This is a genomic window from Flavobacterium sp. (assembly GCF_044348915.1).
Lineage (GTDB): Bacteria > Bacteroidota > Bacteroidia > Flavobacteriales > Flavobacteriaceae > Flavobacterium.
The window spans coordinates 1-42,572 of record NZ_JBIKRX010000020.1 but is presented as its reverse complement, the minus strand read 5'-3'; the positions used below and the strand labels follow the sequence as shown (position 1 = coordinate 42,572).

At 34.2% G+C, this 42,572-nt stretch carries 47 protein-coding genes and 1 pseudogene; 19 read left to right on the top strand and 29 right to left on the bottom strand.

The genetic code is table 11. From position 1 onward, the window contains the following. Window positions 1–270: 270 nt before the first annotated feature. The 14 genes and pseudogenes from ACIQ1E_RS05650 to ACIQ1E_RS05585 all read right to left on the bottom strand — a co-directional run. A pseudogene (locus ACIQ1E_RS05650) lies at window positions 271–360 on the bottom strand (F0F1 ATP synthase subunit gamma); the annotation flags it as partial. A gap of 4 nt (window positions 361–364) precedes the next feature. Continuing rightward, a complete protein-coding gene (locus tag ACIQ1E_RS05645; protein ID WP_396169491.1) occupies window positions 365–952 on the bottom strand; it encodes a Uma2 family endonuclease in 588 nt (195 codons plus the stop codon). Window positions 953–1,077: 125 nt separating this feature from the next. Beyond that, window positions 1,078–1,938, bottom strand: coding sequence for an ATP synthase F1 subunit gamma (gene atpG / locus ACIQ1E_RS05640; RefSeq protein ID WP_396169490.1), 861 nt, complete (start codon window positions 1,936–1,938; stop codon window positions 1,078–1,080). A 70-nt stretch (window positions 1,939–2,008) separates the two neighbouring features. After that, entirely contained in the window at window positions 2,009–3,586 is a 1,578-nt protein-coding gene (atpA, locus tag ACIQ1E_RS05635; RefSeq protein WP_396169488.1) for a F0F1 ATP synthase subunit alpha, read from the bottom strand. A gap of 17 nt (window positions 3,587–3,603) precedes the next feature. After that, window positions 3,604–4,137, bottom strand: coding sequence for an ATP synthase F1 subunit delta (gene atpH / locus ACIQ1E_RS05630; RefSeq protein ID WP_396169486.1), 534 nt, complete (start codon window positions 4,135–4,137; stop codon window positions 3,604–3,606). 1 nt (window position 4,138) lies between these two features. Next, entirely contained in the window at window positions 4,139–4,639 is a 501-nt protein-coding gene (locus ACIQ1E_RS05625) for a F0F1 ATP synthase subunit B (RefSeq protein ID WP_396169484.1), read from the bottom strand. A gap of 89 nt (window positions 4,640–4,728) precedes the next feature. Then, window positions 4,729–4,920 (bottom strand): ATP synthase F0 subunit C, encoded by a 192-nt coding sequence (atpE, locus tag ACIQ1E_RS05620; RefSeq protein WP_073367797.1) that lies wholly within the window; start codon window positions 4,918–4,920, stop codon window positions 4,729–4,731. A gap of 105 nt (window positions 4,921–5,025) precedes the next feature. Continuing rightward, the gene (gene atpB / locus ACIQ1E_RS05615) at window positions 5,026–6,168 is read right to left on the bottom strand and encodes a F0F1 ATP synthase subunit A (RefSeq protein ID WP_396169482.1); all 1,143 of its coding nucleotides are present in this window, start codon (window positions 6,166–6,168) and stop codon (window positions 5,026–5,028) included. A gap of 116 nt (window positions 6,169–6,284) precedes the next feature. After that, the gene (locus ACIQ1E_RS05610) at window positions 6,285–6,683 is read right to left on the bottom strand and encodes a hypothetical protein (protein WP_396169480.1); all 399 of its coding nucleotides are present in this window, start codon (window positions 6,681–6,683) and stop codon (window positions 6,285–6,287) included. Between the two features lie 85 nt (window positions 6,684–6,768). Continuing rightward, on the bottom strand, window positions 6,769–7,002 hold the full coding sequence (locus ACIQ1E_RS05605) for an AtpZ/AtpI family protein (RefSeq protein ID WP_396169478.1): 234 nt from the start codon (window positions 7,000–7,002) through the stop codon (window positions 6,769–6,771). Further along, on the bottom strand, window positions 6,965–7,375 hold the full coding sequence (locus ACIQ1E_RS05600) for a polymer-forming cytoskeletal protein (RefSeq protein WP_396169477.1): 411 nt from the start codon (window positions 7,373–7,375) through the stop codon (window positions 6,965–6,967). Before ACIQ1E_RS05600 ends, ACIQ1E_RS05605 begins: the two co-directional genes overlap by 38 nt. Before the next feature lie 6 nt (window positions 7,376–7,381). After that, window positions 7,382–10,219: a tetratricopeptide repeat protein gene (locus ACIQ1E_RS05595; protein ID WP_396169475.1), complete on the bottom strand. Its 2,838-nt coding sequence runs from the start codon at window positions 10,217–10,219 to the stop codon at window positions 7,382–7,384. Window positions 10,220–10,305: 86 nt separating this feature from the next. Then, window positions 10,306–11,001, bottom strand: coding sequence for an ABC transporter ATP-binding protein (locus tag ACIQ1E_RS05590; RefSeq protein ID WP_396169473.1), 696 nt, complete (start codon window positions 10,999–11,001; stop codon window positions 10,306–10,308). Window positions 11,002–11,057: 56 nt separating this feature from the next. Further along, window positions 11,058–12,518 carry a DUF5687 family protein gene (locus ACIQ1E_RS05585; RefSeq protein WP_396169471.1) on the bottom strand — a complete coding sequence of 487 codons (1,461 nt, stop codon included), beginning with the start codon at window positions 12,516–12,518 and terminating at the stop codon, window positions 11,058–11,060. A 123-nt stretch (window positions 12,519–12,641) separates the two neighbouring features. Here ACIQ1E_RS05585 and ACIQ1E_RS05580 point away from each other — a divergent pair, with 123 nt between their 5' ends. The 6 genes from ACIQ1E_RS05580 (at window position 12,642) to ACIQ1E_RS05555 (ending at window position 16,395) form a co-directional block, all read left to right on the top strand. Beyond that, a complete protein-coding gene (locus ACIQ1E_RS05580) occupies window positions 12,642–13,694 on the top strand; it encodes a 2Fe-2S iron-sulfur cluster-binding protein (protein ID WP_396169470.1) in 1,053 nt (350 codons plus the stop codon). A gap of 332 nt (window positions 13,695–14,026) precedes the next feature. After that, window positions 14,027–14,452 carry a hypothetical protein gene (locus ACIQ1E_RS05575; RefSeq protein WP_396169468.1) on the top strand — a complete coding sequence of 142 codons (426 nt, stop codon included), beginning with the start codon at window positions 14,027–14,029 and terminating at the stop codon, window positions 14,450–14,452. Beyond that, complete coding sequence (locus ACIQ1E_RS05570) at window positions 14,449–14,904, top strand: hypothetical protein (RefSeq protein ID WP_396169466.1); 456 nt, start codon at window positions 14,449–14,451, stop codon at window positions 14,902–14,904. The genes ACIQ1E_RS05575 and ACIQ1E_RS05570 overlap by 4 nt, the downstream gene beginning before the upstream one ends. 154 nt (window positions 14,905–15,058) lie before the next feature. Next, complete coding sequence (locus ACIQ1E_RS05565; RefSeq protein ID WP_396169464.1) at window positions 15,059–15,520, top strand: hypothetical protein; 462 nt, start codon at window positions 15,059–15,061, stop codon at window positions 15,518–15,520. A gap of 64 nt (window positions 15,521–15,584) precedes the next feature. Continuing rightward, window positions 15,585–16,076: a HEPN family nuclease gene (locus tag ACIQ1E_RS05560; RefSeq protein WP_396169463.1), complete on the top strand. Its 492-nt coding sequence runs from the start codon at window positions 15,585–15,587 to the stop codon at window positions 16,074–16,076. Window positions 16,077–16,086: 10 nt separating this feature from the next. Then, window positions 16,087–16,395: a hypothetical protein gene (locus tag ACIQ1E_RS05555; protein ID WP_396169461.1), complete on the top strand. Its 309-nt coding sequence runs from the start codon at window positions 16,087–16,089 to the stop codon at window positions 16,393–16,395. Between the two features lie 38 nt (window positions 16,396–16,433). On the opposite strand, the gene ACIQ1E_RS05550 is transcribed toward ACIQ1E_RS05555, so the two are convergent. Both ACIQ1E_RS05550 and ACIQ1E_RS05545 read right to left on the bottom strand, forming a co-directional pair. Further along, the gene (locus ACIQ1E_RS05550; RefSeq protein WP_396169459.1) at window positions 16,434–17,462 is read right to left on the bottom strand and encodes a glycosyltransferase family 9 protein; all 1,029 of its coding nucleotides are present in this window, start codon (window positions 17,460–17,462) and stop codon (window positions 16,434–16,436) included. A 134-nt stretch (window positions 17,463–17,596) separates the two neighbouring features. Next, a complete protein-coding gene (locus ACIQ1E_RS05545) occupies window positions 17,597–18,202 on the bottom strand; it encodes a DUF4254 domain-containing protein (protein WP_396169457.1) in 606 nt (201 codons plus the stop codon). A 125-nt stretch (window positions 18,203–18,327) separates the two neighbouring features. Here ACIQ1E_RS05545 and upp point away from each other — a divergent pair, with 125 nt between their 5' ends. Continuing rightward, on the top strand, window positions 18,328–18,981 hold the full coding sequence (gene upp, locus ACIQ1E_RS05540) for a uracil phosphoribosyltransferase (protein WP_396169455.1): 654 nt from the start codon (window positions 18,328–18,330) through the stop codon (window positions 18,979–18,981). Here upp and ACIQ1E_RS05535 read toward each other — a convergent pair. Further along, the gene (locus ACIQ1E_RS05535; protein ID WP_396169454.1) at window positions 18,976–19,905 is read right to left on the bottom strand and encodes a DUF6427 family protein; all 930 of its coding nucleotides are present in this window, start codon (window positions 19,903–19,905) and stop codon (window positions 18,976–18,978) included. The genes upp and ACIQ1E_RS05535 overlap by 6 nt on opposite strands. A 135-nt stretch (window positions 19,906–20,040) precedes the next feature. On the opposite strand from ACIQ1E_RS05535, the gene ACIQ1E_RS05530 reads away from it, so the two are divergent. Then, window positions 20,041–20,271 (top strand): uracil phosphoribosyltransferase, encoded by a 231-nt coding sequence (locus ACIQ1E_RS05530; protein ID WP_396169452.1) that lies wholly within the window; start codon window positions 20,041–20,043, stop codon window positions 20,269–20,271. Window positions 20,272–20,302: 31 nt separating this feature from the next. Here ACIQ1E_RS05530 and purD read toward each other — a convergent pair whose 3' ends face one another. Continuing rightward, the gene (gene purD, locus ACIQ1E_RS05525) at window positions 20,303–21,577 is read right to left on the bottom strand and encodes a phosphoribosylamine--glycine ligase (RefSeq protein WP_396169450.1); all 1,275 of its coding nucleotides are present in this window, start codon (window positions 21,575–21,577) and stop codon (window positions 20,303–20,305) included. Window positions 21,578–21,768: 191 nt separating this feature from the next. Here purD and ACIQ1E_RS05520 point away from each other — a divergent pair, with 191 nt between their 5' ends. From ACIQ1E_RS05520 to ACIQ1E_RS05500, 5 genes are read left to right on the top strand one after another with little or no spacing between them, the layout of a single operon-like run. Continuing rightward, window positions 21,769–22,050: a type II toxin-antitoxin system RelE/ParE family toxin gene (locus ACIQ1E_RS05520; protein WP_396169448.1), complete on the top strand. Its 282-nt coding sequence runs from the start codon at window positions 21,769–21,771 to the stop codon at window positions 22,048–22,050. Window positions 22,051–22,064: 14 nt separating this feature from the next. After that, entirely contained in the window at window positions 22,065–22,367 is a 303-nt protein-coding gene (locus tag ACIQ1E_RS05515) for a HigA family addiction module antitoxin (RefSeq protein ID WP_396169446.1), read from the top strand. Then, window positions 22,367–23,677, top strand: a complete 1,311-nt coding sequence (locus ACIQ1E_RS05510; RefSeq protein WP_396169444.1) for a phenylacetate--CoA ligase family protein — start codon at window positions 22,367–22,369, stop codon at window positions 23,675–23,677. The genes ACIQ1E_RS05515 and ACIQ1E_RS05510 overlap by 1 nt, the downstream gene beginning before the upstream one ends. Window positions 23,678–23,689: 12 nt before the next feature. Next, window positions 23,690–24,775 (top strand): non-hydrolyzing UDP-N-acetylglucosamine 2-epimerase, encoded by a 1,086-nt coding sequence (gene wecB, locus ACIQ1E_RS05505; protein ID WP_396169442.1) that lies wholly within the window; start codon window positions 23,690–23,692, stop codon window positions 24,773–24,775. Beyond that, complete coding sequence (locus ACIQ1E_RS05500; protein ID WP_396169440.1) at window positions 24,775–25,959, top strand: glycosyltransferase family 4 protein; 1,185 nt, start codon at window positions 24,775–24,777, stop codon at window positions 25,957–25,959. The genes wecB and ACIQ1E_RS05500 overlap by 1 nt, the downstream gene beginning before the upstream one ends. Here the strand turns inward: ACIQ1E_RS05500 and ACIQ1E_RS05495 are convergent. The 5 genes from ACIQ1E_RS05495 to ACIQ1E_RS05475 form a co-directional block, all read right to left on the bottom strand. Further along, entirely contained in the window at window positions 25,956–27,305 is a 1,350-nt protein-coding gene (locus ACIQ1E_RS05495) for an exopolysaccharide biosynthesis polyprenyl glycosylphosphotransferase (protein ID WP_396169438.1), read from the bottom strand. The two genes, ACIQ1E_RS05500 and ACIQ1E_RS05495, sit on opposite strands and share 4 nt — an antisense overlap. Further along, window positions 27,305–28,288: a UDP-glucuronic acid decarboxylase family protein gene (locus tag ACIQ1E_RS05490; RefSeq protein WP_396169436.1), complete on the bottom strand. Its 984-nt coding sequence runs from the start codon at window positions 28,286–28,288 to the stop codon at window positions 27,305–27,307. Before ACIQ1E_RS05490 ends, ACIQ1E_RS05495 begins: the two co-directional genes overlap by 1 nt. 44 nt (window positions 28,289–28,332) lie before the next feature. Further along, a complete protein-coding gene (locus ACIQ1E_RS05485; RefSeq protein WP_396169434.1) occupies window positions 28,333–30,012 on the bottom strand; it encodes a DUF6909 family protein in 1,680 nt (559 codons plus the stop codon). 230 nt (window positions 30,013–30,242) lie between these two features. Beyond that, complete coding sequence (locus tag ACIQ1E_RS05480) at window positions 30,243–31,742, bottom strand: GH3 auxin-responsive promoter family protein (protein WP_396169433.1); 1,500 nt, start codon at window positions 31,740–31,742, stop codon at window positions 30,243–30,245. A gap of 10 nt (window positions 31,743–31,752) precedes the next feature. Beyond that, window positions 31,753–32,256: a peptidase gene (locus tag ACIQ1E_RS05475; RefSeq protein ID WP_396169431.1), complete on the bottom strand. Its 504-nt coding sequence runs from the start codon at window positions 32,254–32,256 to the stop codon at window positions 31,753–31,755. Between the two features lie 211 nt (window positions 32,257–32,467). Between ACIQ1E_RS05475 and tatA the strand changes: the two genes are divergently transcribed. Next, window positions 32,468–32,644, top strand: coding sequence for a twin-arginine translocase TatA/TatE family subunit (gene tatA / locus ACIQ1E_RS05470; protein ID WP_396169429.1), 177 nt, complete (start codon window positions 32,468–32,470; stop codon window positions 32,642–32,644). Window positions 32,645–32,726: 82 nt separating this feature from the next. On the opposite strand, the gene ACIQ1E_RS05465 is transcribed toward tatA, so the two are convergent. Genes ACIQ1E_RS05465 through ACIQ1E_RS05455 form a run of 3 tightly spaced genes read right to left on the bottom strand, consistent with a single transcriptional unit; the run spans window position 32,727 to window position 35,742 of the window. After that, the gene (locus tag ACIQ1E_RS05465) at window positions 32,727–33,338 is read right to left on the bottom strand and encodes a nucleotidyl transferase AbiEii/AbiGii toxin family protein (protein WP_396169427.1); all 612 of its coding nucleotides are present in this window, start codon (window positions 33,336–33,338) and stop codon (window positions 32,727–32,729) included. Continuing rightward, window positions 33,293–33,598 carry a DUF6922 domain-containing protein gene (locus ACIQ1E_RS05460; protein WP_396169426.1) on the bottom strand — a complete coding sequence of 102 codons (306 nt, stop codon included), beginning with the start codon at window positions 33,596–33,598 and terminating at the stop codon, window positions 33,293–33,295. Before ACIQ1E_RS05460 ends, ACIQ1E_RS05465 begins: the two co-directional genes overlap by 46 nt. Before the next feature lie 20 nt (window positions 33,599–33,618). Continuing rightward, window positions 33,619–35,742, bottom strand: coding sequence for a Tex family protein (locus ACIQ1E_RS05455; protein WP_396169425.1), 2,124 nt, complete (start codon window positions 35,740–35,742; stop codon window positions 33,619–33,621). Between the two features lie 56 nt (window positions 35,743–35,798). Between ACIQ1E_RS05455 and ACIQ1E_RS05450 the strand changes: the two genes are divergently transcribed. After that, window positions 35,799–36,137 (top strand): DUF1294 domain-containing protein, encoded by a 339-nt coding sequence (locus ACIQ1E_RS05450; protein WP_396169423.1) that lies wholly within the window; start codon window positions 35,799–35,801, stop codon window positions 36,135–36,137. Here the strand turns inward: ACIQ1E_RS05450 and ACIQ1E_RS05445 are convergent. From ACIQ1E_RS05445 to ACIQ1E_RS05435, 3 genes are all read right to left on the bottom strand, one after another. Then, window positions 36,048–36,965, bottom strand: a complete 918-nt coding sequence (locus ACIQ1E_RS05445; protein ID WP_396169421.1) for a cation diffusion facilitator family transporter — start codon at window positions 36,963–36,965, stop codon at window positions 36,048–36,050. The two genes, ACIQ1E_RS05450 and ACIQ1E_RS05445, sit on opposite strands and share 90 nt — an antisense overlap. A 6-nt stretch (window positions 36,966–36,971) precedes the next feature. Further along, window positions 36,972–37,400: a ribose 5-phosphate isomerase B gene (gene rpiB / locus ACIQ1E_RS05440; RefSeq protein ID WP_396169419.1), complete on the bottom strand. Its 429-nt coding sequence runs from the start codon at window positions 37,398–37,400 to the stop codon at window positions 36,972–36,974. A gap of 637 nt (window positions 37,401–38,037) precedes the next feature. Next, window positions 38,038–38,271, bottom strand: coding sequence for a DUF2007 domain-containing protein (locus tag ACIQ1E_RS05435; protein WP_396169417.1), 234 nt, complete (start codon window positions 38,269–38,271; stop codon window positions 38,038–38,040). Window positions 38,272–38,379: 108 nt separating this feature from the next. Here ACIQ1E_RS05435 and rnr point away from each other — a divergent pair, with 108 nt between their 5' ends. The 4 genes from rnr (at window position 38,380) to ACIQ1E_RS05415 (ending at window position 42,548) form a co-directional block, all read left to right on the top strand. Further along, window positions 38,380–40,572, top strand: a complete 2,193-nt coding sequence (rnr, locus tag ACIQ1E_RS05430) for a ribonuclease R (protein WP_396169415.1) — start codon at window positions 38,380–38,382, stop codon at window positions 40,570–40,572. Between the two features lie 12 nt (window positions 40,573–40,584). Then, window positions 40,585–41,250, top strand: a complete 666-nt coding sequence (locus ACIQ1E_RS05425; RefSeq protein ID WP_396169413.1) for a head GIN domain-containing protein — start codon at window positions 40,585–40,587, stop codon at window positions 41,248–41,250. Between the two features lie 75 nt (window positions 41,251–41,325). Continuing rightward, window positions 41,326–42,003 (top strand): LysE family translocator, encoded by a 678-nt coding sequence (locus tag ACIQ1E_RS05420; RefSeq protein WP_396169411.1) that lies wholly within the window; start codon window positions 41,326–41,328, stop codon window positions 42,001–42,003. 98 nt (window positions 42,004–42,101) lie between these two features. Continuing rightward, window positions 42,102–42,548 carry a hypothetical protein gene (locus ACIQ1E_RS05415; protein ID WP_396169409.1) on the top strand — a complete coding sequence of 149 codons (447 nt, stop codon included), beginning with the start codon at window positions 42,102–42,104 and terminating at the stop codon, window positions 42,546–42,548. Window positions 42,549–42,572 lie beyond the last annotated feature (24 nt).

Here is a 42,572-nt window from a genome sequence, read left to right as displayed (position 1 = left end):
TAACATATTGCCACTTTTTTATACCGAAATATACACTTTTTGGCAATTTAACAGAGCCTTTTTTAATATTATTTTATCACAAGTTATTAACAATCAGATTGTTAATTTGTTTTTAAGGAATGACTAAATATTTGATTTTTAAAATAATTTAAAACAAAATGAGCTCGATACAATATCGAGCTCATTATTATCAAAATTAATTACAAATTTGTCTAAACTTTTGGGTGCAGTGTGTTACGAGGCTTTCAGATATATGTATAGAATAAAATATTATCCTTTCAAAGCTTCCGCTCCACCAACAATCTCCAAGATTTCGTTAGTAATAGCCGCTTGACGTGCTTTGTTGTAAGTCAATTTCAATATTTTAAACCTTATAAAAAACATCTTCAATAGCAATTTCCAATTCTGGGAACAAGGGGCTTCTTATATTTTCGCCTTCGACCTGGGGTTTTAAACCTATGAATTCGTTATTTACTAAAGTGTAAACAAGGATTAATTTGTCATTCGGTTCTATTATCCAATATTCCTTTACACCCGCCTCTTGGTATAAATTAAACTTGGTATGTACATCGTGTTTACTATTGTTTGGAGATATAATTTCGACCATTAAATCTGGTGTTCCGTTACAACCTCTAGCGTCCAATTTGCTTTCGTCGCATATAATACACAAATCGGGCTGTACCACAGTAGAATCTTTTTTGGCTGATGGTATTGGCAAACGAACATCGAAAGGTGCCTGGAAAACATTACAAGGTTTTCGTTTTAAATTTTCATAAAAACAGCCCGTTAAATTACTTGATATTCTTTGATGTACCATACTCAGAGCAGGACTCATTTTTAGAATAAACCCTTTTATCAATTCAACACGCTCTTGAAACTGCCATAACAAATAGTCGGAGTAACTATATGTTTTGGTTAAATCCAAATCCGATAATTTAGTAACTATTGCCATAGCTGTAGACTTTAAAAAGCAAATTTAATGAATTGTTACTAATATTTTGAGAAAATTAAAAAAGCCAGCAATTTTTGCTGGCTTTTTTAAATCTAATTCCCCCGCCGCGGCGGGGGAAGGAGGCTTTATCCTTTCAAAGCTTCCGCTCCACCAACAATCTCCAAGATTTCGTTAGTAATAGCAGCTTGACGTGCTTTGTTGTATGTTAATTTCAATTGATCTCTCAATTCGGTTGCGTTGTCTGTTGCTTTGTGCATTGCCGTCATACGCGCTCCGTGCTCTGATGCAAATGAATCACGAATACCTTTGTACAATTGTGTTTTCAATGCTTTTGGAATCAATGTCAAAACAATTTCGTCCTTTGCAGGTTCAAAAATATAATCTCCTGTTGAAGCTGGCTTATCAGATTTTATTGGAGCCAAAGGCAAAAATTGCTCGGTTTGAACGATTTGAGTTGCAGCATTTTTAAATTGGTTGTACACCAATTCGATTTTATCATATTCACCTGAAACAAATTTTTGAGTCAATGTTTCAGCAATTACAGTAACATTCTCAAAAGTCAAATGATCGAAAACCTGACTTTGATTGTCTACAACTTTTAAAGTTTTTGATAAAATATCATTTCCTTTTTTACCAATCGCAAAAACATCTACTTGCTTTCCAGCATAATAATCAGCACGGTTTTTGGCTTCTTTAATTACATTGGTATTGAACGCACCACACAATCCTCTGTTTGAAGTGATAGCAACAATTAATACTTTTTTTACTTCACGTTGTGTTGTAAATTCTCCCCCCACATCACCATCAAGTGAAGCAGAAAGATTTTGTAATAATTCCGTTAATTTTTCGGCATAAGGGCGCATTGCAGTGATGGCATCTTGTGCCTTCTTCAACTTTGCTGCAGAAACCATTTTCATCGCAGCAGTAATCTGCATCGTCGATGAAATGGAAGTAATTCTATTACGGATTTCCTTTAAATTTGCCATTCTAAATGTGATAATATAACAATTTACCAATGTGCAAATTCATTTACACATTGATAAACTGATTAATTGATTAATTGTACTTTGCTGAAATTTCTTTAGCTGCTGCCTCAAGTACATCTGTAATTTCGTCAGTCAGTTTTCCTGCTTTCAAAGCGTCAAGAGTATCTCTGTGTTTGTTGTTCAAGTATTCTAAATAATCTTTTTCGAATTCTTTTACTTTATTCACAGGGACATTACGCAACAAGTTTTTAGAACCTGCATAGATAATGGCAGTTTGATTTTCAACAGTATAAGGGTCGTTAAGGTTTTGTTTCAAAATCTCTACGTTTCTTTTTCCTTTTTCGATTACGTTCAAAGTAACAGCATCTAAGTCAGAACCAAATTTAGCAAACGCTTCCAATTCACGGAATTGTGCTTGATCTAGTTTTAATGTACCTGCCACTTTTTTCATTGATTTAATCTGAGCGTTACCTCCAACACGAGATACCGAAATACCTACGTTGATCGCTGGACGAACTCCTGAGTTAAACAAATCACCATCCAAGAAAATCTGACCATCAGTGATCGAAATTACGTTGGTTGGGATATATGCAGAAACGTCACCCGCTTGAGTTTCGATAATTGGTAAAGCTGTCAACGAACCACCACCTTTTACGATTCCTTTCAAAGAATCTGGTAAGTCATTCATGTCTTTTGCGATACTATCATCGGCGATTACTTTACAAGCTCTTTCTAATAAACGAGAGTGCAAGTAGAAAACGTCTCCAGGATAAGCCTCACGTCCCGGTGGTCTTCTTAACAAAAGAGAAACCTCACGGTAAGCAACTGCCTGTTTTGATAAATCATCATAAACAATCAAAGCTGGACGACCAGAATCTCTGAAATATTCTCCAATTGCAGCACCTGCCATAGGAGCGTAAACTTGCATTGGAGCTGGGTCAGAAGCATTAGCAGCTACAATTACTGTATAAGCCATAGCACCTCTTTCTTCTAACATTTTTGCAATTCCTGCAACAGTCGAAGCTTTTTGTCCAATAGCAACATAAATACAAAATACTGGTTTTCCAGCATCGTAAAATTCTTTTTGATTCAAGATGGTATCCAAACAAACGGTAGATTTACCAGTTTGACGGTCACCAATAACTAGCTCACGTTGTCCACGACCAACTGGAATCATTGCATCTACTGCTTTGATACCGGTTTGTAATGGCTCAGTAACTGGCTGACGGAAGATAACTCCAGGAGCTTTTCTTTCTAAAGGCATTTCGAATAATTCACCCGTAATTGGTCCTTTACCATCAATTGGTTGACCTAAAGTGTTTACTACACGACCTACCATTCCTTCTCCTGTTTTAAGAGAGGCAATACGTTGTGTTCTTTTTACAGTTGAACCTTCTTTGATTCCTGTTGATGGTCCTAAAAGTACCACACCCACATTGTCTTCTTCAAGATTCAATACAATAGCTTCAAGACCATTGTCAAATTCTACAAGCTCACCGTATTGAACATTAGAAAGCCCGTAAACACGAGCAATACCGTCTCCTACATTAAGTACAGATCCAACTTCTTCTAAAGTAGCTCCAGATTCAAATCCTTCTACTTGTTTTCTTAATATTGCTGAAATTTCAGCAGGTTTAATTTCCGCCATAATTATATATAAATAATCTAGTTATTCAATTCTCTTTTTAAAACTTGTAATCTGTTTGCAACAGAACCATTGTATTGTTTGTCGCCTATTCTTAAAATAAAACCTCCAATAATTGCAGGGTCTATTGTATTTTCAATTGTAATTTTCTTGTTTGAAAACGTTGCAATTTTAGCCGAAACCTTAGCTTCTAATGCTGCGTCCATTGCGATGGCTGTAGTTACTTTGGCAACTTCAACACCATTCATAATATCAAACAATTTGTTGTACTCTAATGCGATGGCATCCAAAATTTCAAATCTTTTGTTTTCCATTAATAAACGGAAAAGGCTTTTGGTTACCGCATTTGAATCAGCGAAGATGGCTAAAAGTGCGCTTTCTTTTTGCTCTACATTAATAGTTGGACTTTGAATAAAAGTATTCAATTCCAAATTGGTATTAATTGTAGAAGAAACTAATGCCATATCAGCACTAACTTGAGAGGCTACTTTTTTGGAATCTGCGATTTCCAAAATGGCTTTTGCGTAACGAATTGCTGCTCTTGTACCTGACATATTAGCTTAATTTTGCGTCGCCTAACATTTTTTCTACTAATTTTACTTGAGTAGCTTTGTTAGATAATTCTTCTTGTAGTAATTTTTCAGCTATTTCTATAGATAAAGTCGAAACTTGAAGTTTCAATTCGGCCATAGCAGTGTTTTTTTCACTTTCGATAGCAGCTTTTGCTTGTTCGATCATTTTTTGACCTGCAGCTTGCGCTTCATTTTTAGCATCGGCAACCATTTTTTCTTTGATTTCGCGCGCATCTTTTAACATAGCATCACGCTCTAATCTTGCTTCTTGCAAAATACGTTGGTTGTCCGCCTGAAGATTTTGCATTTCTTTTCTAGCATTGTCAGCAGAAAGTAAAGCATTTTTAATTCCTTCTTCTCTTTCGTTAACGGCATCTAAAATAGGTTTCCAAGCAAATTTTTTCAATAGCAAAACCAAGCCTACAAATATTATTGTTTGCCAGATAAATAATCCAAACGAAAAATCATTTATTAACTTTTCCATAGTATGTCTTTAATAGTAATCCTTTTAATTTAATTTTTTTTAAACAAAAGCTGCAACCAACCGTTACAGCTTTTTGTTTTTTTGTAGCATTATACAGCGAACAAAGCTGCAAATCCAATACCTTCAATAAGCGCAGCTGCAATAAGCATAGCTGTTTGAATTTTTCCAGTAGCTTCTGGTTGACGAGCGATTGCATCCATTGCAGAACCACCGATTCTACCAATACCAATACCTGCTCCAATAACTACTAATCCTGCTCCAACGATTTTAGGAATTTCCATAAAAATATGTATTAAAAATTAAACATTCTCTTTTAGGTTTATAGTTTGGGGTTTATGGTTTATTGTTACTAAACAACAAACTCTAAACAACAAACAACAAACATTTTAGTGATGCGCCTCTTCGTGATGATGCTCTTCTACTGCTGAACCGAAGTACAAAGCAGAAAGCATTGTGAAGATGTACGCTTGTAACAAGGCAACCAATATTTCGATGATTGAAATAGCGAATGACAACATAAATGACAAGCTACTACCCAACCAACTTTTGAAAATAAATATCAATCCAATCAAACTCATCAAAACTACGTGACCTGCAAAAATGTTCGCGTACAAACGAATCATCAAGGCAAATGGTTTGATGAATACACCTAATAATTCAATTGGTGCCAAAATAATTTTCATCGGAGTTGGCACACCTGGCATCCAGAAAATGTGTCCCCAATAATTTTTGTTTGCTGTAAGTGTAGTAATGATAAATGTGATTATCGCTAATCCAAAAGTAGCTGCGATATTACCTGTAACGTTGATTCCTAGCGGAGTCAAACCAAAGATATTCAAAAACCATACAAAGAAAAAGATGGTCAATAAATAACTCATATATTTTTTATAGTGCTTTTCGCCAATGTTTGGAATGGCAATTTCGTCACGGATGTACAAAATAATTGGCTCGAAAAAACGACCAGCTCCTGCAGAAATCCCACCATTTTTAGCAAATGATTTAGCCAAGCTAGTAAACAATAGGAACATAATCATCGCAACAACCATTATCGTCAAAACTCCTTTTGTGATAGAAAGGTCGATAGGCTGAGCATTTGTTGGATGTCCGTGCTCTTCGGTTAAAGTTCCGGCTGCATCAGTTTTGTATATTTTTTCGTGGTGTAAAACGTAGTAGTTTCCGTTGCTTTCTGCAACAGCTTCTCCGTGGTGAAATTTTGAAGAAGAGAAAAAGTGAACTCCGTTATCCCAAAGGATGATTGGCAAAGGGAAACCATAGTGCTCTCCCGTTTCTGCATTTGCAGAAATCGAAAAATCGTGACCATCTAAAACGTGATGCCCAATAACTTCTTTTATTTGTTCCTTAATTTCCGAAGTTTCGCCTTCAGCTGCTGGCGCTGCTTCGTGGGCAACATCTGTATTTTCAGTAGGTACTGGAGTGCCTTCTGAAGGGTCATTGGCAAAACCAAATACTGGTAGAGAGGCTATTAAAATCGCTATTATTAATTGAAGTGGTTTGTTTGAAATCACCATAACTGCTTATTAACTTTATTTTTAGTTTCCGAAATTGGGTGCAAAGGTACATTTTAAATTAATATGTTAAAAACATTAAATAAAAAAAATGATGCTTTTGCCTTTTTAAAGATATTTTAAGGCTTATTGTTTAACATTCTGATGGTTACAACCGTCTCTAGCGCCAGAAAAAATGCGAAAATGAGGAAAAAATTGATTTTTTCATACCTAAGGTTGGCATTTTCTGAATTCAAGATAGGCGATAAAAGAAGATATGAAAGTCCCATTTTTACGCAGGTTACTAAAAGAAAAGTATAGCCTACATTATCAATGTTCTTCTCTTTTACCTTAATAAGAATCAACATCAAAATCAGTGAACAAGAAAAGAAAAAGCCATACACAACTTCAATCGGGAAATGAAAACCGTGTAGTTTAGGATGATTTTCATTCAAGAAAAAGACCAATTTGTGCACGAGATAAATTAGAATTGAAAGAAAAATAACTTCAAGAATGGGTTGGTATTTTTTTAAATTCATCTTTTACGATTTACTTTAAATTTTATTAGAATAGATTTATGACAAACAGTCGGTGGTTTTTGCTGCTAAATTCAAACGATTTTGTTTATGAAGATTTATTGATCTCTTTCAATTGCCTATTGATGTTGTAAAAAGCAATGGCAACTCCTAACAGAGTAAGGATTTTGACAAATACATTATGTGAATTGGGGTATTTTTCATCCAACTTATTGCCAAAATACGCAAACAAAAAAATAATTGCTCCCATTTGAATGGGAATGTTGATGAAAGCCAACCATTTATTATTGGTTCGTTTCTTCTGGTTTTGGTTGTCCATCATTTGGAACGGGATTTTTCGAATTGGTTTTCATCATACAAGAAGCGCTAAAATCGGCGCCTGGTTCTACTGATAGCTTACCGCAAATAACTTCACCATAGATTTTGGCTTTGTTTTTTACGTTTAATATTTCTAAAACTTGTATTTTGCCCTTAAACTTCCCTTCGATATCGGCATTTTTACAAATAATGTCTCCTGTAACACTTCCTGCAGGACCAATTACGAGTTTCCCTTTGGTTTGAAAATTTCCTTTTAATTCTCCATCTAGCCGGAAATCGGCATTAGAAATAATGTCTCCATTGATAAGGGTTCCTTCAACAATTCTGTTGGTTTTCCCCAGAAGTTCCGTATATGATTTTGTCTTTTTTTCAAACATAATACTCTATTTTGGAGGTGAAGTGGTCTTAGAAGTATCGCTGCCATCGGTTTTAGGAATACCCCCAGGAGGTCTTGTTCTAGCGGCTTTGCTTGGCGGCGGAGCTGCTTGTTTTGGACTTTCGTCATCCGGGCTATTAATATCAACTGCAGTTTGTGGCGCTACAGGCTGCGGGGCAGCTGTTTGTGTCTTCGCTGGCTGAGCAGGAACTGCCAATGTTTGTTGCGGATTTAAATACGCCTCTAGATTTTTTTTGATTTGAACCACTTTATAATTTTCATTCGAAATCACTATGCCCGGCTCAGTAACTTTATACTTTTTGTCCTCTTTCAGAATGGAAGCAACATTCTTGGCATACAACTCTGATTTTATACCCTGAAACACAAAGAAGTTTTCTTTTTCAGTATAAATATCGAAGGTATACTTTAGCCTTGAACCATTTTCGTCGGCAACGAATTTCTTGATTTTTTCTTCTAGTGCTTTGGTGTTTTTGTCATCATGCTTACCAACTTTGTACAATAACTTCCAGTTTTTTGTGTCCGTAGTGGTGAAATTCATTTTTTCCAGCAATGGAATCTGAGTAGTCAAAATTTCCTTTGCGTTTTTACCTTCTTCAGTAGACGGATAATTATCGGTAACGAATTGCATTGCCTTTTTGTACTCATCTACTCCTCTCAATTTTCCAACGGTGTTTGCTTTTAGCAATTCGTATTTAGGAACAATCTCGTCTCCATAATATTGAATTATTAACCCGTCTACTTTCTCTAAAATCAATACAAATTGTTCATCCTGATACATTTTATACCACTTTTCATATTCGGCTTCAGTAGTTTCAGATTCAGTTGCCGTACTCGGGTTTTTGTTATTGATGATTTGGGCATATCTCGAATCTGGATATTGACTTGAAATGCGATTTTTCATCTCTTGCGCTTTGGCGGCATCAGTAATTTGATAAATTTTATATAAATTGTATAACGAAGGTAAAACCAACTTTTCTTCTGGATTTTGTTGCAATAACTCTTCTAATTTATCGCTTGCCAATTCGTATTCCTTAAGTTTTTCTTTGTAAATGACTCCCAATTGATAGTAAGCAAAGTTTCTGTCTTTAGCAATTCGGTCTACTTCTGCTTGAGAATTCGGTAGCATACCAATATAAAATGAGGTAGAATATTGTGGCGTTTCTACAACAATAGCTTCTTTTTCTTCTTCGGCTGGTTCAGCATCAGCAACAGCAGCATCCGTTCCATTTTTCCTTGTTGGAATCCGCCAATTGCCATCTAAAACTCTATTTCCGAACTTTTTCTTGAATTCTATCTTGCCATACGCCACGGTCGCTGGATTATAAAAATAAAAAACATTGGATGAATTATTAGACGAAAGTCCTGCCATTGCAGGTGGAGCAGGTGATTTTTGCAGTGGAGGTCTTACTCCTTGTCTAGCCGCGGCCGAAGGATCGGGATCGTCATTCGAGGCAAGATTGTTTCTAGCGATGTTCTCCTGAATTTCCTTTTGTTTTTCGGCTAAAAGCCTTTTTTCTTCATCTGATTTTTTTAATTTACTGATATAATCTTCAAAATAAGCAACCCTATCAGCGTCATTCATGGCCATAACATTCAGGATGCTATCATTTGTCTTAGCAATCAATTCCAAACCGATTACTTCGTCTAAATCTCTTCGGACTTTGGTAATGTGAATGTGCTCTCTAGTTTTAAAATCCAATTTTACCAATGTACTATCGTAATACTTGGCAGCTGTAGTATAATCAGTGTTTTTGAAATACATATTCCCTAGGTTTCTGTAATTCGAAGCAATCAGATACTTGTCTTGGGACTTTGTTTTTAAAGAAGCATTGTAAAATTCTTTAGCCAATTCCTGATCATTGTATTTGTCATAGAAAACACCCATTTCATAATAAAGAATGTCTTTGAATGGTCTGTTTTCTCTGTCAGCAACTAATTTATTATACCTTTTCACAAAAGCATCGCCATCGCCATTATCAAAATCGAATAACTGAGCTCTTTTCGCATAAGCTTGAATTACATACTCTCTATCCGCTTTTCTGTTCATATCGATTACCTTCTGATAATAAATCAAAGCGGTGTCTCGAACACCTAATTCTTGATACAATTGGCCGAGAATAAAGCGATATCGTGTTTTTTCAAAATTAATTTTGGTGTTTTTTTCGGCAATTTTCAATTTTGCTATTGCGCTATCTCGCTCTTCAAGATTTAGATATGATTCGGCTAAAAGGGCATTGGCATCAGCTACAACTTGGCGTTTGAGCTTTTTTTCTTTTAAAAGTTTGGCGATGTTTTTTAGAACCTGAGCATCGTTTCCTAAACGCATATTGGTTTTCTCTCTCCAAATTTTGGCGGGGTTGATATTACTGCTCGTAGGATATTTGTATAAGATGTAATTAAACGCTTCAAGTGCCGGAAAAAAGCGTTGATCATAATACCTAGATTTCCCCAAAAGAAGATACGCTTCGTCCATTTGGTAATTTCTTTCTTGCCCATCAATATTCATCGAGTGTTTTTGAATGGCTTTGGTCGCCTTGGCTTCAGCGGCTTCAAAATCAGGGTTTTTAGAACTTCCTTCTGGCGAACCATCGTCTTTAATTTGCATTCTTTCTATAGGCAAACGCTTCCAGAAATTGTCTTTGCTACTGCTATTTATACCAAGAACGCCCTTGTCTAATGACTTTTGCCCATTAAACAAAATATTATCCCTAGCACTTAAGGCATGAGAATTTCTAGAAAGAAAAGTGTCTTTCTTTGTAGAGCAAGCTACCAGAAAAAGCAAAAAGAGGATGAAAAATGAAGGTGCAAATATCTTGGTTTTCAATGGGAAACAGTTTATCATTTAACTTTCAAAAGTACATTTTAGTATAATGACTGGTAAAAATACGTTTCTTTTTGAAATATAGAAATTTATACCGCAAAAAACGTTTCTAATTCTTGCAAGGTCTCGGCCGATGTTTGAATGTCTTTGACCACTTCGCCTTTGTTTAAAGCAACAATTCTATCGCAAACTTCTACGGTATGTTGCAAATCGTGGCTCGAAACCAAAACGGTAACATCGGGATTTGCAGCAAGCTCTTTGATTATTTTTTTCAATCGGCTCACCGTTGTTGGATCCAAATTGGCAAAAGGTTCGTCGAGAATTACTACTGAAGGATTGCCAATGAGTGTGGCAATAATACCTACTTTCTTTTGGTTTCCTTTGGATAAATCGCGGAGATATTTTTTGTTTTTCAAGATTTCACCATTAAAAAATTCTTCGTGTTTGGCCAATAATGCATCGACGTCGGCTTTGTTTTGACCGCGCAAATCGCCAATGAAATAGAAATATTCTTCGGGTGTGAGATAACCAATCAAGAAACTTTCGTCAAGAAAAGACGACGTAAAAGGTTTCCAGTTTTCACTGGTATTTACCTGAACTTCGTTGTTGATAATGTTACCTGTCGAGGGTTGAATTAAATCCAATAGCAAACTGAAAAAAGTGGTTTTTCCAGCGCCATTATTGCCCACAAGACCAAAACTTTGTCCTTTAGGGATTTCTAAATTGTCTATATTTAAAACGGTAGTTCCGTTGTATGATTTTGAAAGGTTTTGTGCTAGTATCATTTTTATATTTTTTTGATTTCTGTTGAGACGTTGCATTGCAACGTCTCAACGAAATATTATTTTTGTTTGTATGAATGTATGGTATTGTATTTTTCGGTTTTGTACACTTTTTCAATTCGCGAGAAAACGATGTCTCTAAAGGCAAAACCTAAAACCCCGGCAACAGCAACAAATACAAGTCCCAAATTAGGATTCATTAGCGCCGATCCTGCCCAATAAAGTAAAATAGGCAACAATAATTTTGGTAAAGAAAGCAGCATTGCACTGGTATTAAACGCTTTTTTATCGCCAAAAGCGCCCTTGGTAGATTGCAAATCTATTGGTGTTTTAGTGTAAGCACCGCCGAGCAAAACCAAATGCGAATTGACGCCTATATTGTAAATCGCACCTACAATTATCGTTAAGTAAATTTGCCAACCATAAAACAAATAAAATGAGGCCAAAATGGTCGAAATAAAGGTAGCGATAACAATAAGCCACCATTTTGAATTCAAATAACCTTTATACGAAATATTTTGTGTCATCATCAGTTGGTAATAGGAACTGTCCCAACTCGGTACAAATTGTCCGAAAGTGAACAAAAACCCTCCCGAAACGAATATCCCAGCAAAAATTCGCATCACTTCTGGTTGATGAGAGTTGTCTCTAAAAAATATTAATCCGTAAAACAAAAACAAGATACTCATTATTACCGTGGTTCTCGAACGTTTATTTCGCTTGATGAGTTTAATATCATTCTTAAGAAAAGTTCCTAAAGTACCAAATTGGTTCAACCAAGTCAAATCCTCAGTTGTGGCAATTTCGTGTTTTGTTGAAAGCCCTGCATCGAGATATAAATTATTTTTTAGGTAGTTGAAAGTGTAATAATACAAGCCCAACAAAGCCAAAATTGGCAATAAAAACAGCCATTTGGTATGAAACAAACCTTCAAAAAATACTGAAGTATAATCGGTAATATTGAAAAAGTGATAGTATTGACAACCGCCTAAAATCAATACAATTCCAGTAAAAATAACAAAAACATTGTCTTTGTTCGTCAATATAATATTCAGAAAGTTGTTGCTATACACCAAGGCTACCATAGCAAAATGCCACAAAAACACACTTACTACATCATAACCTTCGATCAGTAAAACAATAGTAAAAGGAAGAAAGAAAAATACGTGCAGAAAATTGAAAAATGACAATACTGTTTTTCCAATCGAAAAATTAACAATCGTGGGTCTTGTAAAAGGCAACACCAACAAAGGTCGAATGTTCATCACAGGGATTTTTTGCAACAATAATCGAATGCCCAAATCCAAGAAAAAATAATAAATCAAATATTTGTTTACTTGCTGCAACGGATCGAGATGCATTTGTTTTAATCCGTAAAATGCGCCAATTCCAGCCATTAGAAAAATAAAAGCATAGAGAACGGCCACAAAACCCAAAATAATTTTCAGTGCCAAATTCGTTCCGAACGAAGCCGAACGTATAAAAGACTTCCATTCGAGATAAAGGAATTTTAGAATCATAGTTTTAGAGTTAATTTTTCTAATTAGTTGTTAAAAGTAGGAAAAAGTTACAAGGGCTAAACTTCTAAACCCTTAAACTTCGATATTTTTTTTGGTTTACTATCTTTGCAAAAAAATAATCTTATGCCTTTATTCAAAAAACTTGTCATAAAAGAAATCAAACGCGAGACTGCAGACGCAGTTTCCATCCTTTTTAATGTTCCCGAGGAGTTCAAATCTCATTATACTTTTATTGCCGGTCAGTATGTCAATTTGAGACTAACGCTCGACGGTCAGGAAATTCGTCGCGCCTATTCTATTTGTGCTGAACCGACGAGTGGTGAATTACGAATTGCTGTCAAAGCGGTAAAAAATGGTACATTTTCTCTATTTGCCAACACCAAACTAAAAGTAGGCGATGTGCTAGAAGTAGGGAAACCGGAAGGAAAATTCACTTTAGAAACCGAAAGTCACCACCAAAAAAACTATTCCGCATTTGTAGCCGGAAGCGGAATTACTCCTGCCATTTCTATTTTGAAATCGGTTTTGAAAAGCGAACCAAAAAGTTCTTTTGTCTTGGTTTACGGCAACAAATCGCCGGAAGAAACCATTTTTCATCAAGAATTACACGATTTGCAACTGAAATATACGGGACGATTGTTTGTGCATTATGTTTACAGTCAAGTCAAAACCGACGGAGCGCTTTTCGGAAGAATCGATAAATCGGTCGTGAAATTTGTTTTAGACGACAAACACGCAGCCTTAGCATTCGACAAGTTCTATTTGTGTGGCCCAGAGGAAATGATCAATACGGTTTCGAAAGTTTTGAAGGAACACAACATCAAAGATTCGGCTATTAAATTTGAATTGTTCTCCAGTTCTATTGTCGAAAATACAGAAGCTAGTACTCACGAAGGGCACACCAAAATCTCCATCTCGGTTGACGATGACGAAACGACTTTCGAAATGTCGCAAAAACAAACCATCCTCGACGCCGCTCTCAAACAAGGAATCGATGCTCCTTATTCTTGCCAAGGCGGAATTTGCAGCAGCTGTCTCGCAAGAGTAAAATCAGGGACTGCCGAGATGAAGAAAAACTCCATCCTAAGTGAGGACGAAATCGCCGAAGGTTTGATTCTTACTTGTCAAGCCCATCCAACCTCCGCAGAAATTGTAGTGGATTTTGATGATGTGTAAGCCCCCTCGCCCCCAAAGGGGGAAATGAGGAAATTATAAAACCATAATTACTAACTAAAACTTCTCTGAAAAGGGAAGTTTTTTTGTTTTAAGGGAATTGTGATTTTTCTTATATTAGCGGAATGATATGATAATTGCAATACACTTAGGCTTAGATTGATTTGTGAGTATTTATTCATACTTTAGCAATCACAAAAAACATCACTAGTCAGACAAAGCTAATCAATTTGAGCTGATATGTTGGACATCGTCAGACCTATAAAATAGTTAACTATAATGCTCAGAAGCAATAGGAAATTAATACTATTTGTACTTTTAGAAAAAAATGAAAAATGAAAGACCAAATTATAGACAAAGAGCATATTGAATTGAGAGTTTCCGATTGGAAAAAAAGAATTGAAGATTTATACACAATGATGTCATTTTGGCTTGATGGCTCAAAATATGTTGTTAGGAAAGGATCTAAAATTACGATGTACGAATCATTAATGCAAAATTTCGGTGTTCCTCCAACTCAAATTGATACGATAGATATATTAGATCGAAGATTATATGTCTTAAGCGTCAAACCGAAAGGACTTTGGATTATAGGCGCTAATGGTCGAGTTGATTTGCTATCAATTACAAATCAATATATTCTCGTGGACACTGCAGAGCAATTTAAAGAGCCAAAATGGATAATTTATTATGAGGGCAGAAAAAAGCATACGAGATTAGATAAACAGAGTTTTTTAAAAATTTTAAATAATTCTTTATGAATATTTTTGATAAGCTAGAAGAAATTTATCTGGAAGTTGATAATAATTATGCTTCATTGGAAGTGAAGGCACGTTTTAAAGGTCATCATAAGAAAGAAGCAAAATATAGTTCCAATCGACAATCTAACGATGAAGCATATTATTTGTTTATGTTCACTAGACTTGAAGATCGAGTAAAAGTACTTTCGGAATTACTAATTGATAAGAAAGTTGCTTCACTTACAGATTGGAAAAATAAACGCACTTGGGATATATTACACAAAAGGAAAAAAAATATTCCTTTTATGGACAGAGTTGCGTTATTGACAAAAATTAACGCTGCGGACTATATGCTTATTAATAGATACTATTTACAGAGAAATAGCATTGCTCACGGAGGTACATTTACAACTCCAATCAATATAACAACTGTTGTTGGAGATATGAAAAGATTATATAAAGACTTAGCTTAAAGCCGTTTGGCGATATGGCAGGTTTAGGCTCAATTTAAAGATGTTTTTTTTGTTTGGAAAATTAGTCATTAACCGAAAGTTAAGGTTTTCTTAATCACCAAGTAGTGAAATGTTATATCCAATGAACCAAGATTACAAATAAAAATAATAAAAGATGAAAAAAAGCTATGTCATACTTATAACAATCCTTCTTTGTTCGTGTAATTTCGAAAACTCAAAGCTATCAATTAAACAGAATACCATAACGGGATCATATGATGCAGAAACGATTGTGTCAGATGAAGCAAGAAAATATAGTGCATTTAGTGATGAAAGTATGATTAAGCTTGCTGAAAGAAAATCTATTTATATTTTTAGTGAAAATGAAATAAATTATTTTGAAGAAGAATCTAAATTTTTATATACACCGAAGGCTACTTGGAGGTATTACATTAAAAATAACAAAATATTTACTTGTATGCCATATGTAAATAAATGTAACCCAGAATCATTCGAAGAACATTTTGAAATTTTATCCATTGACACTATTAATGATAATCAGATAATAAAATTAAAGTCGTCGTTTTCTTCTATCACACTAAAAAAAAGTTTATACTTAAAAGAACAGTATCAATAAAAAAGAACTTCGCACCAAACCTTTAGCTGTAGGTGGAAAGTATTAAATAACTAAACTTTATAAAATGGGAATTCCAAATGGAAGTTACGACATCGAATTAATTCGAAGAACAAAAAAACTACTTGAAACTTATAACGGAGAATTTAAATTGACATTATTAATGAATAGTTTACTTAGTTTGATTGTTTTGCCTCAACAGCATAATTCTCGAATTAGAAAACTTAATTTTATGAATCAAAATTTGGCTAATCTTGAAGCAATAGATTACGTGCTGAATTGTAATAACTATTATTTTGATCCAAGAAAGTACAATTCAGACTTGAAAAATCTACTAAATAGAATCCGAAATGGGATAGCACATCAAAGAATTGAAACAATTTCTGAGAATGGAAAATGGCTTGGAGTAATTATTGAAGATTATGATTTGCAAAATAACTTAGGTTTACATTTAGAGCTTACAACAGCAGAGCTAAAACGATTTGCATTATTTATAGCAAACAGTTATTTAAATGCAGTAAATTCACCTTTAGTTCAAGCAACTGAGTTACCTGCTTAAACTGTTAATTATGAAATCCACCCGAGAAATCTTCAAAACCAACCCTTCCCTACTCGACGAACCCGAAGTAGCGCAACTTTTGGACTATTGTGAGCAATTGCAGGATGAAATAGTGGAATTCAAATTTCAGAAAACCAACAACAAAGAATTGGCGATGCTCGATATGCTCAAAGAAGTCATCAAAGGATGTAATGCCATCGAAAAAGAACAAGCGGAACACGAGCGTTTTGGTTTTGAAGCGCCTCACTACCAAGAAACCATTTCGAATCTAAAAAAATATATTTTGGGGCGTTGTCAGGACGAGAAGATTTATTTGTAAATAGGACACAGATAAAACGAATTTTCAAACGCAGATTTTTATTCAATCACCGAATTGATTTTGCCGATAACAGCCTGCACTGAAATAGTTCGCATTGCATCTTCATAACCTGCTACAATTTTGTTTCCATACACTGAAGTCGGTAGTTTTGGATACAAATTTCTATCGGAAACTAAGGCGTTTTCTAAAGGTTGATTGAAAGGCGAAAATCCTGAGAAGGGATGGGTTGCTCCCCAAAGCGTGATAACTTTTACACCCAACATTGCCGCAATATGGGCATTTCCAGAATCCATTGAAAGCATTACATTCAGATTAGAAATGAGTTGTAATTCCTGCCCGAACTTGAGTTTCCCAGCAACAACCACAACATTTTCTTTGCCTTTTGAGAGTGAATCTAGGAGTTCGATTTCCTTTTTTCCACCACCGAAAAGCAAGATTTTATAATTTGAATTTTCAGCTAATTGATTGATGACTTCTTGCATCAAATCCAAAGGATAGACCTTGGAATCGTATTGTGCAAAAGGTGCAATCCCAATTTTAATTCCCGAGAAATCGGGAATCTTTTCATTTCCAACTAGCCTTTTCAAAATAGCATTCGATAAAACTGCCTTTTCAGGAAATGTTGAATACAACAAATCTACCGTAAAACCCAATTCTTCAAACACTTTTGCGTGTCTTTCGAACATTGTGGTCAAGGGTTTGAAAATTTTGTTTTCAGCTCGCGTTAAAGCGGCTTTTTCGGCTCTTGCTTTATCAACAAAAGCAGTTTTTTTTCCACTCAAAGCGAAAAGTGTTCGAACTACTTTGGAACGCAAAACATTATGTAAATCGGCAAAAGCATCGATGTGTAAGGCTTTCAAGTCTCGGAACAATCGCAATAATCCAAAGAATCCTTTGTGGCGTTTTTTTTCGTCGAAAGCAAAGAAAGTAAGATTAGGAATTCCCTCGAAAAAAGGTTTGAAAAACGGACGAGAAATAACCGTGATTTTCAGTTCGGGGTTTTGGATCACAAAAGCCCTTAAAACAGGAACCGTCATGGCGACATCTCCCATTGCGGAAAGTCTCATGACGGCTATATGTTTAATTTTTTTTGACAATTCCCTAATATATAAAAACCATTAAGAGACCAAGGCTCATTAAGTATTACTTAATTTTCTTATCCCGATAACCATCGGGACTTAATGGTTTAAAATAGTATTTCTTATTTTTTATTCTGATACAAAATTGGATTCAAATCATCGTCGTTGTACATTTTCATTTGTTTGTACACTTTCATGAATTTATCACCACTTTCAATATCCGTTAATAAGTCTTCAATTGCTGAAGACAAATCAGTTCTTTGCTCTAACAAAACATTCAATTTTACCTGGCATTTATCTCTATGTTCTTGGGAGGCCTCTTCGCGAGTGGCTTCTTCTTGCATATGATAAATTTTCAAAGCTAAAATAGACAACCTATCAAAAGCCCAAGCAGGACTCTCAGAGTTAATTTTTGCCTCGTTTTTTACAGCTACATGTGCATATTTTTGAAGAAAATAACCGTCGATATATTCTACCATATCGGTACGTTCTTGATTCGAAGCGTCAATTCTTCTTTTTAAAGTCAAAGCGGCAACGGGATCGATATTGGGATCACGAATAATATCTTCGAAATGCCATTGTACAGTGTCAATCCAGTTTTTTAAATATAATAAATGTTCTATTTTTTCCTTCGGGAAAGGATTATTAATAGGTTGGTCAACATTATCAAATTGATGATAATCGCGAATACTTTGTTCAAAAACGGAATAAGCTAATTTTGAAAACATATCTTTTATATTTTATAATTACAAAGATACTTTTTATACTTTTATAGTCTATAAAAAACAGAAGAAGTTTAGCGGATTTTTTGCGGAATTCCTAAATTTACATTTACAAATTTTACTATATCATTATGCAAACACATTATTTATCCGAAGCCAATAGTGTTCTGAATCATTTTTTAGGTCAAATCAGGAACGTGAATGTGCAACACGACAGCATGCGTTTCAGAAGAAATATTGAACGCATTGGCGAAGTAATGGCTTATGAATTGAGCAAAGATTTGCATTATAAAACTATTGAAATTCAAACGCCTCTTGGCATCAAAAAAACTACCGAAATCGAAGATAAATTGGTTTTGTGTTCCATTCTTCGTGCTGGATTACCACTGCATTTAGGTTTTTTAAATTATTTTGACAGTGCCGAAAATGGTTTTGTTTCTGCCTACAGACATCATCCCAATAACGATGAGTTTTTTGATATTTTGGTTGAATATCAAGCTGTTCCCAACATTGAAAATAAGACTTTGTTATTAATTGATCCAATGCTTGCCACAGGACAATCGATGGTGGCTGTTTTTAATAAATTAATGGAAAAAGGGCTTCCAAAAGAAATTCACATCGCCGTAATCATTGCTGCGCCAGAAGGAATTGCCTATCTTGAAAAACATTTGCCGGATTCCTGTCATCTTTGGGTTGCTACTTTAGATGAAAAACTAAATGACAAAAAATACATCATTCCAGGACTTGGGGATGCTGGTGATTTGGCTTACGGAAATAAATTATAATTGAGAGAAAAACGCAAAAAGACTACATAGAATTAGTACTCCTAAAACCAATTCCTGTTTCAACTGAAGCTGCTTTACTTCGATATGACTAGTTGCCATTATAGCCAATGGCGCAATGGTGAAAATTAACAAATCATTGCTTTTGTTGGGAGAAATCGCAAAAATTACCAGTCCGATAAAAAAGGATGCAATTATTTTTTTGAAGGAGGAATTCAGCAATAAAGGTTTACTCGAAAGGGACAGAAACATAGAAACCACAAAAAACAAAGCAACTGTGGCATAAATCGAAAACGCTAAATTCTGGTAATTGTTCGTAAAATAATCTATTTTGAAATTGAAAATGGCGCTATCTGTGACATATCCAAAAATATCTTTTTTGAAAATTAAAGAAACTCCTATTGAGATAATACCTACTGCAACAAAAGCGATAAAAGGCAAAACCCAGTTTCTGTAATCTCTTGCAACGTGAAAAATTATAGAGATAAAGACTAGAACTAGATACAGAATACACCAAAAATGAAACAAGGAGGCAACGAAAATCCATAAAGAGGCATCAAATATTTTCTCTTTCGAAGCTTTTAGTGACTGCAGCGAAATCAACCTTCGCAACGCTAGCAGAATGAAAAAATTGGATAAAATTAGATTCGTATTTCCTAAAACTGAGGGGAAAAACAATAAAAATAGAAAATAGAAAAATATCGCGTAACTACTGTCTTTGCTTAATCCGTTCTTCTTGCAAATGAAATTTGTAATAAAAACAGAGCCCAGCAAAATCAAGAATAAACCTCCCTTTTTTAATATGGAAATAACAGAATTGGTCCAAGACAAATCTTGAAAAAGGGAAATAAAAAAGAAAACCAGCATTAAAATTACTACCAAAAATAAATTTATTGGTGTAGATTTTTTAAAAACACTTGTTATCATAAGGATATTTTATACTTTTGCGACTGTAAATATAATACTTGTACAAAGACGAAACGAGCTAACTAATTTTTTTTCAATAAAATTAAATTCCATAGCAAGTTAGATTGGACACAATTAACAAATAAAATTAATTAGATGAAAGCATTTTTTGAAGGAATTCAATGGTTATTTGAAAACATTTTATTCATACTACACGATTTTTTAAGAAGCCTAGAGCTTAGTAGTTGGTTTGCTGCCAATATTATCAACTGGGGTTTTATGATTATTTGTTCAGTTGCAATCGTATATTGGTGTAAACAATTGATGATCTTCGATGAAAAAGGTGAAGAAAACCAAGACACCACTGCTCACTCTTTCTTGAAATAATAGTTTAAGATAAATCGAATGATACAGGGAACTATTTTAAGTCGTTCCCAATATCTTTTCTAAAATACATCTTATCAAAATGTAGCTTGTCTATGTTTTGGTAAGATTTTTTTATGGCCTCTTCGAAGTTGTCACCAAATGACGTTACAGTCAAAACTCTTCCACCATTACTCACTACATTTTCGTTATCTAATTTGGTTCCTGCGTGAAAAATAATGGAATCCTCCACGGATGAAAGTCCAGAAATCACTTTTCCTTTCTCGAAATCTTCCGGATAACCCCCTGAAACCACTACGATGGTTGTGGCACTTCTTTCATCAATTTCAAGTTCGAATTCGTCGAGTTTCTCGTTGGCTACAGCCAAAAACAATTCTACCAAATCCGATTTCATTCTTGGAACGACCACTTCGGTTTCCGGATCGCCCATTCTCACATTGTATTCAATTACGATGGGTTCGTTTTTCACGTTGATCAATCCAATAAACACAAAACCTTTGTATTCGATTCCGTCTTTTTGAAAACCTGCAATAGTTGGTTTTACGATGCGAGTTTCTATTTTATCCATCAAAACGGCATCTACATATGGAACTGGAGAAACTGCCCCCATTCCACCTGTATTCAAGCCTGTGTCGCCTTCGCCAATGCGTTTATAATCTTTGGCAGTTGGCAGAATTTTATAGCTTTTTCCATCAGTCAAAACAAAACAACTCAATTCTATTCCGTCCAAAAATTCTTCGATTACGACTTTCGAACTAGCTGCACCAAATTTTTGCCCCACCAACATATTTCTCAATTCTTCTTTGGCTTCAGCCAAATCCTGAATAATCAAGACGCCTTTTCCTGCAGCCAAACCATCAGCTTTCAGAACATAAGGTGGTTGCAAAGTCTCCAGAAAATCAGATCCTTTCTCGACTGTTTCGGCAGTAAAACTATCGTAAGCTGCTGTTGGAATATTGTGTTTCATCAAAAATTCTTTGGCAAACTCTTTACTTCCTTCAAGAGTTGCTCCTAATTTTGATGGTCCAATAACTGGAATATCTTTTAAATCTGAATCATTTTTGAAATAATCGAAAATCCCCTTTACTAATGGATCTTCAGGACCAACAACGACCATTTCTACTTTTTCCTTCAGCACCAAAGCTTTTACTGCATCGAAATCGGTTGGGCTAATGTCTACATTATTTGCAATTGAAGCAGTTCCTGCATTTCCCGGTGCTACAAAAAGTTTGTCGCAAAGCGGACTTTGAATCATTTTCCAAGCAAAAGCGTGTTCTCTTCCTCCTGAACCTAAAAGTAAAATTGTCATTGTGTTGTAATTGTTAATTGTGGTGCAAAAATAGTCTGTTTTAAGTTGAAACCCACACTAAAAAATATTTTTTTCAATTGAAATAAAGCGTGTCCCGATAATTATCGGGATGTCATATAAAATTTTTAAATACGTTTTAGGAAGAAACAATAATTTTTTTACTTACTTTTGACGTTAGTAACGCAAAAGGTATGATAATTTCATTTGGATCTAAAGAAACCGAAAAAATTTGGAACGGAATTGTCGTAAAAAAACCAGCAGTTGAAATACAACAAATGGGAAGAAGAAAGCTAAGAATGCTAAATAACTCGCAAGATTTGATCGACTTAAGAATTCCTCCGTCCAATAGACTAGAAAAATTAAGTGGAAATTTAAAGGAGTATTACAGCATCAGAATCAACAACCAATGGCGTATTATTTTTTTATGGGAAAACGGAAATGCCGCTAATGTTGAAATTGTTGATTATCATTAAAAAACTAAAAAATTATGGAAAAGCTAAAAAACATACATCCGGGCGAAATTTTGCTAGAGGAATTCCTCATTCCTTTGGAAATATCTTCTTACCGTTTGTGCAAGGATTTGAAAATTCCGCAAACCAGAATTTCTGAAATTATTAAAGGTAATCGAAGAATAACTGCCGACACAGCCTTGAGGCTTAGCCAATATTTTGGGAATTCTGCGAAATTTTGGCTAGGGCTTCAAGACGATTTTGACATAGAAGAAGAAATAGAAAATAAAAAACAAGAATTAGGATCAATCAAACGATTCAATGTCCAAAAAGTAGCCTAATGTTTCGACTTTTCGATTTTTCTCTCCAAATAAATGGTTTCCCGATGAAGGAAGCCTCAGCCGAATTGCAAAAAATCCAATCTATACCCGAAGAAGAATTTGAAAATTATATTCAAATTAAAAAACAAGAAATTGTTGATTACCATTTAAAAAACAATCCCTCTTATCAAGAACTTGTAGGTAAAACCAATTCAAATCATTGGAATGATTTGCCCATAATGACTAAAAAAGATTTTCAAAAACCATTAATCGAAAGGCTTTCAAAGGGGTTTTCTACAAAAAATGTATATGTGAATAAAACCTCTGGTTCCAGTGGAGATCCGTTCATTTTCGCCAAAGACAAATTTTCACACGCCTTGACCTGGGCTACTATCATTAACCGTTTTGGATGGTACGGAATTGATTTCAATTCGTCTTATCAAGCTCGTTTTTACGGAATTCCGCTGGATTATATTGGCAACAAAAAAGAACGATTTAAGGATTTTTTGAGCAAGCGCTATAGGTTTCCTGTTTTCGACTTATCGGATAAAGTTTTAGAGGGTTTCCTAAATGAATTCGCGACTCAAAAATTCGATTACATCAATGGCTATACTAGTTCTATTGTTTTGTTTGCCAAATTTTTACAGCAAAAAAATATTGTTTTAACAAACCTTTGCCCCAGTTTGAAAGTTTGTGTAGTAACTTCCGAAATGCTTTTTGAGAAAGATAAGAAATTGTTGGAAAAACAATTTGGCGTTCTTGTAGTCAATGAATACGGCGCTTCGGAACTGGATTTGATTGCTTTTCAAAACCCAGAAAACGAATGGCAAGTCAATTCTGAAACGCTTTTTGTAGAAATTATTGACGAAAATAACATCGTTTTGCCTTATGGCAAAGAAGGTCGCGTAGTCATTACTTCCTTGTTCAACAAGGCGCATCCTTTTATTCGCTATGACATAGGTGATATTGGAATTTTACACCCGAAAAGCACAGCGAAAAAACCAATTTTTCAACAATTGATTGGTCGAACGAATGATGTTGCTATTTTACCAAGTGGAAAAAAATCACCTGGCTTGACTTTTTACTACGTAACAAAAAGCATCATTGAAGACGACGGGAATGTAAAAGAATTTGTCATCAAACAAACAAAAATCGATACTTTTGACATTGAATATGTGAGCACAACAGCATTAAATGCAGCACAAATCCTTAAAATTGAAGCAGCTATTACTTTATATTTGGAAAAAGGACTTGTCTTTACATTCATCAGAAAAGAAAAACTCGAAAGAAGTACAAGTGGCAAATTGAAACAATTTGTTTCGTTACTATAATTAGAAATTATAATGAAAATAACCATAGTCGCAGGCGCAAGACCTAATTTTATCAAAATCGCTCCCATCATAAAAGCGATTGAAAAAAAGCAAAACGAAGGAGCAGAAGTTTCCTTTCGGTTAGTACATACAGGTCAGCATTATGACAAAAAGCTCAGCGACACTTTTTTTGAAGAATTAAACATTCCTAAGCCCAACAGCAATTTAGAGGTAAAAAGCGGTTCCCAAGCGGAACAAACAGGAGCCATTATGGTAGCTTTTGAAAAAGAAATACAACAAAATCCTTCCGATTTGGTTTTGGTGGTTGGCGATGTTAATTCGACAATGGCTTGCGCAATTGTAGCCAAAAAACAAAATCTCAAAGTTGCTCACGTAGAAGCGGGAATTCGTTCTGGCGATATGACAATGCCCGAAGAAATCAACCGAATCGTAACCGACAGCATTACCGATTTTTTCTTTACAACATCAATAACAGCTTCAATAAATTTGTTGAAATATGGCGTTGATGCATCCAATATTCATTTCGTGGGCAACGTGATGATTGATACTTTATACCAAAATTTAGATCGAATTTTAGAACCTGTTTTTTGGAAGGAATTTCAATTGAAAACTGGGAATTACATCATTCTTACATTGCATCGCCCATCAAATGTTGATGAAGAACAATCCTTAATTCAATTGCTCCAAGGCATAGATAAACTGGCTGGCAACAAAAAAGTAATTTTCCCTATTCATCCCAGAACAAAAGCAATTTTAGGCGAAACGAATTTGATATTTAAAAATATCCTTTTTGTGGAGCCTCAAGGTTATTTGAACTTTATGTACCTCATCAAGAATAGTTTTGCCGTGATTACGGATTCTGGGGGTATTTCTGAAGAAACTACCGTTCTAGGAATTCCGTGTTTTACGATGAGAAACAACACCGAAAGACCCGAGACACAAAGCATTGGAACCAATACTTTGGTAGGCACTTCGATAGAAAATTTAGAAAAACTGTTTGTAGACTTCCTTAGAAATGGAAAACAAAAAGGAGGAATTCCTGAACTTTGGGACGGAAAAGCATCAGAAAGAATAATTGAAATATTACTGAAAAAATAATGGGCGACATCCTCATCATATCAAATTATTATCCGCCGGAAAAAGGTGCTGCAGCCAATAGAATTGAGCAATTGGCATTGAAATTGCACCAAAATAATTACAAAGTTACAGTGCTTTGTCCTTTGGGAAATTATCCAAAAGGCGAATTGTTCCCAGAATACAAAGGCAAGTTTTCGGTGACGGAAAAACTTCAAAATATAACCGTAAAACGACTTTGGATTTATCCGAGTGTGAGTAAAAATATCTTGAAAAGAACACTCTCGGTTTTGTCGTTTTCTTCTGTATTGTTTTTCTATTTATTAACAAAAAAAACACCTAATAAAATTGTCATTCAATCGCCTCCATTATTGTTGTCTTTTATCTCAGTTTTAGTGCTTTCGCTAATGCGAAAAAAAATAATCCTGAATGTTTCTGATTTGTGGCCTTTGGCTGCCATTGAATTAAAAGCTTTAAAAAAAGACAGTTTTTCACATCATATTTCTTTGTATTTCGAACAATTTATTTATTCAAGAGCTACAGTTATCTTTGGTCAATCTAACGAAATTATTACGCACATTCATTCAATTTTTCCAAAAAAAGAATGCTATTTGTATCGGAATTTCCCCGATCACCAATTAGCAGAAATTGATTTTAAATCTAATGAAAATGAACCTATAAAATTGTTTTACGCGGGATTATTAGGGGTTGCTCAAGGAGTTTATGAACTATGTCAAAACATCGAATTGCAAAATCTAAATATTGAATTACACATTTTTGGCGATGGAGCCGAGAAGTTACAAATAGAAGATTTAATCCAACAAAATCCGCAGAAAAAAATCATTTTTCATGGAATGCTCGAGCGTCAGTTACTTCATGAAAAATTACAATCTTTTGATATTGCAATTGTGCCATTAAAAACGAGAATTTATGGCTCTGTTCCTTCAAAAATATTCGAATATACGGCTTTAGGATACCCTATTCTTTATTTTGGCGGTGGCGAAGGCGAAAATATTGTAAGAGAATTTAATTTGGGATGGGTGGCGAACGTTGGTAATTTTGGCAGCTTGAATAGTAGACTAACAGAAATTTCAGGAATTGGAAAAAGTAGAATTCAAACATTGAAAAGGCAGGTTTTTGAAGTTTCAGAAAAACAATTCAACTTGGATTTTCAAATTAAAAATTTAATCAATAAAGGTGTTTTTTAATAGGCTTTATCATCCCCTTTCACCGTGTTATAAATCGTTTTGATTATGATTTCAATATCTAATAATATCGACCAGTTTTCCATATAGAAAATATCATATTTTACTCGGTTTATTATATCTGCATCTGTTTCAACTTCACCGCGATAGCCTTTAGTTTGAGCCAATCCCGTGATTCCTGGCTTAACAAAATGTCGAGCCATAAATTTATCCGACATTAAAGCATATTTATCATTATGGCTTACTGGATGTGGTCTTGGTCCTACCACCGACATATCACCCCATAAAACGTTGAAAAACTGCGGTAGCTCATCAATACTAGTTTTTCGAATAAATTTGCCCACTTTGGTAATTTCTATATCATTTTTCAATGCCAAATCGGATTCCATTTGGTCGCTAAACTCCATTGATCTGAATTTATAACATTCAAACTCTTTATAATTCAAACCATTCCTTTTTTGTATAAAAAACACAGGCCCTTTTGAATTAATCTTAATGATTATCGCCATAATTGGCACTAGCCAAGACAAAACACCAATGATAATGATTGAGGAAAACAAAAGGTCAAAAGCACGTTTTATGATTTTATTCATGGTTTCGTCCTGCAGTATATTTCTTGAAGAAATAACCGGGATGTAATCATAATACTCGAACTTCACATTTCCAGCAAGAATCTGTTTTTCATCAGGAATAAATTTTAGTGTTTTTAAATTATTATCGGCAAAATTGATGATGTCTTTAATTTGTTTGTCTGACAAATCAGCGGTAGAGCAGTATATTTCATCAATAGTATTCTGTTGAACAAACGAAAGACATTTGTCAACTCTTTCTTTTTTATGGTCTTCTAGAGTAAATACTTTGATCAATTTGTAACCATAATCTAGGTTTTCGGTAAAAAAGGCTTTTAAAGGATTGATGCTTTTATGGTTTCCTAATAGAACTACATTTCTGAAATTCCTATTAAATACTCTCCGGTACTTTTTGAGGAAATAATAGATAAAAAGCTTGAGTATAAGAATTAAAAAAACGGCAGAAAAGACAAATAATACAACCCTTTTTTCATAATATTCAGAGTAAAACAACTCTACTGCTAAACAAAATAAGGTAAAGAAAATAGCTTGTTTAAGTGTACGGTTTAGGATTGAAATTACCTTGGTATACCGATAAACTTCATAAAATTCAAAATAAATAGCCGTGGCAATCCATCCACAACTAATGAGTAAAGCATAAATAATTTCGTTTTCATGAAACGGAAATATATAATAAGCCAATACGTTGATGATAAGTAAATCCATCAAGTAAGAGAATGGGCGAATATAGCCTGAATATTTTTTCTCTTTGAAATTCACTATTTTATATACTTAGAAAAATCTTTGTGTTCTTCTTTTAATAATTCTTCTGTTGAAAGTGATTTGAAATAGTCGTAGGTAATTTTCATCCCTTCTGCCCTATTGACTTTGGCTTCCCAACCCAATAATTCTTTAGCTTTGGTAGTGTCGGGTTGGCGTTGTAGAGGGTCATTTATCGGCAGCGGATGATACACCACTTTTTGATTGGTTCCCGTTAGTTTTATGATTTCATCAGCAAAGTCTTTAATGGTTATTTCGTCAGGATTTCCAATATTTACAGGATATACATAATCAGAATGAAGTAATCTAAAAATACCTTCGACTTGATCATCAACGTAGCAAAAAGAGCGGGTTTGCATTCCGTCTCCAAAAATCGTTAAATCTTCGCCTCGAAGTGCTTGTCCAATAAACGCAGGAATAACACGACCATCATTGAGGCGCATTCTAGGTCCATAGGTGTTAAAAATTCGAACAATTCTAGTTTCTACTCCGTGAAAAGTATGATAGGCCATTGTAATTGATTCTTGAAAGCGTTTGGCCTCGTCATAAACACCTCTTGGTCCTATGGTATTTACATTGCCGTAGTACTCTTCAGTTTGCGGATGAACCAATGGATCTCCATACACTTCAGAAGTTGATGCAATAAGAATTCTTGCTTTTTTCACCCTTGCCAATCCTAAAAGATTGTGTGTTCCCAAAGAACCCACCTTCAAGGTTTGAATCGGGATTTTCAAATAATCAATTGGACTAGCAGGCGACGCAAAGTGAAGAATATAATCTAAGTTGCCGGGTACGTGTACAAATTTGGTTATATCGTGATGGTAAAATTCGAAATTTTCAAGTTTGAATAAATGCTCTATGTTTTTTAGGTCGCCTGTAATGAGATTGTCCATCCCAATTACAAAATAACCTTCCTTAATAAAACGATCACAAAGATGTGAACCTAAAAATCCCGCTGCGCCTGTAATTAATATTCTTTTCATTTTCTTTATTTTGAGGAACGAATCTAGTTCGTCTATTCGTTAATCTATTTCACGTTAAAAATTTGTTCCAATATTTTGATGGTTATCAAATAAGTTGGCTTTACTCCTGTCGTTCCCAAACCGCCTGAAGCCAATGTGCTTCCTGTTTCTAGAGGGTTATCCGAAGCGTAGTATGCATATCTCACTTTTACATCTTGCGGAATACTTTTCCTAATTTTTGATGCCGATTGAATGGCTTTTTGATAGTAAGAACCTTCCATTTCAAGTCCAATAACTCCCCAAGTCGATTCGTGGAAAAACTTCAATAAATCCTTGTTTTGCAGTGAGGTTCCCAATACGGTTACCATTGGTCCTTCGAAAACTGGAATATCATTATTTTGGAACATTTCGGCAGTTAATTCATTATCAAAAAAGTAATTATCGGCCGTTCCTTCATTGATGTGAGCGGTTGGAATCATAATATCACCTTTGTCTCCTTCTAAAATTCCGGCTTTCCCCATAATCGAAACCGATTCTACATTCAATAAAGTGTCCTTTTTATAAGGTTTCAATAATTCGTCAATGGTTTCGTAGGCTTGTTCTCCAAAAGCGTAATCCATCACAATAAGGACAGGTTGTTTATCTCCAATATTTGCACTCGGAAACGATGATTTCTGCCAATCTATTTTGGCCGTGTCAAAAATTTGAACATCAATATTCGTCCCAGAATCATCCGGAAGAGATATCATTCCGTGTAATTTTGCAAATGCTGTAACTTTATCTCTCACCTCATAAGCTCCCGATTTGCTCAATTCTTCATAAATAAAGAAATCGCTTTTGTCCTTAAACGTAGTTTTCAAAACTGTAGTGGCAAAAATGGAATTCATCACGCTGTGCATATTGGCGCTAATTACGTGTATGGGTCTATCTAAAAGTTTATTCTTTTTCAGCACTTCTTTGATATTTGTTGCCCAAATCTCGCCGTGAATATGATGCCCCAATCTTTCTCTTAGAATTGGACTGAAAGTAATTGTTCTTTTGTTGTCATCGACAACTTCTTCTATGGCTAGTTTCCCAAGCCAATAAATTACGTGCAAAAATCGGTCTGGTGAAGCTTCTGAACCAAAAGCATCGTATATGTCTAAAACCTCTATAAATGTTCTTCCAAGGATATTGGCTACGTGTGAAACCGCTTTCTCTTTTTCGATTTGAGTAAGCTTCTTTTTTTGCGAAACTGCTGCTTGCAATTTTTGCCAATCACGCGAAACTTCACCGTCATCATCTAACAAAACTCGAGTTCTAATTTTGTGCGATTCTATAAAAATAAAGGTCAAATGCGTCAAAATGTCGTAAATATCCGACCGTCCACGCGTGATTTCGACATTCATTTGTTCATCGTCTATTCGATAACAATTGCGTTTCCTTTTCGGAGGAACAATAGCCTGAAAATGAGATTTCGAATACCCTTCATCCGAGGTTAAATTGATAAAACGGCATTCTTCAATTCCTATTGGCAGGCGTTCTATTACGTATAAAAGTCCGTTCAATTCGACCTTTTCTTCGGCAATATTTCCATAAATTTCTGGTCGTAACGCCAATAAAGCTTCTCGTAATGTGTCTCCAGAAACTCCCATTGGTTTGTAAAAACCACGGTTGAACAAATGACGCATCGTGATATACATTTTTTCAATAGCTGCAGAAGATTCTTGCGCTCTTGATCTAGATATGTTTTTGATTTCTTTCATCTTTTTGTCATTGCGAGGAACGAAGCAATCTTCTTCCTGCTATTAGTTTACTTTTTGTAACCTGCAAATGTATGGTTTTAATAGATTAGTTGGATATGATTCATAGATAATGGTTATTCCCCTTCATTTTCTATCCAATTACTTTACAATTTACTTGTATGATTGTTCTGTGCTTACTACTAATACTATCAATCTATCCCAAGGAACTTTCCTTTCTTATATCATTTATTCTAAGCTCTTTGAAGCAAGTCCACAATTTTTCTATCGTTACTCAATCTTGGAATTTTATTTTGTCCGCCCAGTTTTCCAATGGATTTCATATAGTCTTGAAAGCCGTTTTTAGTCACTTTGCTAATTACCAATTTTCGCAACACTTTGCCCACAATCAAATCATCGTAGTAAATATTTTGCTTGCGCATCGCACTGTCTAAAGCTTCTGCAAAATCGTCAAGATTTTCGGGTTGTCCTGAAGCTTCGGGATCAAATTCGATAAACCATTCGTGGTAAGGTAAACCTTCGCTTGGTGTAATTTGTGGCGCAACCGTAAATTCATTGATGCGAATGTTTGTGCCAATAATAGCTTCTTGTAAAGCACTTTCGACTTCCTTGCCAATGACGTGCTCGCCAAAAGCCGAAATATAATGCTTGATTCTTCCCGAAACAATTACACGATAAGGCTTCAAACAAGTAAATTGAACGGTATCGCCAATGTTGTAGCCCCAAAGTCCGGCATTGGTAGAAATAATCAAGACATAATTCACTCCCAATTCAACTTCGCTGATGGTGTGTCGTTTAGGATTTTCAGAGAAGAATTCGTCACTTTTGATGAATTCATAGAAAATTCCAGAATTCAGCAACAACAGCATTCCTTTTTCCTTTTGAGAGTCTTGGTAAGCAAAAAACCCTTCCGAAGCGGGAAATAACTCTATGCTATCCACTTTTCGACCGATCAGATTCTCGAACTTGGCGCGATAAGGTTCGTAGTTTACACCGCCATAAATGAACAAATTGAAGTTTTTGAAGATTTCACCCACCGGCCTACCTCCTTTTTGATGCAATTTCTCGAAATACATTTGCACCCAAGACGGAATTCCCGAGATCACGGTCATATTCTGATGGAAAGTCTCCTCGACAATGGCGTTCACCTTGGTCTCCCAATCTTCAATGCAATTGGTTTCCCAAGAAGGCAATCGGTTTTTTTGTAAATATTTTGGAACAAAATGCGCCACGATGCCGGACAATCTGCCCAGTTTTACACCGTTTTTTTCTTCAAGAATTGGACTACCTTGCAAGAAAATCATTTTTCCATCGACAAAATCGGCCTTACCGGTTTCGTGAATATAATGTAGAATTGCGTTTCGAGCGGCTTCGATATGAAAAGGCATCGATTCCTTGGTAAGTGGAATATATTTAGCTCCCGAAGTGGTTCCTGATGTTTTGGCAAAATAAAGTGGTTTTCCCTTCCAAAGCACATTTTCCTCTCCCTTTACCACTTTATCAACATAGGGTTTCAAGCCTTCATAATCCCGAACAGGAACAGCTTTGGCAAAATCTTCGAAAGTTTTAATTTGGTCGAAATGATGGTCTGCGCCAAAATGGGTGTTTTTCGCTTGATGAATTAAATCCTCGAAAACTCGTTGCTGAGTTTCTATTGGATTTGTTGCCCAAAGCTGGGTTTTTCGATAGATATTGCGGGCAAAAATTTTAGCAAAAAAAGGTTTTAAAGACATTGTACGCGTTTTATTTTTTTTTCGCTTTCGATGCGTTGGTTTGGGATTTTTTCTCTTCTTCAGCCACTTCTTTTCTTAATTTAAGCTCTTCCTCTGAAGGAGATAAATCGGCTGGAGATTGAGTTTCATTAGCTGTTGCGAGTATGGAATCTTTATTGAATTTGGCATATTCTAAGTCGCCTGTCAATACTTTTTGAATGGATTTGATGTAGGCTTCATTTCGCTGCAAAGCCAAAGTTAACGAATCTGATTTTAAAGCCAATTCAGTGGCGTCTTTCTTCAATTTAGAAGAAGAATATCCAGGGATAAACTCGCGCAAAGGAGTAAAAGCTATGATAAAAGTGGTGAAAGTTATTAACAAAATAGCACCCAAAGAGGCTGCCACAAAAACATTCATCAGATTTAGTTTGAATGAGAAAAGTTCTTCAAAAGTGTCCTCATTCAAAATAACCAATCGGTTTTTTGTGAATATTTTATTATGAAGTTCTTCTCTTTTAAGCCTTTTTTCAGACATAGTAACAGTTTATGATACAAATATAATAATTAATAAATTGAATTCGATGGTCTATTATTATCGTTTGAACTAGAATTTTGAATTCATTTATGATGTTTATTAAGGCGATACATTAAATAATAGCCACAAAATGATTTCGAGTAAAGAATTTCTATATACCTTTGCCGCACGATTTATTACAAATTTGCTACGGCAATAAATTATTATAATTATGGGAAGTATAGGTTTAACGGAAATTCTTATCATTTTGGCGGTTGTTTTATTACTTTTTGGAGGTAAAAAAATACCTGAATTAATGAAAGGTTTAGGAAGTGGAATAAAAGAATTCAAAAACGCTGCTAAAGACGACCAACCGGCAAATAAAAAAGAGGAAGAAAAGAAAGACTAAATTTGGTTTAATTCCAATTTTAAAAATCCAAACTCCAAACAATTAGCTTGTTTGGAGTTTGGATTTTTTGTTTTTATAAAACCTATTGTAATTTTAGAACTTCGGAAATTATTTTTTGTTTACATGTTTCCCAGTTGAAATCTAAATATATATCTGGAGTTTGGTCTATATCTGCATCTGAAAAATAAGACAAACTTTTTATGGCCATAAATTTAGAACCGTCGAAATATTTTTGTAGATAAAAATCAATTATTTCAGTTAAACTAAATTCATTCAGCAAAAAATACAAGTCTATAAAATCCTTTTTGCTTCCTCTACCGGCAATTGCATTGATTTTCATTGCTGCAATATCTTCTTTAGAAGCCATTCTTATCCCATTAATAACAATATAATCTCTTAAAAGCGGATATTTATAATTTACAAAATCTACTTTAACACCATTAATTGAAGTGATAAGAATGTTTTTACTTTTTTTGAAAACTTCAAAAGTTCCAAATCCATTTAAAGTCCTTGTAAATAATTCTTCATTGATTTCACAATTACCAAACAAATCAATATCTATTGAATTTCTGTGCCCCATTTGGAGTGCTAAAGATGTTCCTCCAACCAATAAATAATCGTTGAACGAATCCAATTTCATTATTTTTTCTAGGAGTTCCAGTAATTCTGGACTAACTGTTTGTGTTTGTAGCATCTAAATTCTTTTACATCAATAGAAAACAATGCAGACAAATAAGAAAGCGTCACTGCATCTATACTTCTTAAATTAAGCGAAACTTCTTTTATAATTTCTAAACCATAATATTCTTTTAAAAATGTCCAATCATTCCAATTTCCATATTCTAAAACCTTGGAAATCATTTGAACTTTATAAATGTCTAAATCAAAAGAAGATTTGTCCACATCCCAAAAAAGATGTTTCGAAAAGTCGTTTATGGTTATTTCTTTCTTCATAAAAACAAAGGTAGTTATTTTTACAAAACCATAGTCAACTGAATTCTCTTTCTGTCTTCGTCCACTTCAACGACTTTTACTTCAACGTGCTGGTGCAATTTAACTACTTCGTTGACATCGCTCACAAAACCGGCTTTGAGTTGTGAAATATGAACTAAGCCGCTTTCTTTCAAACCTATATCCACAAAACAACCAAAATTGGTAATATTGTTGACAATTCCGGGTAAAATCATTCCGGTTTTCAAATCATTAATCGTTTTTACATTTGGGTCAAATTCGAATACTTTTGCTGATTTTCTTGGATCTAGTCCTGGTTTTTCGAGCTCTTTGATGATGTCTTTTATACCTAAAATTCCAATTTCGGGAGTAACATAGTTTTCTGGTTTTATTAGCACTATTTTCTCTTTGCTTCCAATTAAATCTACTATGGAAAATTTTAAATCTTTTGCCATTTTTTCGACAATGCCATACGCTTCGGGATGAACAGCTGAATTATCCAACGGATTTTTCCCTTCTTTAATTCGGATAAAAGCAACACCTTGCTGATAGGCTTTTTCGCCCAATCTCGGCACTTTTTTCAGCTGTTTTCGATCTTCAAAAGGGCCGTTTTCCGAGCGATATTGCACGATATTTTCGGCCAGCTTCTCTCCTATTCCACTTACATAACTCAACAAATGTTTGCTTGCTGTGTTGATGTTTATTCCAACGGAATTCACGCAACGAATTACCGTATTATCTAATTCTTCTTTGAGTTTGGTTTGATCTACATCGTGCTGGTATTGGCCTACGCCAATGGCTTTCGGGTCAATTTTCACCAATTCCGCCAAAGGATCTGACAGTCGTCTTCCAATAGAAACAGAACCACGAACAGTCACGTCATAATTTGGAAATTCCTCTCTCGCAATTTTCGAAGCCGAATAGACCGAAGCACCCGCTTCGGAAACGATAAAAACCTGAACGGGTTTGTCAAAAGCTATTTTTTTAATGAAGAATTCGGTTTCTCGAGAAGCCGTTCCGTTTCCGATGGAAATCGCATCAATGTTATAGGCATTCACCATCGAACGGACTTTTTTCATTGCCATTGCTGTTTCATTTTGTGGCGCGTGAGGATAAATATTTTCGTTGTACAACAAATCACCTCTTTCATCCAAACAAACCACTTTACAACCCGAACGAAATCCTGGATCAATCGCCAAAATTCGTTTTTCGCCCAAAGGCGGCGCCAATAATAATTGTCCTAAATTGTTAGCAAAAACCTGAATCGAATTGGCATCCGCTTTGGCTTTGGCATCTTGTAAAGTTTCATTTGAAATGGCAGGATTTAGCAATCTTTTATAGCTGTCTTCAATGGCTAATTGTATGTGCGGCGTACTTGGGCTTTGCCCTTTTAAAACCAATTCGTCAATAATATCATAAGCTTCGTCAATATCAACTTCTACTTTAAACTTGATAAAGCCTTCATTTTCGGCACGCAACATCGCCAATAATCTATGAGAAGGTGCTTTTGCCAATGGTTCTGACCAATCGAAATATTGCTTGAATTTTTGAGCGTCTTGGTCGTCTTTTTTGGTTTTTACAACCTTAGTTGTTATGGTTGCTTTTCGTTGAAAAAGTCTTCGCAATTGCTTGCGAACATAAATGTTTTCGTTAATCCATTCGGCGATAATTTCTCGAGCTCCTTGTAAAGCCGCATCTTCATTAATGACGTTTTCATTTATATATTTGGTAGAAATGAAGTCAACATCATCATTATTTTGCGCCATAATGATTTTGGCTAATGGTTCTAATCCGTTTTCGCGAGCAACATCGGCTTTGGTTTTTTTCTTTTTCTTGAATGGTAGATAAAAATCCTCCAATTCCTGTAAATCGAAGCTTTGTTGGATTTTTTTATCTAATTCGGGTGTTAATGCGTTTTGCTCTTCTATCGACTTTAAAATCGCTTCTTTTCTCTTAACAATGACTTCGTAATCTTTTTGGAGTTTGGCGATTTGCTCGATTTGAACTTCATCCAAATTCCCTGTTTTGTCTTTTCGGTAACGTGAAATAAAAGGAATCGTGCAATCTTCTTCTAGTAATTGAACGGTGTTTTGAATGTTTATGGGAGCTGTTTGAACAGACTTAGCTATGAATTGTATATTGGTCATTATTTGATTTTTTTCGGACAGCTAAAATAATATCTTTGAAACTTAATTTTGGCTAAATGGATATTTTATTCTATTATTTTTTGATTTTGAATGGAATTGCATTTATACTAATGGGGTATGATAAACATTTGGCAAATACTCAAAAACAAAGAGTTTCGGAACTGACTTTGTTAAGTTTTGTTTTCTTTGGAGGTACAATTGGTTCTGGTTTAGCAATGCTTTTTTTTAGGCATAAAACTTCAAAAACGTGCTATTTATTGAAATTTTTTGGAATTACATTGATTCAAATTTTAATTACTTTACTATTAATCCTGAACAATAAAATCCTTAGATTCTTCTTCTCTTCTGTATTCGGGTTGAATATTGATATGGTTAATTTGGAATTTATCGTATAAAACCTGCTCTATTTGCTGTAAAATTGTATTGAATTCAGATATTTTTGTGTCTTCCTGACAATCGAGATGGGCTTCGAGATGCAACTCCTCATCGTTGAGATGCCAAACGTGAATATGATGTAATTTTTCAACGCCTTCTATTTTATGAACTTCACTAATAATTTTAGTAATATCAATATGAACAGGAGTAAAAAGCATTAGCATTCTGGTAGATGTTTTGAGTAAATCAAAACCAACGACAATCAAATAAAGTGCAATTGCTAATGTCAATACACTATCAACCCAAAACCATTGGTAATATTTCATCAACAAACCACCAACCAAAACCGCAACCGAAGCCAACATATCGGTAAACAAATGCAAATAAGCCGATTTCATATTCAGGTTTTTATCGGCATCTTTTTTTAACATAAAAGCCGATAAACCATTGACAACAATTCCTAAAATAGAAAGCCAAATTACCAATTCAGAAGCAATATGTTGTGGATTGAAAAACCGTTCAATTGCTCCGTAAACTAAAAACAAAGCCACTATAATTAAAGTCATCGCATTGACAAAAGCGGCAATAAGTTCGGCTCTTTTATAGCCAAAAGTTTGATTTACAGAGGCTTTTTTCTTGGATAATTTATGGGCAACATAACTAAAAACCAAGGAAAGTACATCTGAAAAATTATGTAATGCGTCCGAAATTAAGGCTAAACTCCCTGAAATGAGTCCGCCGATAACTTGAGAAACCGTTATTACAAGATTTAAAACAATAGAAAATAAAAGGTTTTTACCTTCTACCGAATGGTGATGACTGTGATCGTGGTTATGATGATTTCCCAAAATATTTTAGCAACTTATTTTATCGACTCTAGTTTGATGTCTTCCTCCTTCGAATTCGGTGGTTAAAAAAGTCTCCACAATTTCTATCGCTTGTTGAATAGAAGTATAACGAGCGGGAATACTGAGAACATTGGCATTATTATGCAAACGAGTCAAATAGGCAATTTCTTTTATCCAACACAATCCGGCTCTCACTTTTGGATGTTTATTAACCGTCATGGCAATTCCATTACCAGAACCACAAATTACAATTCCATAATCGGCTTTTCCTTCTGATACATCGGTAGCTACTGGATGACCAAAATCTGGATAATCTACAGAAGCATCGGTATCAGTTCCGTAATTTGTTACTTCGTGTCCTTTTGATTCTAAGTACTGAACGATAGCTTTTTTATATTCTGGTCCTGCGTGATCATTTCCGATGGAGATTTTCATAGTATTCTTAATTAAATTGAGTTGTGCAAATTTACTGAAACAATTACTTCTTTTTAAATTTAAACTATTAAATCTATAACTATCATAGTATGAATAGTATAGATTTTAAAATAAATGATATCTTTAAAAAATAGTTCGAAAAATTATTCTCAATGTAATTTAAATGTTAATTTTTTCCTTGTGTTAATAGCGTTTTGTAAATACTTGATAATCAGTTAACGTTAAATTAACATAAAATGTTTATAACTTTGGATAGAAAATTAGAACTATTTCTTGTTTGTATCGAATAAAAACGTAATCCAAAACAGGAATGAAATAACCAAATTTAGTTTGGTGAATTTTTAGAAAAGTTATTGATAGAAAAATCGTTATTGTTAACAAAATTGCAATACAAACTTATTTACAAAATCAATCCTTTTTTTATTATTAACCGTTGTTAATAGCTTTTTAAAATTGGTTTAAAATGAACCTTTTAACTTCTTAAAACTATGTTAATAAATCGTTATAAAAAGATATATCTAATAAAAAACATATTTAAAAATAAACTTATTGCAACTATTAACACGCTATAATAACCATTAAAAAATTAATTTAAATTTCTTTTTCTTTTTGTTGTTTTTAATAGCTGTTGACAACTTCAAACAATTTCAAGATTGTTATTCAAATTATCTAGAATTTTTTGAACCCTTTCGAAATCGTTGGGATGTATTTTAAGATGAATTCCGCCATAGGCAATACTAGCGAATGGATCTACCGCAATTAGATTTTCGTTTTGAAACAAAAAAGGAATTTCTTCATTTTGTAAAATGGATTTCAAAACGATAATTTCGTGAGCAAAATTAAATATGGCAATGGTTTGAAAATGGTCCATTTTAAAAATTTTTATAAAGATACAAAGTTATATTTTAGATAAATCTTAATGGTAATTACTCTAATTCTTAATAGTTCTTCGTAATTTTAGACTTTTAAGAAATGAATTATGAGTAAAAAACTGCGAAAACCAGAAAACAAAGAGAAAGATTTTTCTAATAAAATTATAAAAATACTATCTCAAAATTCCAATAAAGGCTTTAACTACAAACAAATAGCTGCCATTTTAGATAAAGATGATACTAAAAGCAGAAACGAAATTATCCGAGATTTAAAAATTCTTGCTTCACAAAAAAAGATTATTGAATCTGAACCTGGAAAATACCTTATCAAAGCAATTAGCCAAGATTATTATGAAGGTATGATTGATATGACAGGTCGAAAAACCGCTTATTTTGTTTGTCCAGAATTAGAAGAAGATGTTTTTATTCCAACCAATAATTTGAACAGAGCTTTAGATAAAGACAAAGTAAAAGTTTATGTTTATAATCGAAGAAAAGGCAGAAGACCTGAAGGTGAAGTGATTGAAGTGGTCGAAAGAGCCAAAACCGATTTTGTGGGTGTAATTGATATTCAAAAGAATTTTGCTTTTGTTTCGACCGCCAATCCTAAAATGTATACCGATATTTTTATTCCAAAAGATAAATTAGGCGAAGCAGAACAAGGAGATGTGGTTTTGGTTCATATCGAAGATTGGCCAAAAAGAGCCGATAGTCCTTTTGGTTCCGTGATAAAAGTACTTGGAAAACCAGGAGAACACGATACTGAAATTCACGCCATCTTAGCTGAATACGGATTACCAGCAGAATTTCCTGTAGATGTAGAAGTATATGCTCAAAAAATAGATACTACTATTACTGAAGAAGAAATCAAAAATCGTCGTGATATGCGCGACACTTTGACTTTTACGATAGATCCAAAAGATGCTAAAGATTTTGATGATGCCTTGTCTTTCAAAAAGTTAGAAAACGGTCATTACGAAATAGGAATTCATATTGCCGATGTTTCTCATTATCTTCAGGAAGGAACAATTCTGGATGATGAAGCTTATCAACGAGCGACTTCGGTTTATTTAGTAGATAGAGTTGTACCAATGTTGCCTGAAGTGTTGTCTAATTTTGCTTGTTCTTTGCGACCTCAAGAAGAAAAATATACCTTTTCGGCTATTTTCGAAATTACCGAAACTGCTCAAGTTGTCAATCAATGGTTTGGAAGAACGGTGATTTTTTCGGATCAACGATTTGCATACGAAGAAGCGCAATACATCATAGAGACGAAAGACAATACTATTCCAGCTGAAATTTCTATTACAGGAAGTTCTTATACAGTTTCGGATGAAATTGTCGCAGCAACGCTAAAAATGCAAGATTTAGCGAAAATTCTTCGTAGAAATAGAATGAATAATGGAGCTATTTCTTTTGATAAAGTCGAAGTTAAATTCAATTTAGACGAAGAAGGCGAACCAGAAGGCGTTTATTTTAAAATTTCGAAAGATGCGAATCATTTGATTGAAGAATTTATGCTTTTGGCCAATAGAAAAGTGGCGGAATACATTGGAAAACAAAAGAAAACCTTTATTTATCGTATTCACGACGAACCCAATGAAGATAAATTGATTGCGATGCAAACCGTAATTGCAAAATTTGGTTACAAAATAGATTTCAGAAACAAAGGTGATATTTCGAAATCGTTGAATGCTTTATTGAACGATGTTGTTGGAAAAAAAGAACAGAATCTTATTGATACACTGGCGATTAGAACAATGAGTAAAGCCAAATATTCAACGGATAATATTGGACATTATGGATTAGCTTTTGATTATTACAGTCATTTTACCTCTCCAATTCGTCGTTATCCAGATGTTATGGTGCATCGATTATTGCAATTTTATCTCGATGGCGGAAAATCTGTCGATGAAGAAAAATACGAAGCAAAATGTTTGCATTCTTCAACAATGGAAAGTTTAGCATCGAATGCAGAACGTGATTCTATCAAATATATGCAGGTAAAATATATGCAAAATCACAACGATCAGGAATTTTTAGGAGTTATTTCTGGAGTTACTGAATGGGGAATTTTTGTTGAAATTATCGAAAATAAATGCGAAGGAATGGTTCGAATTCGAGAAATAAAAGACGATTATTATACGTTTGACGAAAAACAATATGCTTTGGTTGGAGCCACCACAAAATCGCTGCTGCAATTAGGTGACGAGATTTTCGTTAAAGTTAAAAATGCCGATTTAGTCAAAAAACAATTGGATTTTAATTTTATAAGAAGGAATGAAAAAGAAATTAATTAAAAATTTAAAACAATGAAAAAGGTAATTTTATTAGTTTTTGTGATGATTTCACAATTAAATTATGGTCAAACTACTATCAAATTAGAAAATTTTGATGAGTTAAAAGTGTTTGATCAGTTGAATGTAACTTTAGTTCAATCGGATGAAAATAAAGTAGTTGTAACAGGTAAAAATGAAAGTAGTTTTGAAGCCGTCAATAAAAACGGAGTTTTAAAACTTAGAATGACATTAACTAAAATTTTATCAGGAGCTGATACTAAAGTCACTTTATACTTTAAAAATATAAAAAGTATAGATGCAAATGAAGGAAGTATTGTGAGCAGCAAACACGTTTTTAAACAAACAACAATGGACTTATCTTCTCAGGAAGGAGCAAATATTGATGTTGAACTTGATACTGAAAACACTACTGTAAAATTATATTCTGGCGGTATAATGAGTTTATCAGGAAAAGCGGTCACACAAAAAATCACCATAAATTCAGGCGGAATTTTTAATGCAAAGAATTTAGAAACTTCTCAAACAACAGTCAGTGTTTCAGCAGGAGGAAGCGCCGAGGTGAATGCAACAACTCTTGTAGATGCAAAAGTAAAAGCTGGCGGAAATATTACTATTTATGGTAAACCAAAAGAAATAAAACAAGAAACCTTTGCAGGTGGAATTATTACCCAAAAATAAATTTATTCCCCGAAAATATCTTTCGGGGATTTTTTTTGATTACTTTGTAGCATCAATTTTTTTAAAGTTTTTTTAATGATAAACGATATTTTATCGGGTATTCCTTGGGGAATATTTTTAAGTTTTATGATAGGTCCTGTATTTTTTATATTACTGGAAACCAGTATTATAAAAGGATTCAGAGCAGCATTAGTTTTTGATTTAGGAGTTGTTTTAGGTGATGTTTTATTTATAACTATTGCTTATGTAGGAAGTTATCGATTGATAACAAGTATTAAAGATAATTCTGCTCTTTTTATGTTTGGAGGCATTTTGATGCTGGCTTATGGCGTTATTTCGTACATAGGATTACATAAAGAAAAACGAGTAAACACCCATAAAATAGATAATGAAATTATCAAAAAAGATTACTTAGGTTTATTTATAAAAGGCTTTTTCCTAAACATTATCAACATTGGAGTTTTAGGATTTTGGTTGGCTGTAATTATTTCGGTTGGACCAAAATTAGAAATGCAAAACTCCAGAATGCTTACTTTTTTTACTTCTGTAATTTTATCTTATGTATTGGTCGATTGTATCAAAATACTATTAGCCAAGCAGTTAAAAACGAAGTTAACACCCACTAATATTCTCAAAATCAAAAAAGGAATCAGTATTGTTTTGATGATTTTTGGAATTGCTTTAATCATTCAAGGTTGGTTTCCAAAAGAAAAAGAACAATTGAAAGATGCTTTGGAAAGGATTGATAAGTAGTATTTAGAAAATAATTACTAACTTTCATAAGATTATGAGTTGGGTGTGATTATAGAGATATAACTATAAAATTTGAAATCTAATCTAAATATATTTTTATGAAGAATTTTAAAAAAATTGTCGCACTATTTGGGATAATTGGAATGATATTTATTTCTTGTTCAGATGATGATCCTGCTGCAAATGAAACTTGCGGTGCTAATGCAGAAATTGTAGCTGAAACCATTTTTAACGATGTTAGTATTTCAAATTACTCAATTGTTGATGTAAATCTAACGGGAGATTGTTTAGAAATAAAGATAAGTACAAGTGGTTGTAGTGCCAATGAGTTGCAAATGAATTTATATAGTACCGATTCATTTTATACTGTTTATCCATACCAAAGAGGAGTAAAGCTTAAATTATTTAACAACCAGTTATGTCTTGCCATTATAGAAAAAACTAATAGGTATAGGCGTTTAGGCCGCCCAAAAACGAAAATAGTATTACCTTTGTCAAATGAGTACAAGGGAGAAATTTATAGGTGTGAATTCAATAACATTTAACAAGCGATTTAAGGAAGATGCAGA

Coding starts and splice junctions, on each gene's coding strand:
- ACIQ1E_RS05645 (WP_396169491.1), bottom strand. CDS start 952: ATGGCAATAGTTACTAAATTATCGGATTTGGATTTAACCAAAACATAT.
- atpG (WP_396169490.1), bottom strand. CDS start 1,938: ATGGCAAATTTAAAGGAAATCCGTAATAGAATTACTTCCATTTCATCG.
- atpA (WP_396169488.1), bottom strand. CDS start 3,586: ATGGCGGAAATTAAACCTGCTGAAATTTCAGCAATATTAAGAAAACAA.
- atpH (WP_396169486.1), bottom strand. CDS start 4,137: ATGTCAGGTACAAGAGCAGCAATTCGTTACGCAAAAGCCATTTTGGAA.
- ACIQ1E_RS05625 (WP_396169484.1), bottom strand. CDS start 4,639: ATGGAAAAGTTAATAAATGATTTTTCGTTTGGATTATTTATCTGGCAA.
- atpE (WP_073367797.1), bottom strand. CDS start 4,920: ATGGAAATTCCTAAAATCGTTGGAGCAGGATTAGTAGTTATTGGAGCA.
- atpB (WP_396169482.1), bottom strand. CDS start 6,168: ATGGTGATTTCAAACAAACCACTTCAATTAATAATAGCGATTTTAATA.
- ACIQ1E_RS05610 (WP_396169480.1), bottom strand. CDS start 6,683: ATGAATTTAAAAAAATACCAACCCATTCTTGAAGTTATTTTTCTTTCA.
- ACIQ1E_RS05605 (WP_396169478.1), bottom strand. CDS start 7,002: ATGATGGACAACCAAAACCAGAAGAAACGAACCAATAATAAATGGTTG.
- ACIQ1E_RS05600 (WP_396169477.1), bottom strand. CDS start 7,375: ATGTTTGAAAAAAAGACAAAATCATATACGGAACTTCTGGGGAAAACC.
- ACIQ1E_RS05590 (WP_396169473.1), bottom strand. CDS start 11,001: ATGATACTAGCACAAAACCTTTCAAAATCATACAACGGAACTACCGTT.
- ACIQ1E_RS05585 (WP_396169471.1), bottom strand. CDS start 12,518: ATGATTCTAAAATTCCTTTATCTCGAATGGAAGTCTTTTATACGTTCG.
- ACIQ1E_RS05580 (WP_396169470.1), top strand. CDS start 12,642: ATGCCTTTATTCAAAAAACTTGTCATAAAAGAAATCAAACGCGAGACT.
- ACIQ1E_RS05575 (WP_396169468.1), top strand. CDS start 14,027: ATGAAAGACCAAATTATAGACAAAGAGCATATTGAATTGAGAGTTTCC.
- ACIQ1E_RS05570 (WP_396169466.1), top strand. CDS start 14,449: ATGAATATTTTTGATAAGCTAGAAGAAATTTATCTGGAAGTTGATAAT.
- ACIQ1E_RS05565 (WP_396169464.1), top strand. CDS start 15,059: ATGAAAAAAAGCTATGTCATACTTATAACAATCCTTCTTTGTTCGTGT.
- ACIQ1E_RS05560 (WP_396169463.1), top strand. CDS start 15,585: ATGGGAATTCCAAATGGAAGTTACGACATCGAATTAATTCGAAGAACA.
- ACIQ1E_RS05555 (WP_396169461.1), top strand. CDS start 16,087: ATGAAATCCACCCGAGAAATCTTCAAAACCAACCCTTCCCTACTCGAC.
- ACIQ1E_RS05550 (WP_396169459.1), bottom strand. CDS start 17,462: ATGAGACTTTCCGCAATGGGAGATGTCGCCATGACGGTTCCTGTTTTA.
- ACIQ1E_RS05545 (WP_396169457.1), bottom strand. CDS start 18,202: ATGTTTTCAAAATTAGCTTATTCCGTTTTTGAACAAAGTATTCGCGAT.
- upp (WP_396169455.1), top strand. CDS start 18,328: ATGCAAACACATTATTTATCCGAAGCCAATAGTGTTCTGAATCATTTT.
- ACIQ1E_RS05535 (WP_396169454.1), bottom strand. CDS start 19,905: ATGATAACAAGTGTTTTTAAAAAATCTACACCAATAAATTTATTTTTG.
- ACIQ1E_RS05530 (WP_396169452.1), top strand. CDS start 20,041: ATGAAAGCATTTTTTGAAGGAATTCAATGGTTATTTGAAAACATTTTA.
- purD (WP_396169450.1), bottom strand. CDS start 21,577: ATGACAATTTTACTTTTAGGTTCAGGAGGAAGAGAACACGCTTTTGCT.
- ACIQ1E_RS05520 (WP_396169448.1), top strand. CDS start 21,769: ATGATAATTTCATTTGGATCTAAAGAAACCGAAAAAATTTGGAACGGA.
- ACIQ1E_RS05515 (WP_396169446.1), top strand. CDS start 22,065: ATGGAAAAGCTAAAAAACATACATCCGGGCGAAATTTTGCTAGAGGAA.
- ACIQ1E_RS05510 (WP_396169444.1), top strand. CDS start 22,367: ATGTTTCGACTTTTCGATTTTTCTCTCCAAATAAATGGTTTCCCGATG.
- wecB (WP_396169442.1), top strand. CDS start 23,690: ATGAAAATAACCATAGTCGCAGGCGCAAGACCTAATTTTATCAAAATC.
- ACIQ1E_RS05500 (WP_396169440.1), top strand. CDS start 24,775: ATGGGCGACATCCTCATCATATCAAATTATTATCCGCCGGAAAAAGGT.
- ACIQ1E_RS05490 (WP_396169436.1), bottom strand. CDS start 28,288: ATGAAAAGAATATTAATTACAGGCGCAGCGGGATTTTTAGGTTCACAT.
- ACIQ1E_RS05485 (WP_396169434.1), bottom strand. CDS start 30,012: ATGAAAGAAATCAAAAACATATCTAGATCAAGAGCGCAAGAATCTTCT.
- ACIQ1E_RS05480 (WP_396169433.1), bottom strand. CDS start 31,742: ATGTCTTTAAAACCTTTTTTTGCTAAAATTTTTGCCCGCAATATCTAT.
- ACIQ1E_RS05475 (WP_396169431.1), bottom strand. CDS start 32,256: ATGTCTGAAAAAAGGCTTAAAAGAGAAGAACTTCATAATAAAATATTC.
- tatA (WP_396169429.1), top strand. CDS start 32,468: ATGGGAAGTATAGGTTTAACGGAAATTCTTATCATTTTGGCGGTTGTT.
- ACIQ1E_RS05465 (WP_396169427.1), bottom strand. CDS start 33,338: ATGCTACAAACACAAACAGTTAGTCCAGAATTACTGGAACTCCTAGAA.
- ACIQ1E_RS05460 (WP_396169426.1), bottom strand. CDS start 33,598: ATGAAGAAAGAAATAACCATAAACGACTTTTCGAAACATCTTTTTTGG.
- ACIQ1E_RS05455 (WP_396169425.1), bottom strand. CDS start 35,742: ATGACCAATATACAATTCATAGCTAAGTCTGTTCAAACAGCTCCCATA.
- ACIQ1E_RS05450 (WP_396169423.1), top strand. CDS start 35,799: ATGGATATTTTATTCTATTATTTTTTGATTTTGAATGGAATTGCATTT.
- rpiB (WP_396169419.1), bottom strand. CDS start 37,400: ATGAAAATCTCCATCGGAAATGATCACGCAGGACCAGAATATAAAAAA.
- ACIQ1E_RS05435 (WP_396169417.1), bottom strand. CDS start 38,271: ATGGACCATTTTCAAACCATTGCCATATTTAATTTTGCTCACGAAATT.
- rnr (WP_396169415.1), top strand. CDS start 38,380: ATGAGTAAAAAACTGCGAAAACCAGAAAACAAAGAGAAAGATTTTTCT.
- ACIQ1E_RS05425 (WP_396169413.1), top strand. CDS start 40,585: ATGAAAAAGGTAATTTTATTAGTTTTTGTGATGATTTCACAATTAAAT.
- ACIQ1E_RS05420 (WP_396169411.1), top strand. CDS start 41,326: ATGATAAACGATATTTTATCGGGTATTCCTTGGGGAATATTTTTAAGT.
- ACIQ1E_RS05415 (WP_396169409.1), top strand. CDS start 42,102: ATGAAGAATTTTAAAAAAATTGTCGCACTATTTGGGATAATTGGAATG.